This window comes from Staphylococcus sp. Y174-1, from assembly GCF_049897865.1.
GTDB classification, from domain to species: domain Bacteria; phylum Bacillota; class Bacilli; order Staphylococcales; family Staphylococcaceae; genus Staphylococcus; species Staphylococcus saprophyticus.
This window is the reverse complement of record NZ_JAFCXB010000001.1, coordinates 57,672-115,342: the sequence shown is the minus strand read 5'-3', so window position 1 is coordinate 115,342 and position 57,671 is coordinate 57,672. Positions and strand designations below refer to the sequence as shown.

48 protein-coding genes, 1 riboswitch and 1 other annotated feature are annotated in these 57,671 nt (G+C 33.1%); of the genes, 12 read left to right on the top strand and 36 right to left on the bottom strand.

Annotation, left to right across the window (positions count from 1 at the left end):
- Window positions 1-174: 174 nt before the first annotated feature.
- The gene (locus ACP7BT_RS00695; RefSeq protein WP_041080012.1) at window positions 175-921 is read right to left on the bottom strand and encodes a glycerophosphodiester phosphodiesterase; all 747 of its coding nucleotides are present in this window, start codon (window positions 919-921) and stop codon (window positions 175-177) included.
- A gap of 76 nt (window positions 922-997) precedes the next feature.
- Here ACP7BT_RS00695 and ACP7BT_RS00690 point away from each other — a divergent pair, with 76 nt between their 5' ends.
- The 3 genes from ACP7BT_RS00690 (at window position 998) to serA (ending at window position 4,373) form a co-directional block, all read left to right on the top strand.
- On the top strand, window positions 998-1,438 hold the full coding sequence (locus ACP7BT_RS00690) for an SACOL1771 family peroxiredoxin (protein ID WP_041080013.1): 441 nt from the start codon (window positions 998-1,000) through the stop codon (window positions 1,436-1,438).
- Between the two features lie 165 nt (window positions 1,439-1,603).
- On the top strand, window positions 1,604-2,764 hold the full coding sequence (locus tag ACP7BT_RS00685; protein ID WP_426303709.1) for a pyridoxal-phosphate-dependent aminotransferase family protein: 1,161 nt from the start codon (window positions 1,604-1,606) through the stop codon (window positions 2,762-2,764).
- On the top strand, window positions 2,757-4,373 hold the full coding sequence (gene serA, locus ACP7BT_RS00680) for a phosphoglycerate dehydrogenase (RefSeq protein WP_041080015.1): 1,617 nt from the start codon (window positions 2,757-2,759) through the stop codon (window positions 4,371-4,373). Before ACP7BT_RS00685 ends, serA begins: the two co-directional genes overlap by 8 nt.
- Before the next feature lie 84 nt (window positions 4,374-4,457).
- Here the strand turns inward: serA and ACP7BT_RS00675 are convergent, their stop codons facing one another.
- The 3 genes from ACP7BT_RS00675 to ACP7BT_RS00665 form a co-directional block, all read right to left on the bottom strand.
- Complete coding sequence (locus ACP7BT_RS00675; RefSeq protein ID WP_002483017.1) at window positions 4,458-5,579, bottom strand: HAD family hydrolase; 1,122 nt, start codon at window positions 5,577-5,579, stop codon at window positions 4,458-4,460.
- A gap of 214 nt (window positions 5,580-5,793) precedes the next feature.
- Window positions 5,794-7,278, bottom strand: a complete 1,485-nt coding sequence (gene nagE / locus ACP7BT_RS00670; protein ID WP_041080016.1) for an N-acetylglucosamine-specific PTS transporter subunit IIBC — start codon at window positions 7,276-7,278, stop codon at window positions 5,794-5,796.
- A 176-nt stretch (window positions 7,279-7,454) separates the two neighbouring features.
- Window positions 7,455-8,078 carry a lysophospholipid acyltransferase family protein gene (locus ACP7BT_RS00665; RefSeq protein WP_041080017.1) on the bottom strand — a complete coding sequence of 208 codons (624 nt, stop codon included), beginning with the start codon at window positions 8,076-8,078 and terminating at the stop codon, window positions 7,455-7,457.
- A gap of 166 nt (window positions 8,079-8,244) precedes the next feature.
- Between ACP7BT_RS00665 and ACP7BT_RS00660 the strand changes: the two genes are divergently transcribed.
- The gene (locus tag ACP7BT_RS00660) at window positions 8,245-9,519 is read left to right on the top strand and encodes a S1C family serine protease (RefSeq protein ID WP_002483014.1); all 1,275 of its coding nucleotides are present in this window, start codon (window positions 8,245-8,247) and stop codon (window positions 9,517-9,519) included.
- A gap of 289 nt (window positions 9,520-9,808) precedes the next feature.
- Here ACP7BT_RS00660 and tyrS read toward each other — a convergent pair whose 3' ends face one another.
- A complete protein-coding gene (gene tyrS, locus ACP7BT_RS00655; protein WP_041080019.1) occupies window positions 9,809-11,071 on the bottom strand; it encodes a tyrosine--tRNA ligase in 1,263 nt (420 codons plus the stop codon).
- Window positions 11,072-11,476: 405 nt separating this feature from the next.
- Here tyrS and ACP7BT_RS00650 point away from each other — a divergent pair, with 405 nt between their 5' ends.
- Entirely contained in the window at window positions 11,477-12,388 is a 912-nt protein-coding gene (locus ACP7BT_RS00650) for a biosynthetic peptidoglycan transglycosylase (protein WP_011302878.1), read from the top strand.
- Between the two features lie 237 nt (window positions 12,389-12,625).
- Here ACP7BT_RS00650 and ACP7BT_RS00645 read toward each other — a convergent pair whose 3' ends face one another.
- Window positions 12,626-14,293: a formate--tetrahydrofolate ligase gene (locus tag ACP7BT_RS00645; protein WP_069822064.1), complete on the bottom strand. Its 1,668-nt coding sequence runs from the start codon at window positions 14,291-14,293 to the stop codon at window positions 12,626-12,628.
- Between the two features lie 596 nt (window positions 14,294-14,889).
- Window positions 14,890-16,599: an acetate--CoA ligase gene (gene acsA / locus ACP7BT_RS00640; RefSeq protein WP_002483010.1), complete on the bottom strand. Its 1,710-nt coding sequence runs from the start codon at window positions 16,597-16,599 to the stop codon at window positions 14,890-14,892.
- Window positions 16,600-16,778: 179 nt separating this feature from the next.
- Here acsA and ACP7BT_RS00635 point away from each other — a divergent pair, with 179 nt between their 5' ends.
- Entirely contained in the window at window positions 16,779-17,411 is a 633-nt protein-coding gene (locus ACP7BT_RS00635; protein WP_426303708.1) for an N-acetyltransferase, read from the top strand.
- 13 nt (window positions 17,412-17,424) lie between these two features.
- Window positions 17,425-18,582: an acetoin utilization protein AcuC gene (locus ACP7BT_RS00630; protein WP_011302874.1), complete on the top strand. Its 1,158-nt coding sequence runs from the start codon at window positions 17,425-17,427 to the stop codon at window positions 18,580-18,582.
- 296 nt (window positions 18,583-18,878) lie between these two features.
- On the opposite strand, the gene ccpA is transcribed toward ACP7BT_RS00630, so the two are convergent.
- The 10 genes from ccpA to ACP7BT_RS00580 form a co-directional block, all read right to left on the bottom strand.
- Window positions 18,879-19,868, bottom strand: a complete 990-nt coding sequence (gene ccpA / locus ACP7BT_RS00625; RefSeq protein WP_041080020.1) for a catabolite control protein A — start codon at window positions 19,866-19,868, stop codon at window positions 18,879-18,881.
- Between the two features lie 311 nt (window positions 19,869-20,179).
- Window positions 20,180-21,271: a bifunctional 3-deoxy-7-phosphoheptulonate synthase/chorismate mutase gene (locus tag ACP7BT_RS00620; protein WP_002483006.1), complete on the bottom strand. Its 1,092-nt coding sequence runs from the start codon at window positions 21,269-21,271 to the stop codon at window positions 20,180-20,182.
- Window positions 21,272-21,659: 388 nt separating this feature from the next.
- Window positions 21,660-23,000, bottom strand: coding sequence for a YtxH domain-containing protein (locus tag ACP7BT_RS00615; RefSeq protein ID WP_041080021.1), 1,341 nt, complete (start codon window positions 22,998-23,000; stop codon window positions 21,660-21,662).
- A gap of 79 nt (window positions 23,001-23,079) precedes the next feature.
- Window positions 23,080-23,574 (bottom strand): DUF948 domain-containing protein, encoded by a 495-nt coding sequence (locus tag ACP7BT_RS00610; protein ID WP_002483004.1) that lies wholly within the window; start codon window positions 23,572-23,574, stop codon window positions 23,080-23,082.
- 70 nt (window positions 23,575-23,644) lie between these two features.
- Window positions 23,645-24,958: a UDP-N-acetylmuramate--L-alanine ligase gene (gene murC / locus ACP7BT_RS00605; protein WP_002483003.1), complete on the bottom strand. Its 1,314-nt coding sequence runs from the start codon at window positions 24,956-24,958 to the stop codon at window positions 23,645-23,647.
- Window positions 24,959-24,981: 23 nt separating this feature from the next.
- Complete coding sequence (locus tag ACP7BT_RS00600; protein ID WP_069822066.1) at window positions 24,982-28,734, bottom strand: DNA translocase FtsK; 3,753 nt, start codon at window positions 28,732-28,734, stop codon at window positions 24,982-24,984.
- A gap of 17 nt (window positions 28,735-28,751) precedes the next feature.
- Window positions 28,752-29,351 (bottom strand): YtpR family tRNA-binding protein, encoded by a 600-nt coding sequence (gene ytpR, locus ACP7BT_RS00595; RefSeq protein WP_002483001.1) that lies wholly within the window; start codon window positions 29,349-29,351, stop codon window positions 28,752-28,754.
- 14 nt (window positions 29,352-29,365) lie between these two features.
- Window positions 29,366-30,229 (bottom strand): DUF1444 domain-containing protein, encoded by an 864-nt coding sequence (locus ACP7BT_RS00590; RefSeq protein WP_041080024.1) that lies wholly within the window; start codon window positions 30,227-30,229, stop codon window positions 29,366-29,368.
- Window positions 30,230-30,359: 130 nt separating this feature from the next.
- Window positions 30,360-30,668, bottom strand: a complete 309-nt coding sequence (locus ACP7BT_RS00585) for a thioredoxin family protein (protein ID WP_041080025.1) — start codon at window positions 30,666-30,668, stop codon at window positions 30,360-30,362.
- A 17-nt stretch (window positions 30,669-30,685) separates the two neighbouring features.
- Window positions 30,686-31,762, bottom strand: coding sequence for a M42 family metallopeptidase (locus tag ACP7BT_RS00580; protein ID WP_037538255.1), 1,077 nt, complete (start codon window positions 31,760-31,762; stop codon window positions 30,686-30,688).
- Between the two features lie 82 nt (window positions 31,763-31,844).
- Between ACP7BT_RS00580 and ACP7BT_RS00575 the strand changes: the two genes are divergently transcribed.
- Window positions 31,845-32,162 carry a hypothetical protein gene (locus ACP7BT_RS00575; protein ID WP_011302866.1) on the top strand — a complete coding sequence of 106 codons (318 nt, stop codon included), beginning with the start codon at window positions 31,845-31,847 and terminating at the stop codon, window positions 32,160-32,162.
- Window positions 32,163-32,250: 88 nt separating this feature from the next.
- Here the strand turns inward: ACP7BT_RS00575 and ACP7BT_RS00570 are convergent, their stop codons facing one another.
- The 8 genes from ACP7BT_RS00570 to ACP7BT_RS00535 form a co-directional block, all read right to left on the bottom strand.
- On the bottom strand, window positions 32,251-33,078 hold the full coding sequence (locus tag ACP7BT_RS00570; RefSeq protein ID WP_002482996.1) for a YtnP family quorum-quenching lactonase: 828 nt from the start codon (window positions 33,076-33,078) through the stop codon (window positions 32,251-32,253).
- A 199-nt stretch (window positions 33,079-33,277) separates the two neighbouring features.
- Complete coding sequence (gene trmB / locus ACP7BT_RS00565; RefSeq protein ID WP_037538252.1) at window positions 33,278-33,913, bottom strand: tRNA (guanosine(46)-N7)-methyltransferase TrmB; 636 nt, start codon at window positions 33,911-33,913, stop codon at window positions 33,278-33,280.
- A 12-nt stretch (window positions 33,914-33,925) separates the two neighbouring features.
- Entirely contained in the window at window positions 33,926-34,717 is a 792-nt protein-coding gene (locus ACP7BT_RS00560; RefSeq protein ID WP_041080027.1) for a phosphotransferase family protein, read from the bottom strand.
- A 464-nt stretch (window positions 34,718-35,181) separates the two neighbouring features.
- Window positions 35,182-36,027: a D-amino-acid transaminase gene (gene dat / locus ACP7BT_RS00555; protein ID WP_002482993.1), complete on the bottom strand. Its 846-nt coding sequence runs from the start codon at window positions 36,025-36,027 to the stop codon at window positions 35,182-35,184.
- Between the two features lie 2 nt (window positions 36,028-36,029).
- Window positions 36,030-37,439 carry a dipeptidase PepV gene (pepV, locus tag ACP7BT_RS00550; RefSeq protein WP_002482992.1) on the bottom strand — a complete coding sequence of 470 codons (1,410 nt, stop codon included), beginning with the start codon at window positions 37,437-37,439 and terminating at the stop codon, window positions 36,030-36,032.
- A gap of 219 nt (window positions 37,440-37,658) precedes the next feature.
- Entirely contained in the window at window positions 37,659-38,072 is a 414-nt protein-coding gene (locus ACP7BT_RS00545) for a YtxH domain-containing protein (RefSeq protein WP_041080031.1), read from the bottom strand.
- An 18-nt stretch (window positions 38,073-38,090) separates the two neighbouring features.
- Entirely contained in the window at window positions 38,091-38,789 is a 699-nt protein-coding gene (locus ACP7BT_RS00540; RefSeq protein WP_037538246.1) for a pseudouridine synthase, read from the bottom strand.
- Window positions 38,786-40,423: a putative polysaccharide biosynthesis protein gene (locus ACP7BT_RS00535; RefSeq protein WP_002482989.1), complete on the bottom strand. Its 1,638-nt coding sequence runs from the start codon at window positions 40,421-40,423 to the stop codon at window positions 38,786-38,788. Before ACP7BT_RS00535 ends, ACP7BT_RS00540 begins: the two co-directional genes overlap by 4 nt.
- A 121-nt stretch (window positions 40,424-40,544) precedes the next feature.
- On the opposite strand from ACP7BT_RS00535, the gene ACP7BT_RS00530 reads away from it, so the two are divergent.
- Entirely contained in the window at window positions 40,545-41,798 is a 1,254-nt protein-coding gene (locus tag ACP7BT_RS00530; protein ID WP_041080032.1) for an NAD(P)/FAD-dependent oxidoreductase, read from the top strand.
- A 195-nt stretch (window positions 41,799-41,993) separates the two neighbouring features.
- Here ACP7BT_RS00530 and ACP7BT_RS00525 read toward each other — a convergent pair whose 3' ends face one another.
- The 3 genes from ACP7BT_RS00525 to ACP7BT_RS00515 form a co-directional block, all read right to left on the bottom strand.
- Window positions 41,994-42,305 (bottom strand): rhodanese-like domain-containing protein, encoded by a 312-nt coding sequence (locus tag ACP7BT_RS00525; protein WP_002482987.1) that lies wholly within the window; start codon window positions 42,303-42,305, stop codon window positions 41,994-41,996.
- 18 nt (window positions 42,306-42,323) lie between these two features.
- Window positions 42,324-44,738, bottom strand: a complete 2,415-nt coding sequence (gene leuS, locus ACP7BT_RS00520; protein WP_426303707.1) for a leucine--tRNA ligase — start codon at window positions 44,736-44,738, stop codon at window positions 42,324-42,326.
- 50 nt (window positions 44,739-44,788) lie between these two features.
- Window positions 44,789-44,979 (bottom strand) — a binding site (T-box leader).
- 288 nt (window positions 44,980-45,267) lie between these two features.
- Window positions 45,268-46,437 carry an MDR family MFS transporter gene (locus ACP7BT_RS00515; RefSeq protein ID WP_037538240.1) on the bottom strand — a complete coding sequence of 390 codons (1,170 nt, stop codon included), beginning with the start codon at window positions 46,435-46,437 and terminating at the stop codon, window positions 45,268-45,270.
- Window positions 46,438-46,546: 109 nt separating this feature from the next.
- Between ACP7BT_RS00515 and ACP7BT_RS00510 the strand changes: the two genes are divergently transcribed.
- Both ACP7BT_RS00510 and ACP7BT_RS00505 read left to right on the top strand, forming a co-directional pair.
- Window positions 46,547-47,500, top strand: coding sequence for a TIGR01212 family radical SAM protein (locus ACP7BT_RS00510; protein ID WP_002482984.1), 954 nt, complete (start codon window positions 46,547-46,549; stop codon window positions 47,498-47,500).
- Complete coding sequence (locus ACP7BT_RS00505) at window positions 47,497-48,057, top strand: tRNA (mnm(5)s(2)U34)-methyltransferase (protein WP_011302854.1); 561 nt, start codon at window positions 47,497-47,499, stop codon at window positions 48,055-48,057. Before ACP7BT_RS00510 ends, ACP7BT_RS00505 begins: the two co-directional genes overlap by 4 nt.
- A gap of 119 nt (window positions 48,058-48,176) precedes the next feature.
- Here the strand turns inward: ACP7BT_RS00505 and ACP7BT_RS00500 are convergent, their stop codons facing one another.
- From ACP7BT_RS00500 to ACP7BT_RS00490, 3 genes are all read right to left on the bottom strand, one after another.
- A complete protein-coding gene (locus tag ACP7BT_RS00500; RefSeq protein ID WP_002482982.1) occupies window positions 48,177-48,578 on the bottom strand; it encodes a transcriptional regulator, SarA/Rot family in 402 nt (133 codons plus the stop codon).
- A 150-nt stretch (window positions 48,579-48,728) separates the two neighbouring features.
- Window positions 48,729-49,685: an L-lactate dehydrogenase gene (locus ACP7BT_RS00495; protein WP_041080035.1), complete on the bottom strand. Its 957-nt coding sequence runs from the start codon at window positions 49,683-49,685 to the stop codon at window positions 48,729-48,731.
- Between the two features lie 235 nt (window positions 49,686-49,920).
- Window positions 49,921-50,745, bottom strand: coding sequence for an alpha/beta fold hydrolase (locus ACP7BT_RS00490; protein ID WP_037538238.1), 825 nt, complete (start codon window positions 50,743-50,745; stop codon window positions 49,921-49,923).
- Between the two features lie 266 nt (window positions 50,746-51,011).
- Between ACP7BT_RS00490 and ACP7BT_RS00485 the strand changes: the two genes are divergently transcribed.
- A complete protein-coding gene (locus ACP7BT_RS00485; protein WP_037538235.1) occupies window positions 51,012-52,013 on the top strand; it encodes a proline dehydrogenase family protein in 1,002 nt (333 codons plus the stop codon).
- Window positions 52,014-52,277: 264 nt separating this feature from the next.
- Here the strand turns inward: ACP7BT_RS00485 and ribH are convergent, their stop codons facing one another.
- The 5 genes from ribH to ACP7BT_RS00460 form a co-directional block, all read right to left on the bottom strand.
- Window positions 52,278-52,736, bottom strand: coding sequence for a 6,7-dimethyl-8-ribityllumazine synthase (ribH, locus tag ACP7BT_RS00480; protein WP_041080037.1), 459 nt, complete (start codon window positions 52,734-52,736; stop codon window positions 52,278-52,280).
- A gap of 13 nt (window positions 52,737-52,749) precedes the next feature.
- On the bottom strand, window positions 52,750-53,931 hold the full coding sequence (locus ACP7BT_RS00475; protein ID WP_041080038.1) for a bifunctional 3,4-dihydroxy-2-butanone-4-phosphate synthase/GTP cyclohydrolase II: 1,182 nt from the start codon (window positions 53,929-53,931) through the stop codon (window positions 52,750-52,752).
- Window positions 53,932-53,942: 11 nt separating this feature from the next.
- Entirely contained in the window at window positions 53,943-54,575 is a 633-nt protein-coding gene (ribE, locus tag ACP7BT_RS00470; RefSeq protein WP_002482976.1) for a riboflavin synthase, read from the bottom strand.
- Window positions 54,576-54,581: 6 nt separating this feature from the next.
- Entirely contained in the window at window positions 54,582-55,625 is a 1,044-nt protein-coding gene (ribD, locus tag ACP7BT_RS00465) for a bifunctional diaminohydroxyphosphoribosylaminopyrimidine deaminase/5-amino-6-(5-phosphoribosylamino)uracil reductase RibD (RefSeq protein WP_041080040.1), read from the bottom strand.
- A gap of 158 nt (window positions 55,626-55,783) precedes the next feature.
- Window positions 55,784-55,917, bottom strand: a riboswitch (FMN riboswitch).
- 247 nt (window positions 55,918-56,164) lie between these two features.
- A complete protein-coding gene (locus tag ACP7BT_RS00460) occupies window positions 56,165-57,631 on the bottom strand; it encodes an FAD/NAD(P)-binding protein (RefSeq protein ID WP_002482974.1) in 1,467 nt (488 codons plus the stop codon).
- Between the last annotated feature and the right edge of the window lie 40 nt (window positions 57,632-57,671).

Here is a 57,671-nt window from a genome sequence, read left to right as displayed (position 1 = left end):
GTATCCACAAAATTAAAAGAAGGTGAGCTTTTCTTTTGCTCATTCATATATCTTACTATTCCTTTTCAAAGGCATAAAAGCGCCGAGACATACATTGCTGTCTCGGCCACTTTTATGTCTAATTTAATACTAATATAAATAACTTTATACAAACTGTTTCATTTCAGTTTTAAATTAATTTATAAGTGTTTCTGGATTATCTGATATTAACCCATGAACTCCTAACGTTATGAGTCTGTTGGCCGTTTCAGAGTCATTTACTGTATATGGCATCACCATTAATCCGTTCTTATTTGCTCTTTTTAAAAATTTTTCATTCACTAATGAAAACTGTGGATTGATATACTGTGCGTATTTACTGATTTGTTTAAATTTAGGTAACCTGTACCAATATTTTTTCTTACTAATTAAAATACCTAACTTATACCCCTTCTTTAAGTTATGTATTTTTTGAATCATTTGTTGATCAAATGATTCAATAATCACCTTTTCTTTAGGCATTTCATATGCCTCCAATTTATTGAGAAGTTCTATTTCTATATTTGGATATAATTTAGGGTATTTGAGTTCTATCAATAATTTTTGAGGGGCTTCTTTAACCATTGCTAAGACATCATCTAACTTCATGATTATTTGCCCTTTAAATGCCTCGTCTTTATATATGCCAAAGTCAAATTGTCGCAAAGCTTCTAATGTATACGCCTTTACTTTTCCTTTGCCATTAGATGTACGGTCTATCGTCTTATCATGAATGACTACAAGATGATTATCTATTGTTCTATGTATATCTATTTCCAACATATCTATATTGCTAGTTAAGGCAGCTTCCAACGCGATGCGTGTATTTTCTGGATACTTAGTAGCCAATCCGCGATGTGCAACTAATACAAATTGTTGGCGATTAAATTTGTTATCTTGCAAACCTTCCTCCTACTTTCTTTATCTCTCAATTTCAACTAAACTTAAGTTATCACATTTAATCAGGAGGTCAATCGATATGGTCCAACATGAATTTAAAGTACAAACAAATTGGAATGGTGGTCGTGACACAGTCGGCAACTTACAAGGCGATATTTTAGAAGAGCAAATTTCTATACCATCGGGTTTAGGGGGTAATGGTACAGGAACTAATCCAGATGAATTGCTTGTTTCTGCTGCTTCTTCTTGCTATATCATTTCATTAGCAGCTGTTTTGGAACGTTCTGGTTTCACAGATATTAAAATCGCTCAATCATCGATTGGTACAGCTATTTTTGAAAATGCAAAGTTTCGCATGGATAATATCGTACACTATCCAGAAATTTATATATCTCAAGAACAAAAAGATAATTTAACTAAGAAACTCCCTAAATTGTTAAAGGTTGCAGACAACAATTGCATGATTTCTAATTCCTTGAGGGGAAACGTTGAAGTAAAAATAGTACCAAAAATAAAATAATTTCAAAAATTTTTTATATGTGGCGGAATATGATTAAATTAACAATGAATACCCTTACATTATTTTTAGATTGATTCTATTTCGCCCTTTTTTCTAACTAAAAGCTTTTTTATTTTCTGAAAATTTGCTAAACTTGTACAATCTTAAGCATTGGGGGAATTAGTCATGAAATATTATCATCCATTGTTACTTACACCAGGACCTACACCAGTACCAGAACAAATATTACACGCAACACAATTACCTATGGTTGGACACCGATCAAGTGATTTTGAATCAATAGCGGAGGAAGCATTTCGCGCACTAAAACCTATCTTTGGTGCTAAAAACGATGTTATCATCTTAACTTCAAGCGGTACAAGTTCTCTTGAAGCAAGTATGCTAAACCTAGCTAACCCAGAAGATGATATTGTGATTATTGTTTCCGGTGCATTCGGTAATCGCTTTAAACAAATTGCTGAATCCTATTATAAAAATGTACATATTTTTGAAGTCGAATGGGGTAAAGCTGTCAATGTACCCGATTTTATAGATTTCTTAAAATCTTTGAATAGACAAGTCACAGCTGTCTACAGTCAATATTGTGAAACATCAACCGCCGTCTTACATCCTGTAAATGAATTAGGTCATGCTTTAAAAAATTATGATCCATCCATTTTTTACGTTGTCGACGGTGTAAGCTGTATTGGTGCTGTTGATGTGGATTTAGAACGAGATCAAATTGATATACTTATTTCAGGAAGTCAAAAAGCAATTATGTTACCACCAGGATTGGCATTTGTCGCATATAATGATCGTGCGAAAGCTAGATTTGCCGAGGTCACTACACCACGTTTCTATTTAGATTTAAATAAATATCTAAAATCACAAGCTGAACATTCAACACCCTTTACGCCGAATGTTTCATTGTTTAGAGGGGTCAATGCTTATGCACAATTAGTAAATGAAGAAGGATTTGAACAAGTTATACGTCGTCATTACGCTATTCGCGATGCGTTAAGACAAGCGTTAACCGCTTTGGATTTAAATCTTCTTGTAGACGAAGCTTATGCTTCTCCTACCGTTACTGCCTTTATACCGAATTCAAAAGAAGAATTAGATTATATTAAAACAGAACTAAAAAAACGTTTCGCCATCACCATTGCAGGCGGTCAAGGCCATTTAAAAGGAGAAATTTTACGCATTGGTCATATGGGGCAAATCTCACCTTTCGATATATTACAAGTCGTATCAGCTTTAGAAATTCTCTTAACAGAATATAGAAATCAATCTTATATTGGCACAGCCATTACTCAGTATACGGAGGTTATCAAAGCATATGTATAAAATTTTAGTATCAGATCCAATCTCACCAGAAGGTTTAAAAAGCTTAATCGATCACAATGATTTTGAAGTTGTCATCGATACAGAGTTAGATGAAGCAGAACTTATTAATCAAATTGCAGATTATCAAGCACTTATCGTTCGTAGTCAAACGCAAGTAACTGAGGCAATCATTGAAGCTGCCCCAAATTTAAAAGTGATTGCGAGAGCCGGTGTTGGTGTAGATAACATCGATGTCGATGCAGCGACAAAACATGGTGTGATTGTTATTAACGCACCTGATGGTAATACAATTTCTGCAACAGAACATTCAATGGCAATGATTTTATCCATGGCTCGTAATATTCCTCAGGCACATCAATCGTTGAAAGATGGCAAGTGGGATCGTAAGACATATCGCGGAACTGAACTTTACAATAAAACGCTTGGCGTCATTGGTGCCGGTAGAATTGGTTTGGGTGTCGCTAAACGTGCACAAAGCTTTGGGATGCACATTTTAGCATTTGATCCTTATCTTTCTGAAGATAAAGCGAAAGAATTGAATGTCACTCGAGCTACTGTTGAAGAGATTGCAGAGCAATCAGATTTCGTTACAGTTCACACGCCACTTACACCAAAAACAAAAGGCATTGTAGGTAAAGCATTTTTCGAGAAAGCTAAACCAAATTTGCAAATTATAAATGTAGCACGTGGTGGTATTATTGATGAAGCCGCTTTGGTTGATGCGCTTAATCAAAATCAAATACAAAGTGCGGCAATAGACGTATTTGAAAGTGAGCCAGCAACGGAATCCCCTCTTGTAAATCATGAAAAAATTATTGTAACGCCACACCTTGGAGCTTCAACTGTGGAGGCACAAGAAAAAGTTGCAGTATCAGTAGCAAATGAAATTGTTGATATATTTGAAAATGGTAATGTATTCAATGCGATTAATGCACCGAAAATGACTTATAGTGAAATTAATGATGAATTAAAACCATATATTGAATTAAGTCAACTTACCGGTGAAGTTGGTATACAATTGCTTGAAAAAGCACCCCGTGAATTGCATATTAAATATGAAGGCGACATTGCTCTGGATGACACAAGTTTACTTACGCGTACGCTCGTATCAGGTGTATTAAAACAAGATCTAGCAGAACGTGTAAACTTAATTAATGCACTCGTACTTCTTAATGAACAAGGTGTGTCTTATAATATTGAAAAAAATGCAAAACATCGTGGGTTTAGTAACTATATTGAATTAACCCTTATTAACAAAGATACACAAATTAAAATAGGTGCTACAGTATTAAATGGATACGGTCCTAGAATAGTAAGAATCAATGACTATCCCGTTGACTTTAAACCAGAGCGCCATCAGCTTATCATCAATCATAATGATAGACCAGGTATTGTAGGCCGTACTGGTCAAATTCTAGGGGAATATGGCATTAATATTGCTTCTATGCACCTTGGTCGTATTAATCAAGGTGGTAACGCATTGATGATCTTATCCATTGATCATCCAGTTACTGATGATGTTATAGATGGCTTATATGAAATTGAAGGTTTCAATTTAATTAGAAGCGTTGAACTTGAAATAGAACCAGATGCAAATTATATTATTTAAATAAATAATAAAAGCAGCTTAATCCTTATAAAGCGAAGGGTTAAGCTGCTTTTTTGTCTAATATACGATTGTAACAGGTTATTTTTACAATAAAATATTTCTAATCTCACCTACATGATCGACAATATAATCAGCACCATAATCTACTAATTCATCACGTGCATGTATACCTTTCAAACCTGTTAACGGTCCGATAAATGTTGCTCCTATCTTTTTCGCACTCAATAAATCTGCTAAAGAATCGCCAACAACAAAGACTTCATCTTTGTCTACACGATTTTCTTGATTAGTAGCATAGTGTCTATATTTATCTTGATGGTTCCCTTCCAATGTCGCTAAATAGCTAAATGGATTAGGCTTACCTAGTGGCTTTAATTCTGGATATAAATCTTCTGCAATTAAAACTTCACTGGCAGTTACAATATGTACTTCATCAAAGTAAGACTTAATACCTATTGTTTCAAAAGGCACTATTGTTTCAGTTCTCGGTCTGCCAGTTGCTATGGCAATATGATAATTTGCCGACTTTAAATCTGCTAATAATTGCTTAATCTCTGATACAGGTCGTAACACGACTTCATTATATATATAGCCATGTTTAAAGTCAGACCGATTTTCTTTCTTTTCTACCTCGTTGAAAAGTTGATGTCCTAAATACCATTCTTGATAAACTTCTTGTGCAAGCATCCAGAACGGACTTTTCAGTTCAAATACGGCTGTTTTTGTCGTATTTAATTGTTCACTCGCATAATGTATTAAATCTTGATAAATATTTTCCTTACCTGCTGTTACACCATCTAGGAATGATAGTGGCAATGTAAAATCTAAAGAAACATTTTCAATTTTTTCACCTATCCACTGAAACGTCTCTTGTCCAAATTGATTAGAATCGAGCACGCGATTGACATCTTCAGAAGGCAATGTCTTACAAATTTCAATAAAATGGATTGCCAAAACGACAAACAACATATCCCAATTGGAATTTAAGCCTAACGATTTTAATTTAGTTAATATTTCATCATGATAAAAAACAATATCTCTTATTTCAGAGATTTTTGCATCACTTAAATTTTCAAACTGTACAGTTGTATCTAAACCTATGTATGACTCACTCATCAGGATTTCATAAACAGTTAGTGCAGATACATCAAAACACCTTTCTTCACTTAAAAAAACACCATCAACATCAAATAATACCGACTTCATTATACCAACTCTCCTTTAATCAGAAAATTCTGATACTAGTATATCGTACTATCTTACTATGAAAAGAGCAATGTATTTTCAAGATAAATCATGTGAAAATAAAAGCGGTCAAAGATAAAATTTTTAAATTATTTAATTTTTTCCTTTTCCAATAATGAAGCGTTTAAAAAGTCTGAGACAATGATGGATGTCTCAGACTTATCAAGCATTATATTTAATTTTCCATTTGTACTTCTATTTCATCAGCGATTTGCTGTACCTGCGTACCAATAATGACCTGTGTATTATGTTTACCACTTTGTGTAACACCTACAGCACCTGCGCCTTTAATTTTAGCTTCATCAATTGCGCTATTATCATGCAATTCCATTCGTAAACGTGTTGCACAGTTTGTTAATGACATAATATTTTCCTTGCCGCCAAGACCTTCTAAAATTTGTTTAGCTGGTTGCGAATATTTATTTGTCGATTTAGTTTGTGTTTCATTTTCATCAACATCAGCTGTTGTAGCTTCATCTGATGTTGGATCAGGAAGTAAATTATCGCCACGTCCTGGTGTGTTTAATTTCAGTACTTTTATAGCAAGTCTAAATACAACATAATAAATAACAAAGAATACTAAGCCTTGTACAAGTAGCATATAAGGTTGATTAGATACTGGATTGATTAATGACAAGACATAGTCAATTAATCCTGCACTAAATGAAAATCCAGCTGTCCAGTGAAATAGTGCTGCTATAAACATAGATAAACCCGTTAATAATGCATGGATAACAAAAAGTATTGGTGCAACAAACATAAATGAAAATTCAATAGGTTCGGTAACACCTACAAAAAATGCTGAAATTGCGCCACCAAACATTAAACCATATACACGTTTTTTCTGTTTTGATTCTGCAGTATGATACATAGCTAAAGCTGCTGCTGGAATACCAAACATCATAACTGGGAAAAACCCAGCCATGTATCGTCCTGTAACACCATGAACTGCACCATCGCCAGTTTGGAATTTTGCAATATCATTTATACCTGCTAAATCAAACCAAAATACTGAGTTTAAAGCGTGATGTAAACCTGTCGGAATTAACAAACGGTTGAAGAAACCATACAAGAATGCACCTACAGGGCCTAAGTCTAAAATCCATGTCCCAAATATAACGATTGCTGAAAAAATGAACGGCCAAACAAATAACATGATTACAGCCAAAATAATACTAAAAAAAGCTGTTAAAATCGGTACTAATCGCTTACCACTAAAGAAGGATAAAGCTGTTGGTAATTCTGTTTTACTGAATTTATTGTAGGTATATGCTGCAATTAAACCTATAATTAAGCCGATAAAAACATTTGAATTATTCATTTGTTCAAATGCTGCATCCACACCCGTCTCTTTAACCCCCAGTAACGGCGCCAATTTTTCTGGACTCAATACTACTGTCGTTAAAAAGAAACCTACAGCTGCCGCAAGTGCTACAGCCCCATCATTTTTCTTAGCCATACCTAATGCTACCCCAATAGCAAAGAGGATACCAAGTTGCTCAAGTATCGTAGAACCTGCAGAAGAAAAGAATGCAGCTACTGTCGGTAATATCCCCAATGCCAATAATGCGTTACCGATACCTATTATGATTGCAGCTGCTGGTAAAACTGCAACCGGTAGCATAAGAGATCTACCTAGTCTTTGAAAGAAACTAAACATAACAATTCCCCATTTCAAATAGTTAATTACATATAAAAAACACCACATGCACAATATAGTCCACGTGGTGTATGTAAACGATTTACTCGCTGTCATTGTACAATTACATAATAACACATAATTTAAAAATTACGTATAAAAATATAATAGTCTTACTATTTCAAAAACATTGAATATTAATTATTATTTTTTACATATTCATTTAATTCCGATTGTAATTGTATTGTTTTTCTTTCTAATTCTTTTGTTAAATATTCTAGTTTTTCATTACGTTTCATTGTTTTTGGTAAATTTTTAGTTTCAATCGGTTCACCAAATTTAATAATGGCTTTCCCAGTAACTAAACCTTTGATCTTTTTAGGACCCACATATGCTGCTGGTAATATTGGGGCTTGCGCCATTAAAGCAATCGTTACTGCACCCCTTTTCATTGGTGCACCTTCATCATATTTCATACGATGCCCTGTTGGAAAAATACCAACTGTTTTATTTTCTTTTAATAACTTAATGGGTTTTTTTAGTGTACTCGGTCCCGGATTTTCTCTATCGACTGGAAACGCATTAAGAGAAGATAAAAACTTGCCAAACCATTTGTTATTAAACAATTCTTTCTTCGCCATATAATGAATTTGATTTGGATAAATTGCAGTTCCTAACATAATCACTTCATTATAGCTTTCATGAGTACATGTCACAACATATCTATGAAGTTGCGGAATATTTTCTTTTCCTTGAACTTCTAATGATTTACTTATTTTCAGTATGATCAATTCCAATAGACCACTTATAAATTTATACATCTTCGCACCTACTTCGTTTTGCTAATATTTACTTATTGATTTTATCATTTAGTCTTATTATGAACAAGGAGATTTATATTTCAGTCTAAAGTCGTATAGTGATATACTAGAAAAAGTTGTATAAAACTTTCATAATAGGATATAGAGTAATTATCGGAGGTAGTATATGTCAGAATTTAACAATGAAAATAATACAAATCAGCAACCAACACAAACGACTCAGCCATCAAAAAAGAGATTCAAACCTAAATTCCCGTGGTTTAAAACCATAATTGTTGCCTTAGTTGCAGGCATTATCGGTGCCTTAATTGTTCTAGGAGTGGGAAGACTTATGGAAAGCACGGTACTTGATAATGGTGGTTCCGATGTGAACGAAGCTTCTAATCATAATAGCGGTGGAAATACCTTAGATGGTAAAAGCGATAAATATGATTCAGTTAATCAAATGATTAATGACGTCTCCCCTGCTATTGTTGGTGTAATCAATATGCAGAAAGCACAAAATTTAGATGACCTTTTAAAAGGTAAATCAAATAAATCACAAGAAGCTGGCGTTGGCTCAGGTGTCATTTATCAAAAAAATAATGGTTCTGCTTATATTGTAACCAATAACCATGTCATTGATGGTGCGAGTGAGATTAAAGTACAATTGCATAATTCTAAACAAGTCGATGCTAAATTAATCGGTAAAGATGCGTTAACAGATATGGCCGTACTCAAAATAAATGATAGCAAAGGTACCAAAGCCATTGACTTTGCTAATTCTTCAAAAGTAAAAACCGGAGATAGTGTTTTTGCGATGGGTAACCCTTTAGGCTTAGAGTTTGCTAATTCTGTAACATCAGGCATTATCTCTGCGAGTGAACGTACGATTGACACACAAACATCCGCTGGATCTAATAAAGTAAATGTACTTCAAACTGATGCGGCAATTAACCCTGGTAATTCAGGTGGTGCATTGGTAGATATCAACGGTAACCTTGTTGGTATTAATTCGATGAAGATTGCAAGTGAACAAGTTGAAGGTATCGGCTTTGCAATACCTAGTAACGAAGTAAAAGTAACCATTAAAGAACTTGTAGAAAATGGTAAAATAGAACGTCCTTCTATCGGCATTGGTTTACTCAACGTAAGTGAAATTCCAGAACAGTATAAAGACCAACTGAAAACGTCACGTAAAGATGGCGTATATATCGCTAAAGTTGAAGGAAACAATGGTCTTAAAGAAGGAGACATCATTACACAAATTGATGACAAAAAAGTGAAAGAAGATACAGATGTTCGCTCCTATCTTTATGCAAATAAAAAACCAGGTGATACAGTGAATTTAACTGTAGAACGTAATGGTAAAGAACAAAATATAAAAGTAACATTAAAAGAACAAAAATCATCGAATAACAATGATAGTTCTGAAAGTGAAAGTTCGTCACCTTTTAACTAAATATAAGGTAAGCTATTTAAGTTAATATTTCATATTGGTTTTAAGTCTGGGACATCCATGAATGTCTCAGACTCTTCTTTATATATTGGATACTAAATCTTAAAAATCTATCGTACTATCAAACTATTTTTAGCACTGCTTTTTAAAACTACTTTCACATTCATATGAATTAGTAGTTCTTTAAAACAGTGAAACTTTACTTTTTCCATTCATTCGTCTACTACTCAATAGAAAAGATCGCCATCCCTTGAAACATTCATTCAAAGGATGGCGATCATGTTTAAATATGTTATTTGTAATTAACCATAAAGTATTTTTTCTTACCACGGCGAATAATCGTGAATTCATTTTCGATTTTATCTTCATTTGTAAGTTCATAATTTACATCTTGCTGTCTGATACCATTAATATAGATAGCACCATTGTTTACATCTTCTCGTGCTTGGCGTTTAGAAGATGAAATACCAGTCTCAACAATGATTTCAACAATATTTCTAGTTTCACTACTTAATTCTACTTGAGGTACATCTTTAAAGCCTTCTTTTAATTCTGAGGCAGATAGTGATTGTAAATCACCAGCAAATAGCGCTTGTGAAATACGAATAGCGTCATCTAATGCATCTTGACCATGTATAAAACGCGTAACATTTTCTGCTAAAGCCTTTTGCGCTTCACGTAAATGTGGTGCTTCATTTAATGATTTTTCTAAAGCTTCAATTTCTTCTTGTTCTAAGAAAGTGAAGTATTTCAAGAATTTAATAACATCATCATCTGTCGTGTTAATCCAGAATTGGTAAAATTCATAAGGACTGGTTTTTGCTGCATCTAACCAAACAGCGCCCCCTTCAGTTTTACCAAACTTTTTGCCGTCTGATTTTACTACTAAAGGAATAGTAAGCCCATAAGCCTCTGTTTGACCGTACATGCGACGCATTAACTCTATACCACTTGTAATGTTACCCCATTGATCTGAGCCACCTACTTGTACCTTACAATTGTACGTTCTATTAAGATGACCAAAATCAATCGCTTGTAAAATTGTATATGTGAATTCAGTATAAGAAATACCGTGCTCTAATCGTGTTTGAATAGAATCTTTACCTAACATGTAATTCACACCTACATGTTTACCATAATCACGTAAAAAGTCGATTAAAGAAATTTGTCCTAACCAATCTTTATTATTAACAAGTTTTGCACCTTTTTCAGTATCAAATTCAAATATTTTATGCATTTGTTTATAGATACCTTGTACGTTTGTTTCGACCTGTGCTTCAGTTTGTAAAGTACGTTCTTCAGATTTACCAGAAGGATCGCCAATCATACCTGTCCCACCACCAATTAATACAAGTGGGCGATGTCCATGCTCTTGAAAGCGGCGTAGTGTTAAAAATGGTAATAAATGACCGATATGCAAACTATCTGCTGTTGGATCTGCACCACAATATAATGTCACTTGCTCTTTGTTCAAGATGTTTTCTATTCCAGACTCATCTGTTTGTTGATAGATTAAACCTCTCCATTTTAAATCTTCTAATAGTGCGTTTGTCATTGTATCAACCTCCTGTATTAATTAAGATATCGCTTTGAATAAAAGTTCGAGTTAAGTAGTATGTGTTAAATTGCAACATATATAGATTTCTAAAAAAATAGAAAAACGCCCTTACAAATTAATGTAAGGGCGCATGCGCACGGTACCACCATACTTTAAGTCAAATAACTTTATTAATGATACGTTCATTAACTAAAACGTTTGGATTCATTAAAAACTTAAGGTGTATTCACAAATTATGTAACATTAGTTCACAGCAACCACTAACTCTCTTTAGTTTACACAAAACGCTACTTCTCCTCTATCCAAAAACGATATCGAATTGATACTTATTATAATTAACTATAATTTAAAAGTCAATAACATAAATTGTGTTATAATGTTGCTTAAATAAGGAGGCAACATATGACGCACCAAAAAGTTGAAAATAATTTACAACATCAACCGCAAATATCAAAGTATGAAAAATTTGAAATCATTTACAAAAAACTCAAACATATTTTTATTGGTTTTTTTACGATTCTTACATGTACCTTAATCATACTATTAGCCATTACTGTATTTTATTTTCAAAGCATCACTAAAGAATCAGAACACATATCTGATAATACACTAAGATTGAAATTGCTTAATATTCCCGGTACTCAGGATATTAACTATAGTAATCAACATATCCTTTCCGAATATAACCAATCATTAAACCCATTAATAGTGGGTCCTAAAAATGTTAATAAAAATATAATTAAAGCATTAACAGCTTCCGAAGATAGCTTATTTTATAGACATAATGGTATTTTACCTAAAGCATTACTGCGAGCAGTTGGACAGGATTTATTTAATACCGATGCAGCAACGGGCGGCAGTACAATTACTCAACAATTAGTAAAGAATCAAGTCTTAACCAACGAAAAAACTTATGATCGAAAAGCAAATGAGCTTGTGTTGTCTATGCGCGCTGAAAACTTACTAACAAAAGATGAAATTATATATACATATTTAAACATTGTACCTTTTGGTCGTGATTATAATGGAGCTAATATATCTGGTATTTCATCAGCTTCCTATAGTTTGTTTGGAAAGCCACCTTCAGAAGTTAATATTGCTGAATCTGCATACCTCATTGGTTTATTACAAAGTCCTTATTATTACACACCTTATCAAGAAGATGGTGTCCTCAAACCAGATGATCAAATTCAAATAGGCATCAATAGACAACATTATGTATTAAAACGTATGTTAGTTGAAAAGAAAATAACACAGCATGAATTTAATCAATCAGAAAAATTTGATATCAAAAAGCATTTAATGACAAAATAAATACATAAAAATCGCTATAAAATAATCTGTGTCAGTTAATTATTTCATAGCGATTTTTTATAGTTTTAGATTAGAGTCATATCTATGCCTACGAAATTTTAAAGTAGTATGTGACTTTTAACATCGTAAGCGTATAGACAATAAATTAAGAAAGCAACCTAATGCGCGAGCACATTAGATTGCCATTATAGTTAATAAAAATGTCTGTTAACAACATTTCATTGTGCCGTTAAACTATTAGAATAAACCTACTGCATGTCCATCATCTGTAACATCCATATTTAATGCTGCTGGTTTTTTAGGTAAACCTGGCATTGTCATAATTGCACCTGTTAAAGCAACAATAAATCCTGCACCTGTTTTTGCTTCTAATTCACGAATAGTAATTTCAAAACCCTCTGGTGCACCTAACTCTGTAGCATCATCCGTAAATGAATATTGTGTCTTAGCCATACAAATAGGATAGTTATCCCAACCATTTTCTTTAAATTGTTTTAATTGTTTCTGAGCTTTACTACTAAATGCAACTTTGGCACCACCATAAATTTCTTTTACAATGGTTTCAATTTTATCTTCTAACGGTTGTTCTAATTCATATAAATGTTTGAAATCTTGTGGTTGATCGATGACTTCTAAGACTTTGTTAGCTAAATCGATACCACCTTTACAGCCTTTTTCCCAAACTTCTGTTAGAGCTAAACGCACGCCATTTTCTTTGGCCCACTGTTCAACAAATTCAGTTTCTGCTTCTGTATCATGTACAAACGCATTTAATGCAACTACCGGTTCTAAGCCATATTTTTTAACGTTTTTCACATGGCGTTCTAAGTTTACGATACCTTGTTTTAATGCGTCTACGTTCTCTTCTTTTAAGTTATCTTTAGCTACACCACCATGCATTTTAATAGCACGAATTGTTGCAACGACAACTACGGCAGATGGTTCAAAACCTGCTTCACGCGCTTTGATATCAATGAATTTTTCTGCACCTAAGTCAGATCCAAAGCCAGCCTCTGTAACTACAATATCTGCTAAATCTCTAGCTGTCTCTGTAGCTAAGATTGAATTACAACCATGTGCAATGTTGGCAAATGGGCCACCATGTACTAATGCAGGTGTTCCCTCAATTGTTTGTACCAAGTTCGGTTTAATCGCATCTTTTAAAATCATCGCTAACGCACCTTCAACTTTTAGGTCAGCAACGGTTACTGGCTTACGACTAGGTGTATAACCGATTGTAATATTACTTATTTTAGATTTTAAGTCGTTTATGTCGTTAGCTAGGCATAAAATGGCCATTATTTCTGAAGCGACCGTGATATTGAAACCATCTTCACGTGGTACACCTTGTGTAGGACCACCTAGTCCAACAATCACATTACGTAACGCACGGTCATTCATATCTAATACACGTTTCCACTCGATACGTCTTTGATCAATCTCCAATTCATTTCCCTGATGAATGTGATTATCGATAAATGCAGATAATGCGTTATTCGCTGTAGTAATCGCATGGAAGTCACCATTAAAGTGTAAATTAATGTCTTCCATAGGTAATACTTGTGCATAACCACCACCAGTGGCACCACCTTTGATACCAAATGTTGGCCCTAATGCTGGTTCACGAAGTGCGACCATTACTTTTTTCTTAAGTTGATTGAATGCATCTGCTAAACCAACCGTAACAGTTGATTTACCTTCACCAGCAGGCGTAGGACTCATAGCAGTAACTAACACTACTTTACCTTTGCCATTATTCTGTTGAACCTGATTAATATCAATCTTCGCTTTATAATGTCCATAAGGTTCTAGTGCATCTGAAGGAATTCCCGCCTTCTCAGCAATTTCTCCTATCGGTTTTAATGTTGATTGATTTGCAATATCTAAATCAGATAAATGTGCCAAATTCATTCGCCCCTTCTTAAAATAAATTTTTAAATCAATAATCTTTATATGTTAGTGATATATACTACTGATAAAAAATAATTCCTTACATAGTTAATTTTAACCAACTTAAATAGCATTGTCGACAAACAGAGATAGCGCTTTCAAATTTATATGTGTAAAATTGTAAATTTAAACTAAAAACATATACTTATATTGTACTATTACACCATATGTCGCTATGAGTTTTAATTCATTAATCATGGTAACTTACTTTACTTATATATCGTAGTTTATCATAATGCTTAATACATCTGCTTTCTATAAATTTTTTCAGTACTTCCATTTATGTAAATGAAGAAACTAAAAATTTTAAATTGCAGTGCTAATTACTTTAAATCACTATCTTGAATCAATTAACGATTTATTGTTAATAGGCTAAATATTGCTAAGTTGTTATTATTTTAAATTAATAAAAGCTATACCCTTTAAATGTTTAAGGATATAGCTTTTGTTTCATTTTAATCATTTATACAATTGTATTTGATAGCTACGATAATAAATTAAATATGATTTCACTTTAGCATGTAAATTCAACTCGTCTTTTATCGTTTATACTAGTCTTCCATAGTACTTAAATCGCCTTCTGGCAGATCTAATTCCCATGCTTTTAATACGCGACGCATGATTTTACCTGAACGTGTTTTTGGTAATTTTTCTTTAAATTCGATTTCTCTTGGTGCAGCATGTGCCGCTAAGCCTTCTTTTACAAACTTACGAATTTCTTTTTTAAGTTCATCTGATTCTTGATAATCAGGTCGTAACGCCACAAATGCTTTGATAATTTCACCACGAACTGGATCTGGCTTACCAATTACACCCGCTTCAGCTACTGCTTCATGTTCAACCAATTTAGACTCAACTTCAAATGGGCCAACACGTTCACCAGCTGTCATAATCACATCATCAACACGGCCTTGGAACCAATAATAGCCATCTTCATCTTTATATGCAGAGTCGCCTGATACATACCAATCTCCAATGAAATAAGAATCATATTTCTCTGGATTTTTCCAAATGGACACCATCATAGATGGCCAACCTTTTTTAATCGCTAGATTACCCATACGATTCGCTGGTAATTCATTACCTTGATCATCAATGATTGCTGCTTCTATCCCTGGTAAAGGTTTACCCATTGAGCCTAATTTTACATCCATAGAAGGATAATTGACGATCATATGACCACCAGTTTCTGTCATCCACCACGTATCGAGTACACGTTTGCCAAAGACATCTTTTGCCCATTTAATGACCTCTGGATTTAAAGGTTCGCCAACAGATAAAATACTCTTGATTGAAGAAAGATCATATTTTTCAACTACATCATCCCCTGCACTCATTAACATTCTAAGTGCTGTAGGTGCTGTATACCAAATGGTAACTTTAAATTCTTCAATCATACTGTACCAAGCCTCTGGTGAAAATCTTCCACCAGCAATACAGTTTGTTACACCACTTAACCAAGGACTAAAGATACCATATGATGTTCCTGTGACCCAACCAGGATCTGCAGTACACCAATAAACATCATCCTCTTTAAAATCTAATACATACTTACCTGATATATAATGTAAGAGCATTGCTCTTTGTGCATGTAAAACACCTTTAGGTTGTCCGGTAGAACCAGAAGTATAGTGAAGTATCAAACCGTCATCCATTGTTAACCATTCCGTATCAAATGACTCACTTGCTTGTTGGAATTCACTATTAAAATCGACATAGTTTTCATCAACGACTTCGTCTACGACAACAATTGTTTCTAAATGAGGTAGATTTTCTTTAGGAATTCTAGGAAGTAACGCATTCGTTGTAATAATTACTTTTGCTTCACTATTTTGTAAACGATCTCCAACCGCTTTTTCCATAAATGCTTCAAATAGAGGTCCAACAATTGCACCTATTTTCAAAGTTCCAAACAACGCAAAATAGAGTTCAGGTGTTCTCGGCATAAATACAAAAACACGATCTCCTTTTTCAACATTTGCTTTTTCTTTTAAAACATTCGCAGCTTTATTTGAATTGATTTTCATTTCTTCAAAAGTATAACTTTCTTTACGTTTATCATCTTTATAATGTAAGGCAATTTTATCCCCTTTGCCTTCGTCCACATGACGATCTATACATTCATGTGCCATATTAACATTGCCAGATTCGTACCATGAAAATGATTTTTCTACATCTTTCCAGTTAAAATGATTGTATTCTTTTTCATAGTCTTGAAGGTTAAAATCTCCACTTTCACCTTTATAAACTTCTACTTTCATTTTAAATCCCCCTCTGAATGAAATCGATTGCTTAAAAATTATTATAACGAATGTTATCGGAATTTTCAAAATAATAAGTGTAAGCGTATTTATTTATATGTTATTTTTCCTCTTTTTAACTTATAATGTAGATAACAAACTTGTTGACTATATTATATGCGGTAGTTTGGAGTGAAAAAATGAAACATATCAAAACATATCAATCTCAAACCTATCACTTAAATGAAGGTGATTTTATAATAGAAGGTCCTGTACCACTTTCTTCACTCGATACGATGACGTTTGATGATGGTTTATATGCATTTCGACCACCTAAAGATCAATTTGAGGCAATAAAAGAAATCAGTGAACTAGAAGAAGGTCGTATCTATGTCTTACATGAAGCACAACATATCATCGGTTATGTGACTTATCACTATCCAGATCCACTCGAACGTTGGTCTAGTGGCAATCTAGATTATTTAATCGAACTTGGTGCTATTGAAATCAGTTTGCCTTATCGACATTTACATTTAGGAAGTGAACTTATCAAATTAAGCTTAAAAGCAGATGAATATGAAGATTATATCGTATTAACTACAGAATATTACTGGCACTGGGATTTAAAAAATTCTGGTCTCGACGTATATGAATATAAAAAACTAATGCAAAAACTAATGGGTTATGGGGGCCTTGAAATTTTTGCTACTGATGACCCTGAAATTACAAGTCATCCTGCAAATTGTTTAATGGCAAGAATTGGTTTACGTATTTCAATCAATCAATTACAAGAATTTGATAATATCAGATTTATGAATCGCTTTTTCTTTTAAAGGGGAGAAATTTATGAGTAATATGCAACAAACTACGGGCTATGTATACGCAAATGAATTACTTCAATATCGTTTCAGCAATGATCATCCTTTTAATCAAATGAGATTAAAACTAACTACAGAATTATTGTTAGATCTAGGCAGTTTAAAGCCTGAACACATCATAACACCGAGAATCGCAACAGATGAGGAATTATCACTAATACATTCTTATGACTATATACAAGCCATTAGACGTGCGTCCCATGGTATTTTAAATTTACAAGAAGCTAAAAAATATGGCTTAGATGGTGATGATACATTGCAATTTAGACGGATGCACCAACATAGCGCTAGAATTGTTGGTGGTGCGTTAAATTTAGCTGATGCTATCATGGATAAAAGCGTTAAAAATGGTTGTCATCTCGGAGGTGGCTTACATCATAGTCTACCAGGTCGTGCAAATGGATTTTGTATATATAACGATGTGGCTATCACTATTGCTTACTTGATTAAACACTATAATCAACGTGTATTATGTATAGACACAGATGCACATCATGGTGATGGTACACAGTGGAGTTTTTACACTGAAGACCAAGCTTTAATTTATTCGATCCATGAAACAGGCAAATTTCTATTTCCTGGATCTGGACATTACACAGAACGTGGTAATGAGCAAGGTTTCGGCTATACAGTTAATATTCCTTTAGAACCATACACAGAAGATAGCTCTTATTTAGAGGTATTTAAGCAAACGATTGAACCTATTATTGCTTCTTTCAAACCAGATATCATTGTTAGTGTTCATGGTGTGGATGTGCATTATTTGGACCCACTAACACACATGAGTTGTACATTAAACACACTTTACCAAATTCCTTATATCATTAAATCTTTGGCTGATACATATACAAATGGCAAAGTCATGATGTTTGGCGGTGGCGGTTATAACATTTGGAAAGTAGTGCCAAGAGCTTGGTCACACGTATTCCTAGCGCTTATAGAAGCACCACCACCACAAGGTCAATTACCATCACAATGGCTTGAAAAATGGCAACCTTATGCTACCTGTACTTTACCAAAGCACTGGCAGGATGATAAAGAAAATTACATCGATATACCTAGAGAGGAAGAAATTACAGCTACCAATTTAAAACATGCACAACAGGTAATTAGTTGGTTTAAATAGTAAGATTTATAGTTAAAATAATAATTTGAACAACTTGGTCATTTTGAAGAAATCCGCCTAAAACATTGTATGTTAAAAATTTTAGAAGCATTTACTGTTAAGCTTAGATTCATCACCCTACTATGGGTGAAAAATACATGTTCACACCGTATCCCAGATATACATGACCTTTCAAAATATAATAAATACAAAAAAGCTCATCTTCAATATGTACTAGCTCAGAGTATAAATTAAAGCCTACACAATAATTTGTGTAGGCTTTAATTTATATATTTGCTTTAAAACGCATTGACGATTTATTTCGTCGTCCCTCTATATTCAATTCTATGTGGAAGAATAACATTCGGTTCATCAATTTCTTCTTCATTCATATATTTAGTTAATAATCTCATACCTACTGCACCAATGTCATATAAAGGTTGAATAACACTTGAAAGTTGTGGTCTTACCATCTCAACTAATCTTGTGTTGTTAAAACTAATGATTTGTACATCCTCTGGAACGTTCACACCTTCATCTTGTGCTGCATGTACAAGACCAATAGCTTGTTCATCACTGATTGACAAAATCGCTTCTGGTTTTCCAGATTTTAATGATTCAAATGCGCGTAGCCCATCTTTGTAAGTTTCATTGCCATTAAAAATAAGTTCATTTTTTAATTCAAGATGATTTGAATCTAAAACCTCTTTTAGCCCAGTCAATACATCTTCTTGTGCTTTTTTGGAATAATCGCCACCGACAAACGCAAATGTTTTAGCACCTTTTTCAATCAATTCAGTAGTAATTTCTTTTGCTGCTGTTTTGAAATCAATATTAACTGATGAAATACCTTCATCTTTACCATTTGTTCCTGAAACAACAACTGGAACAGATGATTTATTAATAAGTTCTTTAATTTCTTCTGAAATAGTACCACCTAAGAAGATAATACCATCTACTTGTTTACTAAGTAGATTATTGAAAATTTCTTTTTCTTTATTTGGATCGTTATCTGAATTAGAAATAATAGAATGATATTTATACATTGTTGCAATATCTTCTAATCCACGAGCCAATTGTGAATAATAAACATTTGAAATATCTGGTATGATTACGCCAACTGTTGTTGTACGTTTACTTGCTAATCCTCTTGCCACTGCATTCGGACGATAATTTAATTTTTTGATAACATCGTTAACCTTATCACGTGTTTCCGGCTTAACATTCTGATTTCCATTGACAACACGTGATACAGTTGCCATAGAAACGCGAGCTTCACGAGCTACATCATATATTGTTACAGTCATATTTTTCCTCCTTGAAAGCGATTTCTTTATCATTGTAACTTGTTTTCATAACATTTTCAAAGTTTACCATATTTTTGCTCATTGTAAAATCATTTTGTTTTTAAAATTCATAAATAATTCAATTCATATGATATGAACGTCTATTTATCTTTAATCGATTTTTATAACTTAATGAATGATACGTCATTTCATACGCTTTTTATTAAAAATAAACCAATTATTAATAAATGTTTTTAAAATAAAAAACCTTATAATCCATACTAACTAAATAGTTAGGATTATAAGGCATTCATTTTAATTAACGTAATACTTTATTTAAGTTGTTTATTATTATACATATCAGCTAATGGTTTAAGTTCTTTATAGAACGCATCAAATTCATTGAAATCCATTTGTTGTCCACTATCACTTAATGCTACAGATGGATCAGGGTGAACCTCAGCCATAATACCATCTGCACCAACAGCTAATCCTGCTTTTGCAGTAGGTAGCATGATATCTTTACGACCAGTGCTATGTGTAACATCTACCATAACTGGTAAGTGTGTGCCTTGTTTTAAAATTGGCACTGCAGAAATATCTAACGTGTTTCTAGTTGCTTTTTCATAAGTACGGATACCACGTTCACATAAAATGATATTTTCATTACCTTGTGATGCGATATATTCAGCTGCAAAAATAAATTCTTCAATCGTTGCTGATAAACCACGTTTTAATAATACAGGTTTATTTGAACGACCAGCTTCTTTTAATAATTCAAAGTTTTGCATATTACGTGCACCAATTTGGAATACATCTAAATATTGATCAGCAACTTCAAAGTCTGCTGGGTTTACAATTTCACTTACAACGTTTAAACCATATTTATCTTTCGTATTTTTAAGTATTTTAAGCCCTTCGACACCTAAGCCTTGGAAATCATACGGTGATGTACGAGGTTTAAATGCGCCACCTCTAATGAATTTCTCACCTCTCGCTTGTAAATTAGCTGCGACTGCATCGACTTGTTCCTGTGATTCAACTGAACATGGACCAAATACAAATGATTTGTTGCCGTCTCCAATGATGCCTCCGTTGTCAAATTGAACGATTGTATCTTCTGGTTTTAATTTTCTCGACACATATAAATGTTTTTCATTTTCAGATTTTTGTAAATCAGTAGAGGCTTTAAAAATTTCTTTGAATAGTTGTTTAATCACATTGTCATTAAATGGACCTTCATTTTGATCTAATAACTGATTAATCATTTCTTTTTCGCGTTGTGGGTCGTAAACAAGTGTACCTTGTTTGCGTTTTTCTTCACCAATCTTTTGTGCTATCTTACCTCTTTTAGATAAAAGACCTAAGATTTTTTCATTAATTTCAACTATCTCATCTCTGTATTCTTGTAATTTGTCTGCCATTTTATTCACCTCTATGAAAAATTTTAAAACCAATATTTTATTCTGCTTTAAAGCGATAAAATATATGTTAAAGGTTATTCTAACAATAACTCCTTATAAGTTCAAGTAAGGATTATTAAAAATTCACTTAAAAAGTGAATAACATTAATGATAACTAAATTTTCAGTCATTTGCTAGTTATATTTTACACTATTACTTCTTTTTTATAAATTTTATAGATAAATTTACAAATTCCTTGTTCATGATATGCTTCAAATTCATAAGACATGTCATATTTAATCAACGATACGCTTTACATGATGTTCTATTAAGCAAATAGATATGTATCAAATAATACTACATAAAAAAAGAATCGAACAAAGCGTCCGATTCTTTTTATTAAATATTTTTAATCATTAAATGTTCTTTTATCAATCTTACTTTTTGCTTTTTCTGTTTTCTTCGTTTGTGGTCTGTTTTTTGAATATGTTGCTTCAGATTCAGTAGTACTTTCATTTGTCAAAGTACTTGCGTCTTTTGTAGATGATAGGTTATCTGCAGATTCTGAATCATCATGATTAATGATACCATCATTTTTTGAATCTAAATTTGTAGGAGTTGTTGCTGATTGCGTTTGACCAGAAGCATTTTCATGAACGATGATACCATCTTTAAATGCAACTTGATCGTGTGTTTGTTTTACTCTCTGGTCTGCAGCTTCTGGTTTAACTTTTGTATCATTTTTTTTATCGCCTTGTTCTACTTTATCTGTTGTAGATTCAACAGCACTTTCAACCTTTGGCGTAACCAAATTAGGTACAACTTTATGTTTTGTCTGTGCTGGAGCTTCTGGCTTAAGTAAATTAGCTGTGTTTTCTGCAACAGAAGGATTGTCATCTAATGCTTTATTTTTATTTTTAGCCGCTAATGCTAAACCTGACGCAGTTACCACACCTGCAATTGCCCCTTGCTTACTATCATCTGTTTCATCGCTTTGAGTAACCAAATTCGGCGTTTTATTATTTGTGTTAGTGTTAGCAGGCGCTTCTTCTTCTTTTAAAAGATTAGATGTGTTTTCTGCAACTTGATTATCTTCATTTAACGCTTCATTTTTATCATGTGCTGCTTTAGCTAATCCACTCGCTGCAACTGCACCACCAGCTGCTGTACCTGCAGTAACTGCATTGCTATTTGAGTTTTCACCATCTATATTCGCATCACTTGTTTCTGTTTCTTCTTTAATTGCATTTTGTTGTGCATTAATTTCACTTTCACTTGGTTCTGCATTTGGATCTATATGTGCTAAACTGTCATCTGATTGATTTGCATCTTCACTAGTTGTCACTTCCTGTTGTTCTTGGGCATCCGGTGACATATTAGCTAAATTATTATCAGAAGTTTCTTGTTGAATCGCTACACGTTGCGCAGATAATTCTGCATCGGTTACTTCTGTATTTTTATTTTGCGCGTCGTCAATAGTTGATTTAATTTCATTTACTTTATCGTCAGCTTCTTGACGTTCTAATTCGGACTGCTCAATAATGCTAGATTTAAATTGATTGTCTTGTTCTGGAATAGATTTATTCGTTGCTCTCGACTTACTAATGGATACTAAACCAACAGCGGAACCTATAACAGCACCTACAATAAATCCATATACAAATTCATTTCTGGCACCTTTTGTAAAATATTCTGGCACTTCGTAACTTTCTAAATTTCTTTCATAATTATCACGGTTATAATACTTCATTGTCCAATGCCCCCTATAACAAATGCACTTAAATAAGTTTCAAACCTCATTTAAGTGCATTTGTTTTTTAATATATGAATTATTTGTTATCTACACGTGTAGTATAGCTATGATTCGTGTCATTTGCTACACTGCTCGTTTTGTAATTTGCACTATCTCTACGATTTCTTCTATTTTGCCATTTATCAGCAACTTCCATTGCTACATTTGACCATTGTACTACTTGAGAAATTTTATCTTCATTTTGAGAAATATTGTGCGTAATTGAGTTTGTCACTCTATCAACAGAACCATTTAAAGTTTGTACAGAATCACCGATACCTTTAACAGCATCAACTACTGAATTTAAACGATCTGATTTGTCTTGAATATCTTCAGTTAAGCGGTTCGCTTTATGAAGTAAATCTGTAGATTCACGCGTAATACCTTGAACCTGTCCTTCGACACCATCAAGTGTTTTTGCTACGTGATCTAAATTTTTCTTAACTGAAAGTAATACCACAACGATACCAATTACTAATATTAGAAATGCAACCGCTGCAATAATTCCAGCTATAGGTAAAATCCATTCCATTTAAAACGCCTCCTATTAATCATATGTTGTTATTTAATATAAATACCCCCATCATTTTAACATAAACATATTAAAATGGAGAAGTAACACCTATTTTTTCCATGTATGCACGTTGAATTTTTTGAATATCTCCTGCACCCATAAATAAAATAACAGCATCACTATATTGTTCAAGCGCATTTACACTTTCCTCATCAATCAATGTTGCACCATCAATTCTTTGAACTAAATCTTGAATCGTTAAGTTACCGCTATTTTCTCTTATCGAACCAAAAATTTCACATAAAAATGTTTTATCGGCTAAACTTAAACATTCTGCAAATTCACCCAAGAATGCTTGTGTTCTACTAAATGTATGAGGTTGAAACACTGCGATAACATCTTTGTTAGGATATTTTTTTCTCGCTGTCTCAATTGTAGCACTAATTTCTCTAGGATGGTGTGCATAATCATCTACTAATACTTGATTTCCTACTTTTGTTTCATTGAATCTACGTTTCACGCCACCAAAAGTCTCTAATGCTTCTTTAATATTATCGATATTTAAACTTTCTAAGTAACTAATCGTAATAACCGATAAGGCATTTAATATATTATGATCGCCAAATTGTGGTGAAAGGAAAGTATCAAAATATTCACCTTTAATATATACATCAAATTTTGTACCTTTTTCACTTATCTCTAAATTATCTGCATAAACGTCATCTTTATTTGAGAATCCATAATAATAAACAGGTACGTCTGCTTCAATTTTACGCAAGTGTGTATCATCACCCCAAGCAATAATCGCTTTTTTAACGTTATGCGCCATTTCTTGGAAAGCATTAAATACATCATCAACGTCTTTGAAATAATCTGGATGATCAAAATCTATATTGGTCATAATGGCATAGTCTGGATGATAGCTTAAAAAGTGTCTACGATATTCACATGCTTCAAACGCAAAGTAATCACTTGCTGGTATGCCAAGTCCAGTTCCATCGCCAATTAAGAAAGATGTTTTCTTATCACCATTCATTACGTGTGATAATAAACCAGTTGTCGAAGTTTTACCATGTGCACCAGTTACGGCGACTGACGTATATTGGTTAATAATATGACCTAAGAAGTCATGGTAGCGAATAACTTCAAGTTTTAATTCATGTGCTTTCACAACTTCTTCATGCGTATCCGGGAATGCGTTTCCTTGTACGACTACCATATCTGATTGAATACTATTCGCATCAAATGGCAGTATTTTAATACCATTGTTTTTTAATGCCACTTCTGTAAAAACATAATTTTTAATATCTGAACCTTGTACTTCGTTTCCAAGATCATGCATTATTTGTGCTAATGAACTCATACCGGCACCTTTTATACCGACAAAATGATAATGTGTCATTGTAACACTCCTTTATCTCTATATTAATTCTCATTCAAATCTGATTCTGTAATGTATACATCTCTTGGTTTAGATCCATTTGCGCCCGACACATAGCCAAGTTGTTCTAGTTGATCAATAATTCTTGCAGCACGATTATATCCGATTTGGAAATGACGCTGTACTAATGAAGTTGAAATATGTCCTTCATTTAGCATAAATCGACACACATCATCGAATAAATCATCTTGTGGTTGACTTTCTGTTTTTTTCAATAATTCTTTTTCTTCAAATAAGTATTCCGGATCTCGTTGTTGTTTTATGAAATCTACAACATCATCAATTTCTTCATCAGAGACAAATGTACCTTGAACACGGATAGGTTTATTCATACCGCTTCCTAGGTAAAGCATGTCACCATAACCTAATAAACGTTCTGCACCACCACTATCTAAGATAGTGCGAGAGTCTACGCTAGATGATACCATAAATGCAATTCTAGTAGGTATATTTGCTTTGATTAATCCAGTGATGACATTAACAGAAGGTCTTTGCGTTGCAACTAGCATATGAATACCACATGCACGTGCTTTTTGTGCAATGCGCGCAATAGATTGTTCCACTTCTTGTGGTGCCATCATCATTAAATCTGCTAATTCATCTATTACTATAACAATTTTTGGCATTCTATCCTCATAAGTTGCTTTCTTATTAAACGCCGTAATATTTCTAACATGATATTTAGCAAAAACTTTATAACGTCTTTCCATTTCTTCAACAGCCCATTTTAAACTTTGCGTTGCTGCTTTTACATCTGTTATCACAGGTGCAACTAAATGTGGTAAGTCATTATAAGGTGCTAATTCAACCATTTTCGGATCAATAAGTAACAATCTTAATTCCTCAGGATGATTTTTATATAATAACGACATTAATATACTATTAATACATACGGATTTACCTGAGCCTGTTGCACCAGCTATTAAAGCATGCGGTGTTTTAGAAATATCCATTAATAAAGGTTCATTATTAATTCTAAGTCCCATAGCTACAGTTAATTTGGATTCTGCATTTTTAAACGCTGGTTCTTCTAAAATTGAACGTAAATTTACAGTTGTTGCATTTTGATTTGGTACCTCTATACCAACTAGACTCGTACCTGGAATGGGTGCTTCAATACGAATATCCTTAGCTGCAAGCGCCATTTTTATATCGTCTTGTAAAGCTGTTATTCTAGATACTTTCACACCTTTTTCGACTGATAATTCAAATCGTGTCACACTAGGGCCTTCAGTAACATTTTGAACTTCTGCAGGCACATTGAAATAATAAAAAGCTTCATTCAATTCCTGTTTTTTATCTTCAATCCAAGCATTGTCAATTTCATGTTGTTTTGGCGCTTCTAATAACTCAATACTTGGAAGTTTAATATTGGGTCCTCTTCTAATAGTAGCCTTATTATCATCCTCAGTTGGTGTTTTTAATCCACCTAATTGGTTACCAGAAGTTTCAGGTTTGAGAACTGGTTCTTGTACATTTTGCTTATGATTTTCATTTTGTTCAGAAGGCACATTTGTCATATCTGACTCAGCACTTTCAACTGACTCTTGTTGTACATTAGACTGAGTTGAGTCATTTCGATTATAATCATCACTATAAGAAGAAGCATCCGTTTCCGGTTTAAAGTCACTCTGTTCATCAATCAAGTCATGTGATAAATTCGTTTCGTTTTGGTTGTCATCAGTTACAGTCAATGACTCTGAAGCAGGTTCATTTGCTAATTGATCATTATTCGACTGTGATTGTTTGTCGCTAATATCGGATGACGTATTATGTTTAAAATTATCTACATTATTTAATTGTATGTTTGACTTATTTTTTTCTTTTTGTGCATCTAACATACGCTTTTTATCTGATGGTGTCATCACGACATTGAAAGGTTTACTACCTTTCTTGATAGATGTAGCCTTTTTATACGTTTTAGTTTCGTCGGGTTGCTTAATATGATTTCCATTATTATTATCAGTACTATCAGATTGCTCCAATTCAGACCTTTCATCTAATATTTCATTTTGGACGTTAAGCGATTCATTTTCATTCATACTTTCATCAGATTCTAGCTGTGATGCCTCTGATGGTGCTGCATCATTTGAAGTTACATGATTATCGATAATATCGGACTCTGAATTTTCAAAACCATGGTCTGGTTGTGATAATGACTCTGACAATTGCTCATTTTCACTTTGTGAATCTAATGAATCAAAAGCTAATGATTCTTTGGATTTAGGGTCTGTTTCAGATAATTCTCTATACTGCGCATCATCCACGTCATTCTCATCTAAATAACGCTCAAATGATTTCTCTAAGATGTATGTGCGCTCATTTTCTGACATATCACTTTGACTAGACTCTATTGCAGTGTTGTTCTCATCGTTTTGATTTTCGAAATCACTGTTAGGTGTGACCTGTTCAACTTGATTTTGATTTGCTTCAATTGCGGAACTGTCATTTTTAGTATTTACATTAACCTGTTCATTATTAATCGTATGAACATCGCGTACATGATCTAAATCAACTTCTTCATAATTAAATGGTGTATTTGAATCTTCTTCAATATCTTCACTATTCGTCGATTCTGTTTGTTGCTGATTTTCTGCACTTTGACGTGATGTTGACGTTTTCGATTTGGACATATTCATTGCGTTACCATCTTCATCTAACGAGCTTTCACCTATGTAATTCCGCGCTTGTTTTGCATACATTTCGTCAATTGCTTTTTGTATACTATCTTCTTGTTTGTCTTGATTATCATGACGTTTTTGTTGAAGTGCCTTTTTAAATTGACGCTTCTGTAATACTTTACGTTCTCTCTCTCGTCTAATTTCTTCAACAATCTGAGAAGCATAGATGTTTTCTATTTTAATCGTATTATCTTTTTTATTTTGACTTGTTACTGGTTGATTCAGCTCAACTTCTTCACCATTTTCCTCAACATGTTGTGCGTCACGGCGCTCTTTGTTATCAGATAGATCATATGCAGTATCATTTGAATTTTCATGATACATATGTGCTTCATTTTGAATATCTGTTGAATTACTATCTGAATCTTTTACTGTTTGGTGTTTCTGTTGAGATGATTCATCATTATAATTACGATGATTCGTCTCATTTTCCGCTTGCGTACCTTCTTCTGAATCATCTTGACGTTTAATGACACCATTTTCTAAAGGACGGGGTTTTTTAGTACCAAAAATCGCTGAAGGCACTTCACTCGCTTTAAAATCGCTATGATGAAAATTTGACGTCGTTGGTTTGTGTTTTGACGAAGCATTTGCTCGTAAAACATCCGTTTGAATCCTCATTCTTTTGCCTTTATGTGTTCTAGTCTCATTTTCAGTTTGGTAATGATCTTGTTGTTGCGATTGTTGCCCAACTGAATCACTCGAGTTTATATTTTGAGTTGGTGTTTTATCATACATATGTCTACGTCTTCTTTGTTGATGATGTGCATTCCCATGACTCACATCATTATGTACATCATGGGAAGTTTTATGAGATGTAGACGCAATATCAGAATTCAACTCATCATCTGTCTTCAAACTGTCATTTGCCTCTTCTAAAACACGCATAGGAAACCTGAATTTCCCTTTGGGTCTTTCATAAACATCATTATTTTGAGGAAGTAATGAATCATGTTCTTCTTGTTGTGTAGCTTTTTGACGTCGTTGGCTTCTTTTATTAAGATAATTATCTGTTGATTCATTATCTTCTCCAAATAACTTGTCGAACCAGCTCATACTACATTACCTCCTTTTTATACTTCAAAAAATGATTGCCCTACAGTGTAATCATCACTTAGAACCATAATACCTTTTTCTTGTGGTGCATTTGGTAATCCTAACTCTTTCATCGAACAAATCATACCACTTGATGCAACGCCTCTAAGTTCTGCATCTTTAATAACCATACCACTTGGCATAACTGCACCAACTTTTGCTACCACCACTTTTTGTCCAGCTTCAACATTCGGTGCCCCGCAAACAATTTGTAGTTTTTCAGTTGCAACATCAACACTTAGAACACTTAATTTATCTGCATCTGGATGCTTGTCTTTTGTTTCAACATAGCCCACTACAAATTTAGGAGTAAAGTCTGCGTCTAATTTATAAGTAAATCCAGCAGCTTCAATTGCTTTTTGAAACGCTTGAACTAATGTTTCAGTCAACTTAATATGTCCATTACCTGTTAGTGTTGCTTTGTTTGATGCATTAAAGATATTGTAACCAACGACTTCTCCGTCATTCTGTATTTCAACTACATCCCCTTGAGTGACGTAGTTATATTCACCTTCTGTAGGATTAATTTGTAAAAATGCAACATCGCCAACAGCTTCTTTATTATAAAATAAATTCATAACTTCATTACTCCTTATTTCTTATCTTTATTTTCATATTGTTTTCGTGTAGCTTCCAATCTTTGAATCACATTAGGATCTCTTTTTTGTTTATTATTTTTACCTAAAATAAAGATTGGTTCAAAATGCCCTTTATCATAACCTAAAGATAATGATGTTATTGGCACTAATCCTTTAGTGAAAAACTCCATAGTTAAATGCGCCATCACATCGTAACCCGTCTTATTGCGGATATCTGCAATGATAAGCACATCTTGATGAGGTACCGCTACTAACATTTCACCTTCACATTGTGCTTGTATTTCATTTAAAAATGACGTATTTAAAATTCTACTTGCATCATAACCATCATTTGAATTCACAAAGTAAAAAATATTACCTTTAACTTCGTCAGTTGTATACTTATTTTCTAATTTGCGCACATTAAATAGCGCCATTTCTTTTAATTGTTGCTTTGTTAGCTTTAATTCTTCTAACATCGCTTCATCAATTAGACGATATGACTTACCTAAATCAACTGCATAATAAATGTTTGTTTCTGCTGTATGTGCATCGATTACAAATGAATTACCATTTTTGTCTTTTTTATCAAAGCTAGGAGATCTTAAAACCGGCATAATTTGGATATAATCCGTATTTTCCAATGCCTCCCCTTTCATTTGCTCGACTGCTTCTTCAACATAATACACAATTTCATCGACTATTTTTTCTTTTTGAGATTTATATTTAGCTACTATTGGATTAATTTTAACGGTAACGCCTTTACCATTATCTATTCTTGAGATACGTAGTGTTTCATCTTCTCGATTAAAACTAAATTTCACATCAAGATGATTCAATCTATCTTTTAATTTATCTCTCATTTGAAAGACATTCATTATTAACACTCCTATTTACGTGCCTTACTATAGTTTACAATAAATATACCCTTAGGAACAGAAAAAATGTGCGCTCTAAGGGTATATATTTTTATAATTTAACTTTAATTTAATCCTAAATTAATGCCACCTACAAAGACGCTAAAAATTGGTCTATTTGTTCTTTGGATTTTCGTTCTTTTCCAATATAACTGCCAATTTGATTCCCGTCACGGAATACTAGAAAACTAGGTATACCCATAATGTCATAATTAATGCATATATCAATAAATTTGTCTCTATCAACTGAAATAAATTTATAATTAGTATATTTTGCTTCTAATTGAGGTAAATCTGGTTCTATAACTTTACAATCTGGGCACCAATCTGCTGTAAATAAAAACACTGTTTGTTCATTTTTCAGATTTTCAAATTGCTGCTCACTTTCTAATTGTTGCATAATACCACTCCTAATTATTATTTATATTGTAATATTTTTATTTGGTCTTCATTTAAATGTCTAACTGATTGTTCTAACAGGCTTCTGGCAGCTTCATAATCTCTAATATCAAACACTGCGTTTGTACTATGAATATATCGTGCGCACACACCTATCACAGCGGTTGGGATACCTAATTTTGCCTTGTGTATTTCTCCACCATCCGTACCACCTGGAGAAATATAGTATTGATGTTTAATATCATACTGCTTCGCTAAATCAAGCAAATAATCTCTAAAGGTTGGTCGAAGTAACATTGTACCATCTTTAATTCTGATTAATGTACCTCCAGCTAATTCCCCTGATAAATTTTGCTTACCTTTCATATCATTCGCAGGCGAACAATCTACAACAAATGCTACATCAGGATCGATTAACTCTGCCGCTGCACTTGCTCCTCTTAATCCTACTTCTTCTTGCACATTTGCACCGACATATAAATCAAAGTCCAATTCAGTATTTTTTAATAATTCCAGTAGCTCAATACCAATTAAACAACCATAACGGTTATCCCAGGCTTTACTGGCAAATCGATGCTCTGATAACTGTGTAAAAGGCGTATCAGGTGCAATCGTATCACCAATAGCAATACCACGTGCCGATACATCTTCAGCATTTTCTGCACCAATATCCAATAATAAATCTTCTATTTTAGGTGCTCCTTCATTTCCAGTTCTAAAATGTTTCGGAATATTAGCTACAATACCTGTAATCTCATCATTATTTCGCGTTCTAACTTTTAGCCTTTGGCCTTGCCATATATCGTTTGCAACGCCACCTAAATTAGTAAATTGTAGCATACCATTTGACGTGATATTTGTGACCATGAAACCAATTTCATCCATATGTGCAGCAACCATGATTCGTTTTGGATTACTTGATTTCGAACGTTTAACACCGTAAAATCCGCCCATACGATTATAAACAAATTCATCCACAAATGGTTCCATTTCTGCTTTCAAATATGATTTTACATTTTCTTCAAAACCTGCTACACCATGTAATTCTGTTAATGTTTTCATTCTATTCAATGTTTTACTTTTATCTATGTTCAACGTCTCTCACTCCTTAATATTTATTATATCATCTTCATTATGGTAAACTATAAATATGACTTTATTGGGGGTAGATTATGTTATGTTAAATAAAAAAAATTGGTTCATCCTCTTATTATTTTTCCTAACTACAATTGCAGGATCAATTTATTTTTATAAACGTCGAAAACATATCCAATATCGAGATCCTGAAAAAATCACTAAAGAAGTAAAAACTTATTTTATGAATGTTATAGGATCATATATATTAAAAGTGCCGATGACGTATACAAAATCCGATTCAAAAATCATTGCTTTTCAAGGTGGCATTACGACACGAAACCATAACACACTTACATATTATGACTTTTATGCTGATGCCAAAACAGGTGAAATATTAGATATCATTGAATGCAAATGATAGAAGGTTAAAGCCATAGCGACACGATGACAAACATATTCTAACTCAGAATATCTTCTTATTCATGTGCCGCTTAGCTTTAACCTTTTTAATTCCTAGAAATAAATGTATCAAATTCAGTTATATTTTGCTTATCAAATTTCACCGCAAAATAATTTACATCATGATAATATAAAAACCAATAATTTTGATGAATATAATACGGTACTAAACGTTCTTTTTCTCTAATTGATTGCATAGGGTAATCATCATAAGCTGTGACCCATAATGGATTTCTATGTGCAGTTGTTGGAAAAATATCACCCATATGCACCGCTTTTTCATTCTGACTTTCAATTGTAATGATTGCATGACCAAAACTATGACCGCCCGTATGAATCATTTTAATACCTGGCACTATTTCGATTTCATTTTCAAACAATAGTAATCGTTTTTTAAAATCTCCATTATTCTTTGGCCAATATGTTGATTTACTGCGTATATTAGGGCTTTGAAATTCATGCCATTCATCTTGTTGAATCACATGGATTGCTTTATTAAAAATTGAATTACCCTCATTATCTGTTAATCCAGCAGCATGATCGAAATGTAAATGTGTCATTAATACATAATCAATATCTGCAGTCGTTAAATCTAAAGCCTTTAAGTCTTCACTAATTTGGCTTTCATAATGAGCTCCAAAATTTCTACGTTCTTTATCTGTTAATTTTCCTGAACCTATACCTGTATCAATGATAATATTATAATCGTTCGATTGTATTAATATTGGATGCGTTGGTAATGGAATTTGATTCTTATCATTCACTTCATATTTTTTAGTCCATAACGCCTTAGGCACCACGCCAAACATTGCGCCACCATCAATGTGAGTGATACCACCATTTAAATAATGTATACGAAAATCCCCTAATTTCATCTACTTATCCTCCTCGTAAAATATAAACACAATAACTACTGAACATTAATAGTAATACAAACAATGTTCTAGGTAAAATAATGGACATAAATACATTTAAATTAGCACAACTCTATTTACATTAAATTATAAAAATCTTAATTTGGACATAAAAAAATTGATAGAACCTATGTCCTATCAATTGAGTGCGTAATTATATTTAATGAAACTTAGCTTCCATACGATAAATTCTTGAACCTTTATCAGAAAATTTTCTTTCGTATTCAGTCTCAATATTCTCTTCATCATCTTCTTCATGCAAATTCAGGTTGATTTTTGTAAAATACATACCAAATTGAGACATACTTTCTAAACTATATGCAAACAGACCACGATTGTCTGTTTTAAAATGGATTTCACCATCATCTTTTAAAACTTGTTTATACAATGCTAGGTATGTTTGATATGTCAAACGACGTTTAGTATGTCTTTTTTTAGGCCATGGATCTGAGAAATTAAGGTATAATCTTGATACTTCTCCATCTTTGAAATAATCATTAAGTTCAATTGCATCATTACAAATTAACTTGATATTTGTTAAGCCTTGTTCAATAACTTTATCTAAGACTTTTATCATAACACTTTTCTCTCTTTCCATAGAGATAAAGTTTATTTCGGGATGTTTTGCTGCAAGCGTAGTTATGAATTGACCCATACCTGATCCTACTTCAATATAAATCGGTTGATCATTATCAAACCATTCACTGATTCGCCCTGCATGACTACCATCGATATCAACTATATTCGGTTCTTTTTTTAAGTAGTCCTCTGCCCAAGGCTTATAGCGCATTCTCATTTTGATAACTCCTTATATAAAAGCATTATTATTCATCACTTGATTTAAAAAAGTTAGCCACATATTCATATCTTTGTAACGTTTTTGTTCTTCATACCATTGAACCATACCGATAGATTGTACAACGGTATACCACTTCATACGTTTTTGTAAATCCATTGAATCTTTTGTACCATACAAGTTTAACCACTCTGGCCATTTATTTTCTGGAACGTAATTGTACAGCAGCATACCTAAATCAATTGCGGGATCAGCAATCATTGCACCTTCCCAATCAACGAGATATAGCTCATCATGATCTGATAACAACCAATTATTATGGTTAACATCACCATGAACAACTGTAAAGAAACGAGGATCTAAGTTAGGCATGTGATCTTCCAAATACGTTAAAGCTTTTCTAACCACGTGATGTGTCAGTACATCTCTTGATAACGAAGCATTTATTTTATTTAATAAAATATCTGGCGTGATAGGTTCCATTTCCATACGTTTTAGCATGTTTAATAATGTCTTCGAACTATGAATTTTTTTCAATAAATTCGCTACACGTTGTTCATGCATTTCATTGAAAGTAAGTTCTCTACCATTTTTCCAATGTTGTGCTGTTACAACTTCGCCAGTTTCAATGCGTTTCGTCCATACAAGTTTAGGCACAATACCTTCAGCTGATAATGCAGCTATAAATGGATTTGAATTTCTTTTTAAGAATAATTTTTGTCCATCCTGTTCGGCCATGTACGCCTCACCCGATGCACCGCCTGCTGAGTCAAGCGTCCATCCCAATTGATAAAACTGCTCCAACACGTTCACCTCACTTTCAATTAGAAAATGGCTCCTGAAAAACATTTTTCGAGAGCCATATATAATCATTTTCTATAGCAAATTTTTTTAAACTTCAACCATAATTTATGCTGTCTCAAGTGTTATGACTAGCATAATGTCCCATGTGGCTCAAGTTAATTTTTAAAATTATAAATAACTGATTTTCAAATTATAGTAACTTTTATAGCATACCATAAAAGAAACCCAAACAAAGCATATTTTTTAATATTTCTCTATCTTTTTTCAAGAAATTTTTCTCGTTCAATTTCAAGACTCATAAAAGATTTTATAATGTTTGGGTATGAATTTCAACCAATAATGAGAAACAAAAAGTCACTTTTTACTTTCTTATTTCTATTAGTTTCTTTCAAACGGCTCAGTTAGCATTATAACATAATTTAATATGAATTTTTGTTATATTTTCTATCTATTTATTGAAAATATTAACTATGTGTATCAATGTATCTGTTAAATCCTTCTTGCAATGATTTTGTTATCGAGCCAACTTGACCATCACCGACATTTTCACCGTTTAATTTAACAACTGGCATAACCTCAATTGAAGTACTTGATACAATGATTTCATCCGCACTTTTCAAAAAGTCTAATGTAAACGTTTCTTCATTAAAAGGTATCCCTTTATCTTCAGCAACAGATTTAATTACCATACGCGTAATACCATTTAAAATATAATTATTTACAGGATGTGTATAGATTTCACCATCTTTGATTGCATACACATTACTAGAAGAACCTTCTGTGACAATATCACCACGATGTTGTATTGCTTCTTGAGCATTATATTTAACTGCATATTCTTTAGCTAATACATTACCCAACAAGTTTAAACTCTTAATATCGCATCTTAACCAACGAATATCTTCAGTAGTGATCGCATTAATACCTTCTTCTAATGATTTGTAAGGACGATCATATGATTTAGTGAAAGCCATAATATTGGTTTCAACAGAAGGTGTTGGAAAGGCATGATCACGCGGTGCGGCACCACGTGTAACTTGAATGTAGACACCACCATTAATCACACCATTTGTTGATAATAACTCCTGTATTAATTCCGTAAGTTCCTCAACGCTATATTTTAATTCAAGACCAATTTCTTTTGCACTACGTAAAAGTCTTTCAAAATGTTCCTTAGCAGTAAATACACTATTATCATATACTCTAATATATTCATAAATACCGTCGCCAAATACATAACCTCTATCATTATAAGGCACATTTGCATCTTGTTCATCAACGAGTTTTTCATTTATTAATACTTTTGTCATATTTATTCCTCCACACACAATTTATATAATGATTCTAAATAGATACTTGTCGCATTGAATAATTGTTTTTTAGTTATATATTCATTTTTTTGATGCATTAAATCTTCAGAATCACTAAACATCGCACCAAATGCAACACCTTTATCTAAATTTCGTGCATAAGTACCGCCACCAATCGTATACGGTTCTGTATCATCACCAGTTTGGTTACGGTAGGCTTGTACTAAGCTTTGTACGAATGGGTCGTCTTTTTCTACATAATGTGGCGTTTGATTTTTACCTAACTCAATTGAAAATCCTAGTGATTGAATTTCTCCCTTGAATCTTGTTAACGATTCTTCAAATTCAAAACCTTCTGGATATCTTAAATTAATGCCGAATTTGCCACCATCTTGATTATCATAAGTGATAATTCCAACATTAGTAGTCACGTCGCCCATAACATCTGTGTGGAATTTCATTCCCATTTTTTCTCCAAAATGTGACTCAAACAAGTATCGTTCGCTAAACGCTACGAAATTTGCAGCAGTTTTATCTAAATTTAATGTTGCAAGGAAATTAAGTAAATATAATCCTGCATTGACGCCTATAGATGGATCCATCCCATGAACCGCTTTACCTTGTACTTTAAGCACCAAGACACCGCTATCTACAACACTTTCACCTTCAACGTCATGCTCGTTTAAGTATTGTTCAAAATTTTGGATAACATCTGTCATATTTTCTTTAACAACTACATTGGCAATCGCTTCATCAGGCACCATGTTATATCTTTGTCCTGATACAAATGAACGCAATTCATATTCAGGCTCATCTTGATCATCTGCTTTTTCATTTTGAATTACATCAAACGTGCTTATTCCTTTTTCACCATGAATAGCAGGAAATTCAGCATCTGGAGCGAACCCTAATTCAGGCATTTCTTCTGATTGGAAATAACGCTCAGTACATTTCCAATCAGACTCTTCATCTGTACCAATAATAATATGTATACGTTTCTTCCAGTTTACATTCATTTCATTTAAAATTTTAACTGCATAATAAGCAGCAATGGTCGGCCCTTTATCATCTAACGTACCACGAGCAATAATTTTATCATCAGTTACTACTGGATTAAACGGATCTGAATCCCATCCATCGCCTGCAGGTACAACATCCACATGGCATAAAATACCAAATACATCATCGCCTTTACCCGCTTCAATACGTCCCGCGATATGATCAACATCATGTGTGCCAAAGCCGTCACGTTCTGCGATTTTATACATGTAATCTAAAGCTTGTCTAGGTCCAGGTCCTACTGGATTTTCAGCAGAAGCTTTATCGTCTTCTCTTACACTTTCAATTGAAAGTAAACCTTTCAAATCTTCTAGTATGAAATCCTCATATTCTTTTACTTTGTCTCTCCACATATACAATCAACTTCCTTCTTATAACTTATATATTTAATATTTTACATGAAGTCGTAGAGAAACTACAGTGAGATGTAATCATAAAACAAAAAAATCAACTGTTATGCTTTATAATAAAACAGTTAAACCGCTTACTTTTACTATATATATAAACTGTATTAATATAAAAAACCTAGTTCCAATTGCGAACTAGGTTTGATATAAAATCATGACAACGTATTACTTACCGTCATGTTTATTGCTATTATTTTTTAACTCTTCTTCAGTTACAACTCGTAAATTGTTTGAAGGATTGGCTGCACCTTCATCTGTAAATCTTGCTTCTTCAACGTGCTCTTCTTCTTGTTCAGACACATTAGAGAAACGATCTTTTTGTTCATTAATGAAACCTTTAGGATCTTGTTTTACTTTTGAAGCATAACCTTTAGGATCCTGTTTTACTTCATTATATGTTTCGCCAGCTTTTGAACTGATTTGACTAGCGATATCTTTTGCATTTTGTTTGTATGATTCTGGATTAGATTTGTATTTACTGTACTCATCTTTTAATTTATCTCTATTTTCTTTTTTGGAAAGCACTACTGCTACAGCTGCTCCCCCTATGCCTACGATTGCTTTAAATAATTTTGACATAATATTTACACCTCTTCTTTATTTTAATCCTAATAGTTTAAAATCTTGCTGAGTTAAATGACGATATTCTCCTGATGCTAATGTTGAATCAAGTTGTAAGTCGCCAATACGAATACGTTTCAAAGCTAAGACTTCATTATCTATAGCATGAAACATTCGCTTCACTTGATGGTAACGTCCTTCATATATTGTGACAAACGATTTGTTTAATTCATCACCTTGGACTAATTTTGCAGGTTTCGCCAATCCCTCATTTAATTCAATACCCACTTTAAATGCATTTATATCATTTTTTGTAATGTTTTTTTGAGAAATCACTTCATAAGTTTTAGCGACATGTTTACCTGGACTCATTAATTCGTGATTAAATTGTCCATCATTGGTAATCAATAAAAGTCCTTCTGTATCTTTATCTAATCGGCCGACTGGAAACAAATCTAAGTATCTATAGCCCTCTATTAAATCGAGCACTGTCTTGTGCTGTTCATCTGTTGTAGCTGATATATAGTCCTTAGGTTTATTAAGCATGAGATAGACTTTGTTAACAAAGTCTATCTTTTGGTCATTGACTTTCACTATTTCTAGTTCTGGATTGATTTGCTTCTTAGGTGACGTTTCTACCTTATCATCAATTGTGACTTGCTTCTTTTTTAAGCGTTGTTTTACTTCTGTTCGAGTGCCAACACCCATATTTGATAAAAATTTATCTAATCTCATTTAATAATACCTAATTTGCGTCTGATTTTATTTGGAATTTCACCTAAGAATTGATCAGCAAGTCTTGTTTTCATTGTCATGCTACCATAAATCAGCATACCTACCACAACACTTATAACAAGAATAATTAGAGAACCTATTTTATGTTCTGGAGAAATAAACATTTGTAATATGAAGAATGTCAATTCAACCCCAATCATCATAATAAATCCATACATAAATATTTTTCCAAAGTGTAACCAAGTCTCAGAAAAGTTAAATTTCGCATACTTTTTAAGAATATAAAAATTACATAAAACTGCAAATAATAACGCGATTGCCGTACTTAAAATTGCGCCTGCCGTATGGAAAGTAACTATAAGCGGCGTGTTTAAAATAATTTTTATTACTACTGCTGCTAAAATGACAAATACTGTTAATTTTTGTTTATCTATACCTTGTAACATTGACGCTGTCACACTTAATAACGCGATTAATATTGCAACGGGTGCATAATAAAATAATAAATGGCTACCGTCAATATTATAACTATAGAAAACTGTATACAGAGGTAAGGCCAATGCCATAATACCTAAACTGGCTGGCACTGTTATGTACATTAATACACCTAAAGATGTGCGTATTTGTCTGTGCATTTCATGTAACTGGCCTGATGCATAAGTCTTTGTAATGAATGGAATCAAACTCACAGCAAAACCCGCTGATAAAGATGTCGGAATCATCACAATTTTGTTAGTTGTCATATTCAGAATTGAGAAAAAGTAATCATGCAAATTGCTTGGTACACCTGCTAAATTCAACGCAGTGTTATGTGTAAACTGATCGACTAAATTAAACAGCGGGAAGTTCAAACTTACAATAACGAAAGGAATACTATATGAAATAATCTCTTTATACATCTTGCCATATGAGACATCCATACCTGTATGATCCGTTGCAACCATGCGTTCTATGTTGCTCTTTCTTTTTCTCCAGTAATACCATAAGACGATGATTGCTGCGATTGCACCGATTGCCGCTGCAAACGTCGCAACACCATTCGCTACAAGTACACTACCATTAAACACATTAAGCACTAAATAGCTTCCTATTAAAATGAATAAAATACGTGCAATTTGTTCTATGACTTCTGATACCGCAGTTGGCCCCATAGATTTATAACCTTGGAATACACCACGCCACGTCGCTAATAATGGAATAAAAATGACCACGATACTAATAATTCTTATAATCCAAGTAATATCATCAACAGTCCAGCCACCATCTACATGACCTTTATTGGCTAATGTAATACCAGCTATGCTTGGAGCTAATAAATATAATACTAAAAATCCAATAAATCCTGTTATGGTCATAACAATAAAACTAGATTTATATAGTTTTTCACTAATTTTATATGCGCCTAACGCATTGTATTTCGAAACATATTTTGATGCTGCCAATGGCACACCTGCTGTTGCGATGGCAATGGCAATATTATATGGGGTATACGCGTAGTTGAAAGGCGCCAGATTTTCTTCTCCACCAATTATGGCGTAGAATGGAATAATGTAAATTACACCTAATACTTTAGTAATTAAAATACTTAGCGTAATTAAAAAGGTCCCTCTCACTAACTCTTTACTTTCACTCATTCTGATCTTCCTATCTCAAATTAAATTTTACACTCGTAATCTTAATAATAACGTGATAGCTACTTTTTTTCAAAACTATATTACTATAAAATAACACTATACGCTTATGGGAGGCAATAAAATGTATCAAACAATTATAATCGGTGGCGGTCCTAGCGGGCTAATGGCAGCTGCTGCGGCAAGTCTCAATAATCATAATATTTTATTAATTGAAAAGAAAAAAGGACTCGGTCGTAAATTGAAAATTTCTGGAGGCGGACGTTGCAACGTAACAAATCGCTTACCTTATGATGAAATCATCAAAAATATACCTGGTAATGGGAAATTTTTATATAGCCCTTTTTCTGTTTTTGATAATGAATCTATCATCCATTTTTTCGAATCTAGAGGCGTTCTTTTAAAGGAAGAAGACCACGGTCGTATGTTCCCCGTCTCTAATAAAGCACAAGATGTTGTTGACGCACTCATCAATACTTTGCAACAGAATAACGTAGAAATAAAAGAAGAATCCACTGTATCATCAATTGAATACACGGACCAACATACTTTCACCGTAACATTAAATGATCAGCAACAATTTTCAAGCAATAGTTTAATTATTGCCACCGGTGGCACAAGCGTCCCTCAAACTGGTTCAACAGGTGATGGTTATAAATTTGCCGAACACTTGGGACATTCCATTACTGAATTATTTCCAACTGAAGTACCCATCACTTCTTCTGAAACATTTATCAAAAACAAACGTCTCAAAGGTTTGAGTTTAAAAAATGTTGCGCTATCCGTTTTAAAAAAGAATGGTAAAACACGAATCACACATCAAATGGATATGTTATTCACTCACTTTGGAATTAGTGGACCCGCTGCACTAAGGTGTAGTCAATTTGTATATAAAGAACAAAAGAATCAAAAAAAACAAGATATTCAAATGCAACTGGATGCCTTTCCTGAACTTACCAAAAATGAACTCGAACAAAAGATTAGACGTTTGTTAGAAGAAACACCTGATAAATTTGTTAAAAATAGTTTGCATGGCTTAATTGAAGAGCGCTATTTGTTATTTTTAATTGAGCAAGCCCATATCTCAGATGATTTAACAGCGCACCATATTGCCAACGCACAAATTAATCAACTTGTAGAATTATTAAAAGGATTTACCTTTACGGTTAACGGCACACTTTCTATTGAAAAAGCCTTCGTTACAGGAGGTGGTGTTTCATTAAAAGAAATACAACCCAAAACAATGATGTCTAAGTTTGTACCTGGTTTGTTTTTATGTGGTGAAGTACTGGATATCCACGGTTATACAGGTGGATATAATATCACAAGCGCCCTTGTCACAGGTCATGTAGCTGGCACTAATGCAAGCCTTTTCTAAATTGATTATATATAGTAAAAGATAACATTGAAATCCAATAGTTTCATTAATATTTGATAAAGTAGCAGTGCATCATTCACTGTAAAGCCATTACTATATGGACAAATAAAGCATTATAAATAAACTGTTGATTACCTTAAGAAAGCCGAGACATATGCTTATGTCTCGGCTTTTAATTAACTACTTATTTTATAATTAAATACTTTTAATATCTAAACCTTCATCACCAAATTCATCCATACCACCTTCAACATTCACTGCATTCACGCCATTTTGTTCAAGGTATTGAACGACTTGCGCACTTCTGCCACCGGCTTTACAGATAATATAATACGTTTCATTATCATTAAAATAGTTTAGATTATCTGGAATACTATTCATTGGAATGGTTTCAGCACCTGGAATGATACCCATCGCTGTTTCTTGATCAGTTCTAACGTCCACAATGTTAACTGGGTTTGCATCCAAAATTTTCTCTTTTAGTTCAGTTACTGTGATAGATTCCATAATTAATTCCTCCTGTGTTTATTTAGCAACGATATTAACAAGTTTTTTAGGAACTGCAATAACTTTTTTAATATCTTTACCTTCTATTTCAGATTTAACATGTTCATTATCTAGTGCGATTTGCTCCATTTCTTCTTTCGCAATATCTTTAGATACATTAATTTTAGCACGCACTTTACCATTTACTTGTACGACAATCTCAATTTCGTCATCAACAAGTAACGCGTCATCGTAGGATGGCCATGGTTGATAAGTGATTGTTTCATCATGGCCTAAACGTGACCACAATTCTTCAGATATATGAGGTGCAATCGGCGCTAGCATTTTAATAAAGCCTTCGATATATGGTTTATAAATTTCTTCCGCTTTATAACAATCATTAATAAATACCATAAGTTGACTAATCGCTGTGTTAAAGTTAAGCGAATTGTAATCTTCTGTAACTTTTTTCACTGTTTGGTGATAACTCTTATCTAAAGCCTTACTATGATTGTTTACCACTTTATTAGAAATTGAACCATCTTCTGTAATTAATAAACGCCAAATCCTATCTAAGAAACGTCTCGAACCATCTAAACCATTTTCGCTCCAAGCGATAGCGGCATCAAGCGGTCCCATAAACATCTCATATAAACGTAACGTATCCGCACCATGAGATTTTACAATATCATCTGGATTAATTACATTACCTTTAGATTTACTCATTTTTTCGTTACCTTCACCCAAAATCATACCTTGGTTGAATAACCTTTGGAATGGTTCTTTTGTTGGTACCACACCTAAATCAAATAATACTTTGTGCCAAAATCGTGCATACAATAAATGTAATACAGCATGTTCTACGCCACCAATATACAAATCTACAGGCAACCAATGTTTTAATTTTTCAGGATCTGCTAACATTTGCTCATTGTCTGGATCAATATATCTTAGATAATACCAACAGCTACCTGCCCATTGTGGCATCGTATTTGTTTCACGACGGCCTTTCATACCTGTGGCTTCATCGACAACGTTTACAAATTCATCAATATTCGCTAACGGTGATTCACCTGTCCCTGACGGTTTTATTTCATCAGTTTCTGGTAAAAGTAATGGTAGTTTATCTTCAGGTACTGTCGTCATTGAGCCATCTTCCCAGTGAATAACTGGAATAGGTTCGCCCCAATATCTTTGTCTACTGAACAACCAATCTCTAAGTTTGTAGTTTACTTTACGCATACCGGCATTTTTATTTTCTAACAATTCAATCGCTTTTTCTATAGCTGCTTCATTGTATAATCCGTTTAGTTCACCAGAATTAATATGCGGTCCGTCGCCAGTGTAGGCTTCCTTGCTCATATCTCCGCCTTCGATGACTTCTATAATTGGTAAGTCAAATCTTTTAGCGAATTCATAATCACGCTGATCACCACTAGGTACAGCCATGACCGCACCAGTACCGTAAGTGGATAGTACGTAATCTGCAATCCATATTGGTACTTGTTGCCCTGATAATGGATTAACAGCATATGCACCAGTGAATACACCAGACTTTTCTTTTGATAAGCCAGTACGTTCTAAATCAGATTTCTTAGCCGCTTCTTTTTGATAAGCTTCTACATCATCTTTATTATCTTCCGTAGTAATCAAATCTACAAGCTCGTGTTCTGGGCTAAGCACTAAAAATGACGCACCGTATATTGTATCAGGTCTAGTAGTAAATACTTCAATTTGCTCATTATAATCTTTCACATCAAATGCCACTGATGCACCTTCAGAACGGCCAATCCAGTTACGTTGCATATCTTTCAATGACTCTGGCCAGTCTAATTCATCTAAATCTTCTAACAATCTGTCTGCATATTCGGTAATTTTAAGAACCCATTGCTTCATTGGACGTCTATATACAGGATGGCCGCCACGTTCTGATACGCCATCAATAACTTCTTCATTCGATAATACCGTACCTAATGCTGGACACCAATTCACAGCCACTTCATCTACATAAGCTAAACCTTTATTATATAATTGTATGAAAATCCATTGTGTCCATTTGTAGTATTCAGGATCTGTCGTATTCACTTCTCTATCCCAGTCATAACTGAAACCAAGTTCTTTTATCTGACGCTTAAAGGTCTGAATATTTTCTTTAGTGAACTCTCGTGGATCATTACCTGTATCTAATGCATATTGTTCAGCTGGTAAGCCAAATGCATCCCAACCCATTGGGTGTAATACGTTATAACCTAACATACGTTTATAACGAGAGATGATATCTGTAGCAGTATACCCTTCTGGGTGACCAACATGCAGGCCTGCTCCTGATGGATAAGGGAACATATCTAAAGCATAAAATTTCTTTTGCCCTAAATTGTCGCTCGTTTTAAAAGTTTTATTTGCTTCCCAATAGTCCTGCCATTTCTTTTCAATTTCATTATGACTGTAATTCACTACTTTTCCTCCTATTCAATAAAAAAACACCCCAAACTATTATTTAATTACAAAGGGACGACTTTCGCCGCGGTACCACCCAAATTCACATTAAATGTGCACTCATTTTAACTAATAGTAAGAGATGTCATAAATTATCTTTAAGTCCTGGTAAGTTCACTTTAACTTAACACTAGGTTCCACCAACCCTAGTTCTCTGTAGATAAGTTTTAAAGTTACTACTCCTATACATTACTAATAATATTTGAAATAACTATTTATTTCAAGAGTAAAACCTGATTTAACAGGAAACATACTTATTTACTACATATTGATAAGCATGTATAACTAAAAAATAAATTATTATATAAATTAGTGAGACAGAGACCAACGTTTTTCACAGTGATTTCATAGACCCACGCCCGCAAGGATAATTAAGGTTCATGCTTATACAAAAGGCACACTTCTGTACAAAGCGCTGACGATACATTGACTGCCAATTGAAAACGAGCCTAAGATATTTATTTATATCCCAGACTCATCATATATCTTACGTATCTTTTGGTAATTTTTTATCGTATATTAACAGGAATACCAGTGCAATAAGTAATAATACAATCATACTTAAAAACATAGCTTGCATATTAAACGAATCTACAACAACACCGCCAATTAATGGTCCAAAAGCTTTTCCCACAGTTGCAGCAGAATTAACATAACCTTGGAATGAACCTTCTTTCCCTTTAGGCGCTAATTGATTCGCTATTGTTGGTACGGCTGGCCAAACAAACATTTCTCCTAAAGTAAGTATAATCATAGCTACCATGAAAATTGAAAATTGTTCAGCAAAACTTGTCACAAAGAAAGAGAGAATAAAGATGACAATCCCAACAAGCATTTGATATTTTAGGTTTCCTTTTAACAATCTAATGACAGGTAAGATTAAAGGTTGCGCAACTAAAATCATAATGCCGTTAACTGTCCATAACAGACTGTACTGACTCATTGAAATATTGATTTCTTGAGTAAACGAAGCTATCGTACTTTCCCATTGAATATAAGCAATCCAACAAATACTGAACATAACGCATAATAGCGTTAGCGCTATAAACTGTGGTCTATATGCTTTAGATAAAAGACTCATTGCATCCGTTGATTTCACTTTAACATCTAAATTAATTTTGAATTGTGTCATGGCTACAATTGCAAATGCGACATACATTAATAAGTTCGCTATAAAAATATAATTAAAACTTAATTCTGCTACAAATCCACCTGATGCAGCACCAATGGCTACACCTAAATTTTGAGCCAAATAAATTGCATTAAAAGTTTGACGACCACCTTGTGGCCACACGGCGCCAGCCAATGCATAAATTGCTGGAACAATCATACCGCCACCAAATCCTAGTGCTACTAGCCATACAGCATACCATGGCCAACCATGGAAAAAATTAAGCAGTGTTGTACTCATTAAACAAATTACTGTTCCTATAATAATAGTACGATAACCACCTAATTTATCAAAAAGCATGCCCCCTAATAAGTTACCTATGACCATGCCAAATGAATTGATCATTAGTACTAATCCGGCGATAGTTAGACTTTTATCTAATTCTTCATTCATATAAATTGTATTTAATGGCCATAAGAAACTTGAGCCTGTGATATTTAATGCCATACCAATTACTAGCCACCACACTGATTTAGGCATATTCATAACATTAAGCTCCTTTCTACATCAAAATTTCTTATTTTACTTTAAACACTATATCATTAAAATATGTTAAAATCTTTAACTAGAATGAATTTAGAAAGGAAAATGTTATATGGGACAATTCTTCCCTTACGCATTCGAGAATAAAAGATATCATACATGGAATTATCATTTAAAAAATAAATTTGGACAAAAAATATTTAAAGTTGCAATTGATGGAGGATTTGATTGTCCAAATAGAGATGGTACCGTTGCACATGGTGGCTGTACATTTTGTTCAGCAGCTGGTAGCGGTGACTTTGCAGGTAATCGTGTAGATCCAATCGATGTACAATTTAAAGAAATAAAAGATAGAATGCATGAAAAATGGCACGATGGCCAATACATCGCCTACTTCCAAGCTTTTACAAATACACATGCACCCGTAGAGGTATTGCGTGAAAAATATGAAACTGCATTGAAAGAGCCTGGTGTAGTTGGTTTATCCATAGGTACACGTCCAGACTGTTTACCTGATGATGTAGTCGAGTATTTAGCAGAATTGAATGAACGTACTTACTTATGGGTTGAACTAGGTCTTCAAACAATACACCAAGAAACATCTGATTTAATCAATCGCGCACATGATATGAAAACTTATTATGAAGGTATTGCCAAACTACGCAAACATAATATAAACATTTGTACGCATATTATAAATGGTTTACCTGGTGAAGATTATAATATGATGATGGAAACTGCACGAGAAGTCGCTCAAATGGACGTACAAGGTATAAAAATACATTTACTTCACCTATTAAAAGGAACGCCAATGGTTAAGCAATATGATAAAGGCATGCTAGAATTTATGTCACAAGATGAATACACTAAATTAGTGTGTGATCAGTTAGAAATCATACCAAAAGAAATGATCGTTCATAGAATTACCGGTGATGGTCCAATCGATTTAATGGTAGGTCCTATGTGGAGTGTTAACAAATGGGAAGTTCTCAATGAAATTGATAATGAACTTGCTCGCCGAGATTCATACCAAGGAAAATATTTTGAAAGCACAGTTAAGTCATGAAACTTGAACGCATTCTCCCTTTTGCTAGAACATTAATTCAACAACACGTATCAGATGACAGTATCGTGATCGATGCTACATGCGGTAACGGTAATGATACACATTTTCTTGCCCAACAAGTTCCAAACGGTAATGTCTATGCTTTTGATATACAAGATGAAGCTATTAAGCAGACACAACTTAAGATTCATGATTTTAACAATGTCACTATCGTTCAAGATAGCCATGCAAATATCCAATCATATATTCCAAATTATCAACAAGGTAAAATTGACGCAGCGATTTTTAACTTAGGTTATTTACCAAAAGGAGATAAATCCATTGTTACACAAGCCGAAAGTACAATTGCTGCCATAAATGCAATATTTAATATTTTATCCATAGAAGGCATCATTATTCTTGTTATTTATCATGGCCATGATGAAGGCAAATTGGAGCGAGATGCTATTCTAGATTATTTGGAACAATTCGATCAAAATAAAGCACATATTCTAAAATATCAATTTATCAATCAACAAAATAATCCACCATTTATTTGTGCGATAGAAAAAAGATAAATTCTATCATTTAGTTTTCCTAAAGCACACGCTTTAAAAATAAAAAAAGCTGCCAATAAAAGTATTTAAACTTTGTTGGCAGCTTTTTTGTGTAAATTACACTGTAAAATTCATAATTCCTATAGATTTAAGATAGATTTAAGACTGTTTTGAATAGTAGATGAGTTAGAATCAATTTCTTCTTTAAAAAAGTTTAAAAGACTTTCCCTTTGATCTTTTAAATCTTCATTAAAATGGATAATAACTGTACGTTCGTCGTTTTGTGGTCTTTCTTTAATAATCCACGCTTTTTCAACTAAATCATTGTACGTACGTGTACGTTTGTATGATTTAATATGAACAAAGTCATCCATTTCTTTTAAAGTCATTGACCCTTCTTTCCAAAGTGTCAAAAGGATTAAAATTTCTTCTTTTGACATTTTATATTGCTTTTGAACTTTGTCAAAAATATCCTCGATATCTTTCAACACAGATTCTAATTGCAAAACGCCATCCACTTTTTCAGTAAATGTCTTCCCCATAGTGTAATCCCCCAATCATAGTATAAAGTTTAAACATGTAAAATTAATTTCAAAAAATCATCAATCACTGTAAAATAAATTCTACACTGAATAAATATTAGAATTTTTAATAAAATTAATCTTATATACAGTTTAAATTTAAACTATGAATTATGCAATTAAATGAGATATTTTATTTTGCATTTCTTTCAAAATACCAACAGAACGGGTAAATAAAGTTTTTTCTTCATCGTTTAACGGTATTTCAAAAACTTCTACCGCACCTTGTCTGTTAATTTTTGTAGGGACACCTATATAGACATCTTCTTGACCATATTCACCTTCTAAACGACTGGATACGGTAAGCACTAAATTTTGATTATTTAAAATCGCTTTAGTTATATGCACTAATCCCATAGCAATGCCATAATATGTTGCACCTTTAGCTTGAATAATGTCATAGGCTGCATCTCGTGTATTAACAAATATTTCTTCTATTCTATGTTGTTTTTCAGGATCATCTTTTAACAATTGGTATAATGGCTGTCCTGCAATATTTGCTTGTGACCAAACAGCTAGTTCAGAGTCTCCATGTTCCCCAATGATTTGTCCATGAACACTTCTATCAGAAACGCCAAATTCTTCAGCTAATTCATATTTGAATCGTGCCGTATCTAAAATCGTACCTGATCCAATTACTTTTTCTTTAGGTAATCCAGAAACTTGTTGTGTTACATAGGTAAGTACATCAACAGGGTTAGTGGCTACTAAGAAAATCCCATTAAATCCAGATGCCATAACTTCAGAAACAATCGATTTAAATATTTTTGTATTCTTTTCAATTAAATCTAATCTCGTTTCTCCTGGTTTTTGAGCTGCTCCAGCAGTAATCACCACTAAATCAGCATTGTGACATGCTTTATATGAACCAGCTTTAATTTTAACAGGTGAACCTCCATACGGTGCCGCATGGTTTAAGTCCATTACATCACCTTTCACTTTGTCTTCATCTAAATCTATAATAACGAGTTCATCTGCCACACCTTGAGCTACTAATGCAAATGCATAACTTGATCCAACTGCACCATCACCAATTAAAACAACTTTATTACTTTTTATATATTCCATCACAGAACGCTCCTCACATGAAAATTAATAATTTATATTGTGATTTATTTCACAATATAAATATATCAGTTCCTCCGAGCATTTGCAATAGTTATTTGTAATTTATTTCACAAAAATATTAATTATAAGTTACAATAAAAATCAAATATAAAAAACGGTGAAATCATATCCTTTTAAAATTAGGATACAAATCCACCGCTTTTGCCACTTACTGTATTATCATTGTATTCAGGTACTATGAAACTTCATTTTCATCATGTACTATAAATCCATTGTTACTTGCACTATTATTTAAAAACGCTAAAATATATCGCATGACTTCATCACGTTCAGGCTCGTTATGAATTTCATGATATAATCCTTCCCACGCTTTAAAATAAAGTTCTTCTGTCATTATTTTATCTTTTATTAAATCCATTGCGCTTATATCTGCAACTCTATCTTCTGTACCGTACATTAATAATAACGGCAATGATTTTACATCTTTTAAATGGTTGACTGTCTCTTTCATAATTTCAATAATCTGTTTATACCAGTAGTAAGTTACTTTATTTAACATCAATTGATCTTTATTCGTCTCTTCTATAACTTCTTCGTTTCTTGTTAAATCTTCAACTGTGATACCAACTTTAAATCGAGTATCTTTCGCAATTTTACCTATATTAGAAATAATTTTATCTTTTCTAGATTTATTACTTTTCTTAAATTCTAAAAGTGGTGAAAGCAACATCAGGCCTTCAATCGGCACTTCTGTTTTTTCTAATAAATTTAAGACAATCAAACCACCAAGACCTATACCTAGGACATAAGTTGGAATTTTATATTCATTTGCGATTCTAATCCATTCAAGTATATGCTCATGATATACATCAAAATTATCAATTTGACCTTTATTTGAACGTGATGTTTGCCCTTGTCCTGGCAAATCGCCCATAATAACATGATATCCATTTCGGCGAAGCATCGTAATCACATATGCATATCTTCCAGTATGTTCAAGCATGTTATGTGCAATTACTACGACACCTTTTGCTTCATTTTCGGTTTCCCATTTCCACATAATCCATACTTCCCCTTCTACATTTAAATTCATTACGCTTATTGTATCAAAATACGCTATGCTTTTTCCATTTTAAACATATTAAATAAACATAAAACTAAATTTATTTCCCACAATAAATTTCTTATTTCTGTTCAATACATATCTCATGAGTGTATATTGAAATTTAAAGTGTAATATATTTTATTGCAAACGATTTCATTACTATTAGATTCATGCTACACTATTATTGAAACATAGCTATAAGCGGAATGGGAGGAATTAATATGCCAATTGTGAAAGATTTCTTTATCGGATTATCAAATAATTCGTTTTTAAATAAGACTGCCAAGGAAGTAGGACCCATGTTTGGGGCGAATAAAGTCGTTGCGGGTAATACGATTAAATCCTTGATAGACACAATTGAACGTTTAAACAACAAGGGAATTACAGTGACTGTTGATTGTCTTGGAGAGTTTGTCGTAACTGAAGGTGAAGCTATCCAAGCTAAAGATCAAATTTTGGAAGTCATGTATGCCATTTATAATCATAGTTTAAATGGACATATGTCTGTGAAATTAAGCCAACTAGGTTCAGAGTTTGATATAGATCTTGCTTACCGTAATTTACGAGAAATATTATTGAAAGCAAATGAATTTGATAATATGCATATTAATATCGATACTGAAAAGTATGATAGCTTGTTTGATATCACTCAAGTATTAGATCGATTAAAAGGTGAATTTAAAAATGTTGGTACAGTCATTCAAGCATATTTATATAAAGCTGATGCGCTCATAGATAAATATCCTGAACTAAGATTACGCATGGTTAAAGGTGCATATAAAGAAAATGAAGTTATTGCTTTTCAAACAAAAGAAGAAATCGACGAAAACTACATACGTTTAATAAAAAAAAGATTGTTAAGTGCTAAAAACGTTACTTCTATCGCTACACACGATGATAAAATCATTACACAAATCAAACAATTTATTAAAGATAATAAAATTGATAAAGATCGTTATGAATTTCAAATGTTATACGGCTTTCGCTCCGATTTAGCAGAACAAATTGCCGGCGAAGGCAACAATTTCTGCATTTATGTGCCATATGGAGATGATTGGTTCAGTTACTTTATGAGAAGATTAGCTGAAAGACCACAAAATTTGAATTTAATGTTTAAAGAATTGTTAAAACCAGATATATTGAAAAAAGTAGGCACTATTGCTGGCATATTTGCTGGCGTTGTAGCTACAGGTTCAATACTATATAGAGTACTTAAAAAATAATCAATTCAATGTTCAATATATAAATAATTATTTTAAAACAATTCACTTTTTAAACACTACATCTAAGTAATCATACGAGCACAAATTTTAAGTTCAATGATGTTTAAAAAGATTTACATATCCGAATTCTAATTTAGATAGTCATTGAATTTATTATAAAAACAAAGAACGCCAAAGCTGTCATGTCTTTGGCGTTCTACTAATTTAATATAATTGAAAAACGATACGATATTAAAAATTGATAAGCATTAGACAAGTTTAACTTTATATTTCTCTTAATAAATTAGCCATTTCTATCGCACCTACTGCTGCTTCTGCACCTTTATTACCTGCTTTCGTACCTGCACGTTCTACTGCTTGTTCAATATTTTCTGTAGTTAAAATACCGAATATGACTGGCGTATCAGTAACATCATTCGCTTTTGAAACACCCTTGGCTACTTCGTTACAAACGTAATCGTAATGAGACGTTGATCCTCTAATAACACAACCTAGAGTGATAACTGCATCATAATCATTTTTCTTAGCTAATTTTTTAGCTACTAAAGGAATTTCAAATGCTCCTGGTACGTATGCTACATCGATATTAGCTTCCGGTACTTCATGTCTAATTAATGTATCTTTTGCACCATCTAATAATCGATTAGTAATAAAATCATTAAATCTACTTACAACAATCGCTACTTTTAAATCTGAACCTACTAATTTACCTTCAAAATTCATTGTTCATTACCTCCTATATTAAGTGACCCATTTTTTCTTTTTTTGTATTCATATAATCCTGATTGTATGCATTGGCTGGTACGATGAGTTCAATTCTCTTCGCAATATGAATACCATATGATTCTAAACTTTCAAATTTTTTCGGATTATTACTTAATAAATTTACACTGTCCACACCAAAATATTTTAATATTTGGGCAGCATTTTGATAATCTCTTAAATCTTCTTCAAATCCTAATGCAATATTTGCAGAAACTGTATCATAACCCTGTTCGATTAATTCGTAAGCTTTCAACTTATTAATTAAGCCTATGCCTCTACCCTCTTGAGGAAGATACAGTATCATGCCACCATGCTCTGCTATATATTTCATCGATGCTGCTAATTGTTCACCACAATCACATCGTTGACTATGAAAAATGTCGCCAGTTAAACATGCTGAATGGATTCGAACATTTTCAGTTTTATTAATGTCGCCATTAGCGATAACAACAATATCTTCTTCGCTATTATCTGTAGTAAAGCCATACATATCAAAGTTACCGTATTCTGTTGGCATCTTAACTTTTGCTTTTGCATCTAGTTTAGAAATTGAAGATTTTCGATACTTTTCTAAGTCTTCAATAGAAATCATAACTAAACCATGCGTTTCTTTAAATGCTTCTAATGACGCTCCTTTTGCCATTGTCCCATCTTCATCCATAATTTCACAAATTAATGCTGCTGGTTTAGCGCCAGTTAATTTAGCTAAATCCACAGACGCTTCAGTATGACCACGTCTTGATAGCACACCATTATCTTGTGCAATTAAAGGGAATAAATGACCCGGTTTATTAAAATCAGATCCAGTAGCTTGCTCATCGATCAATGCTCTCGCTGTCATTGTTCTTTCGTCTGCACTAATGCCAGTTGTTGTTTGTATGTGATCAACACTTACCGTAAACTGTGTGCCATAAACATCAGAATTATGCGTGACCATAGGATTTAGATCCAACTTTTCAGCAATTGCATTACTGATTGGTGCACAAATTAATCCTTTACCATAGGTCGCCATAAAATTAACAGTGTTGTCATTCATCCATTCCGTAACAGCTACTAAGTCACCTTCATTTTCTCTATTTTCATCATCTACGACTATGATACTTTCACCTTTTTTTAGTGCTTCCAGCGCTGTATCGATACTATCTAATTGCATATGAGCCCTCCTTAAAATCCAAATGCTTTAAGTTTATCTGAAGTTAATTTAGCATTATCATTTTCAATAATTTTTTCAACGTATTTAAATAACATATCCGTTTCTAAATGAACTGGATCACCAACACGCTTTTGATTTAATATCGTTGATTTTCTTGTCTCAGGAATGAGATGTATATCGAATTCTGATTGCTTTAATTGAAATATCGTTAAACTCACACCATCAACTGTAATTGAACCTTGACTAACCATTTGTTTTATCAATGACGTTGACGGTTGTATTGTTACAATTTTAGAATTATCCGATGACTGAATGCGTTTAATTTTCGCTACTTCATCTACATGACCAAGTACAAAATGTCCACCAAATCGACCTTGACCACTCATCGCTCTTTCTAAATTCACTTCAGAAGATTGACTTAATTGATTTAAATACGTTTTATTTTCTGTACCTTTTATAACTTGTACTGAAAAAGTGTGATTATCAAATTCTATTACTGTTAAACATGCTCCGTTAACACTGATTGAATCACCAATATGCATGTCAGTTAAAATCGTTTGACATTCAATTTTCAAGTTAACTACAGACTGTTGTGTTGATATTTTTTTAATTGTACCTATTTCTTCAACAATTCCAGTAAACATGTTTAATCACTTCTTTCGTAATTCTAATTTAAGATTTTGCTCAAGCATTTGTGAATCAACAATTTCAAACTGTGGGACTTCTGACAAATCGATGATTTTATCCGTATGGAAAAATTGATATTTGCCTGAACCACCAATTATTTTCGGGGCATAATATATAATTAGTTTATTTGTATAATTGGATTGAAGAAATTCAGAAGTAACTGTGGGACCTGCTTCTACTAACAATCTGCCTATACCTTTTTCATATAAATTTTTCATAATATTTTCTACTGAACAATTTGTAAGTTGAATAATTTCAACATGTTCAATGTCCGTTACTAAAGCTTCATTTTGTGTATAAATCCAAATCGGCGTATTCGTATTTTTAAAAATGTCTAAATTAAAATCTATGTTACCGTTTTGGGCTAGTATCACTTTAATTGGGTTTTTACCCTCTTCAATTCGAGTCGTATATTGTGGATTATCTGCATTTAACGTGCCACTACCAGTTAGTACCGCATCGTGATGATGTCTTAATTTAAAAACATCTTTTTTCACGAGTTTATTGGTAATCCATTTACTTTCACCAGTATCTGTCGCTTGTTTGCCATCTAAACTACAAGAAACCTTTACTGTTACCATTGGTACAGATTGTCGTTTTGTAATAAAGAAATCTTTATATAAGTTTTCAGCATCAGGTTGATGTCGAAATTCAACATCTATCCCTGCTTCTTGTAAAATACTGTCACCATTGGAAGGTAATGTAGTATCTTTAACTGCATAAACAACACTATTAATGCCTGCCTCAATAATTTTATTGACGCAAGGTGGTGTAGAACCAAAGTGTGTACAGGGTTCTAATGAAATATAAATGGTTCCACCTTTCGCATTGTCTTTTGCCATATCTAGCGCCTGCACTTCTGCATGTTTGTCACCTTTTTTTAAGTGTGCACCTATACCTACGATACGTCCTCGATTCACTACTACTGCACCAACTGGAGGGTTTAAACCTGTTTGTCCCTCAACCATTTGTGCAAGTTGTATAGCATAGTTTAAATATTGACTCATCTCATCACCTCTAAATAATAAAAAACACCTGAAATGAACATTTCAGGTGTGGGATCTATTGATATAACATTATTAGCAAAAATTAGACACACTTATACATAAATTTTAAATTTATGGTATGCCAAATAGACACTTAAAAAGTGTTGTTTTGTTATACTTCATTCTTTCTCCCATCCAGACTTTACTGTCGGCTCTAGAATCTCACTAGATCAGCCACATTTATACACATAAATGCAGGTCGCAGGCTTAATTTACTGCCGGTTGGGAATTTCACCCTGCCCCGAAAGAATATCTATGAAATTGTTAATTGATGATTGAGTCATGTAACTGAAACTTAGTTACAAAATCATCGTACTACATTTTTTGAGAAATGACAATTCTTATTGCCTAAGTCGGCTTTATTTTTCTGATAATTAATACAATTACATGGAGAAATGAGTCAAAAAACGAACTATTTAAAGCGTCTAATCCCATTTATTAAATAATACGTTAAACGCTCACAGATGTTTAAAGCAACAAACCATTAGTGATACTTTAAATCATTTATTTGATTCAAATAAATGATTTATTACACTTACCGCTTGCCTTACAATCATCATGACGCCATTTCTCGATTGATTAATACCATTTGTTAACTGACCTAATGCATACATATTTTTAAGCGTGCCATACCTTGGACTTATAATTTGATTTGTTTCAGCTACAATTTGTATACCACCAAGTGGATGCGCTTGTACTACTTGTCTATTTTCTAAATTCAACACAAGTTGATCATCACTATCAAGATCTGAAAGTTGTGTTTTCGAACCTGTCGCATTAATGACTACATCACTATTTTCTACCGAACCGTCTTGAAATTCTAATTGAAATCTATGTTGACTATGTTTAACAGATTCTAAGCCCTTCTCAATTTTAATTAAGCCATTATTAATGTGTTCAATGAGTAATTGTGCAGTCTGTGGAGGCATTGGATTAGAATTTTCTTTTAAAATACCATGATAATTTGATAAAAAATGTTTTTGGTCAGTACGACTCAAACTATTCCATATCCAATTTAAATTTTCTTTGGCAAGCTCAAGTATACTTTGGAATTTACCTAACTCCTCTGCATGTTCTAAATCGTAAGTTAAATCTATAATCGGATCATTTGTTCTTCGATGCACAAGTGTTTCTACCGGAATTTCATAATGTGCACAGTCTTTCATAAATAACCGCATTGCCTCATCTAATGGCACATTTCCAAAATGTTTCTCTTTAATTTCATTAAAATTTTCAGGAGTTAAATATTTAAATTCAATATCAGGCATCTCACCTCTAACACTCGGTAAGTGACCCTTACGACTTGTAACCGTAATTGGTAAATTAGGATGATGCGCTGTTACATAGCGAATCACATCAAGACTTGCTAGTCCAGTACCAATAATAGAAATTCTATCTGTATCTTTAACATTATCTAACGTATTATATGTAGGATACGGTGTTTGTATATATCCTTTCGTGCCTTTCAATTTGTATGGATCATGATAAGACAACGTGCCTATAGCTAAAAATACTACATCATACTGCTTTCGATTTTCTATGTTATTTGCAGTACAAACATTATATTGTATATCTGTTTGACCTATATCTGAGTCAATAAAGACTTCAGAAACTTCTTCACAAATTTGGTGAATATTATCATACTGATTGATAAATTGTTGCAAATAATCTTTCATATAATGTCCAAAAATAAACCTCGGCAAATACTTCGGATTTGAAAACTTAAATGTTGATTGATTTTCATACCATTCATAAAATTCCCGTTCATTTTCTAAATTCAATGACATCTCTTCTGCAGGTAAATTAATTAATAATTGGTCACTATCGTTTTGAAACGGCACACCTTGCCCCATGTTTTTAGGGTTATCATATACATCGATAGCTAATTCAGAAAAACGTTCCTGTTTGACTAATTCCTTTAGCAAACTCACACCTGCCGTACCCATACCTATGATTGCAATCCTCATAGTTCACATCCTAACTAAACTTATTTAAGCTTTATTATAC

Excerpts from the sequence above, each read along its gene's own strand:
- ACP7BT_RS00635 (WP_426303708.1), top strand. The coding sequence starts at position 16,779 with ATGAAACATATCAAAACATATCAATCTCAAACCTATCACTTAAATGAA.
- ribE (WP_002482976.1), bottom strand. The coding sequence starts at position 54,575 with ATGTTTACTGGAATTGTTGAAGAAATAGGTACAATTAAAAAAATATCA.
- ACP7BT_RS00540 (WP_037538246.1), bottom strand. The coding sequence starts at position 38,789 with ATGAGATTAGATAAATTTTTATCAAATATGGGTGTTGGCACTCGAACA.
- ACP7BT_RS00525 (WP_002482987.1), bottom strand. The coding sequence starts at position 42,305 with ATGGAATCTATCACAGTAACTGAACTAAAAGAGAAAATTTTGGATGCA.
- ACP7BT_RS00530 (WP_041080032.1), top strand. The coding sequence starts at position 40,545 with ATGTATCAAACAATTATAATCGGTGGCGGTCCTAGCGGGCTAATGGCA.
- pepV (WP_002482992.1), bottom strand. The coding sequence starts at position 37,439 with ATGTGGAGAGACAAAGTAAAAGAATATGAGGATTTCATACTAGAAGAT.
- ytpR (WP_002483001.1), bottom strand. The coding sequence starts at position 29,351 with ATGAATTTATTTTATAATAAAGAAGCTGTTGGCGATGTTGCATTTTTA.
- ACP7BT_RS00495 (WP_041080035.1), bottom strand. The coding sequence starts at position 49,685 with ATGGAATATATAAAAAGTAATAAAGTTGTTTTAATTGGTGATGGTGCA.
- ACP7BT_RS00660 (WP_002483014.1), top strand. The coding sequence starts at position 8,245 with ATGTCAGAATTTAACAATGAAAATAATACAAATCAGCAACCAACACAA.
- ACP7BT_RS00615 (WP_041080021.1), bottom strand. The coding sequence starts at position 23,000 with ATGAAGTATTATAACCGTGATAATTATGAAAGAAATTTAGAAAGTTAC.
- ACP7BT_RS00500 (WP_002482982.1), bottom strand. The coding sequence starts at position 48,578 with ATGGGGAAGACATTTACTGAAAAAGTGGATGGCGTTTTGCAATTAGAA.
- ACP7BT_RS00590 (WP_041080024.1), bottom strand. The coding sequence starts at position 30,229 with ATGAATGTCTTTCAAATGAGAGATAAATTAAAAGATAGATTGAATCAT.
- ACP7BT_RS00505 (WP_011302854.1), top strand. The coding sequence starts at position 47,497 with ATGAAACTTGAACGCATTCTCCCTTTTGCTAGAACATTAATTCAACAA.
- ACP7BT_RS00690 (WP_041080013.1), top strand. The coding sequence starts at position 998 with ATGGTCCAACATGAATTTAAAGTACAAACAAATTGGAATGGTGGTCGT.
- serA (WP_041080015.1), top strand. The coding sequence starts at position 2,757 with ATGTATAAAATTTTAGTATCAGATCCAATCTCACCAGAAGGTTTAAAA.
- ACP7BT_RS00570 (WP_002482996.1), bottom strand. The coding sequence starts at position 33,078 with ATGAAATTAGGGGATTTTCGTATACATTATTTAAATGGTGGTATCACT.
- ACP7BT_RS00510 (WP_002482984.1), top strand. The coding sequence starts at position 46,547 with ATGGGACAATTCTTCCCTTACGCATTCGAGAATAAAAGATATCATACA.
- nagE (WP_041080016.1), bottom strand. The coding sequence starts at position 7,278 with ATGTTTAGTTTCTTTCAAAGACTAGGTAGATCTCTTATGCTACCGGTT.
- ACP7BT_RS00515 (WP_037538240.1), bottom strand. The coding sequence starts at position 46,437 with ATGAATATGCCTAAATCAGTGTGGTGGCTAGTAATTGGTATGGCATTA.
- ACP7BT_RS00490 (WP_037538238.1), bottom strand. The coding sequence starts at position 50,745 with ATGTGGAAATGGGAAACCGAAAATGAAGCAAAAGGTGTCGTAGTAATT.
- murC (WP_002483003.1), bottom strand. The coding sequence starts at position 24,958 with ATGACACATTATCATTTTGTCGGTATAAAAGGTGCCGGTATGAGTTCA.
- dat (WP_002482993.1), bottom strand. The coding sequence starts at position 36,027 with ATGACAAAAGTATTAATAAATGAAAAACTCGTTGATGAACAAGATGCA.
- ACP7BT_RS00675 (WP_002483017.1), bottom strand. The coding sequence starts at position 5,579 with ATGAAGTCGGTATTATTTGATGTTGATGGTGTTTTTTTAAGTGAAGAA.
- ACP7BT_RS00600 (WP_069822066.1), bottom strand. The coding sequence starts at position 28,734 with ATGAGCTGGTTCGACAAGTTATTTGGAGAAGATAATGAATCAACAGAT.
- ACP7BT_RS00460 (WP_002482974.1), bottom strand. The coding sequence starts at position 57,631 with ATGAGGATTGCAATCATAGGTATGGGTACGGCAGGTGTGAGTTTGCTA.
- trmB (WP_037538252.1), bottom strand. The coding sequence starts at position 33,913 with ATGAGAATGCGCTATAAGCCTTGGGCAGAGGACTACTTAAAAAAAGAA.
- ACP7BT_RS00650 (WP_011302878.1), top strand. The coding sequence starts at position 11,477 with ATGACGCACCAAAAAGTTGAAAATAATTTACAACATCAACCGCAAATA.
- ccpA (WP_041080020.1), bottom strand. The coding sequence starts at position 19,868 with ATGACTGTAACAATATATGATGTAGCTCGTGAAGCTCGCGTTTCTATG.
- ribH (WP_041080037.1), bottom strand. The coding sequence starts at position 52,736 with ATGAATTTTGAAGGTAAATTAGTAGGTTCAGATTTAAAAGTAGCGATT.
- ACP7BT_RS00535 (WP_002482989.1), bottom strand. The coding sequence starts at position 40,423 with ATGAGTGAAAGTAAAGAGTTAGTGAGAGGGACCTTTTTAATTACGCTA.
- tyrS (WP_041080019.1), bottom strand. The coding sequence starts at position 11,071 with ATGACAAACGCACTATTAGAAGATTTAAAATGGAGAGGTTTAATCTAT.
- ACP7BT_RS00575 (WP_011302866.1), top strand. The coding sequence starts at position 31,845 with ATGTTAAATAAAAAAAATTGGTTCATCCTCTTATTATTTTTCCTAACT.
- ACP7BT_RS00685 (WP_426303709.1), top strand. The coding sequence starts at position 1,604 with ATGAAATATTATCATCCATTGTTACTTACACCAGGACCTACACCAGTA.
- ACP7BT_RS00475 (WP_041080038.1), bottom strand. The coding sequence starts at position 53,931 with ATGCAATTAGATAGTATCGATACAGCGCTGGAAGCACTAAAAAAAGGT.
- acsA (WP_002483010.1), bottom strand. The coding sequence starts at position 16,599 with ATGAAAGTAGAAGTTTATAAAGGTGAAAGTGGAGATTTTAACCTTCAA.
- ribD (WP_041080040.1), bottom strand. The coding sequence starts at position 55,625 with ATGAGTCAATATTTAAACTATGCTATACAACTTGCACAAATGGTTGAG.
- ACP7BT_RS00610 (WP_002483004.1), bottom strand. The coding sequence starts at position 23,574 with ATGGAATGGATTTTACCTATAGCTGGAATTATTGCAGCGGTTGCATTT.
- ACP7BT_RS00620 (WP_002483006.1), bottom strand. The coding sequence starts at position 21,271 with ATGGCAGACAAATTACAAGAATACAGAGATGAGATAGTTGAAATTAAT.
- ACP7BT_RS00585 (WP_041080025.1), bottom strand. The coding sequence starts at position 30,668 with ATGCAACAATTAGAAAGTGAGCAGCAATTTGAAAATCTGAAAAATGAA.
- ACP7BT_RS00630 (WP_011302874.1), top strand. The coding sequence starts at position 17,425 with ATGAGTAATATGCAACAAACTACGGGCTATGTATACGCAAATGAATTA.
- ACP7BT_RS00545 (WP_041080031.1), bottom strand. The coding sequence starts at position 38,072 with ATGTCAAAATTATTTAAAGCAATCGTAGGCATAGGGGGAGCAGCTGTA.
- ACP7BT_RS00665 (WP_041080017.1), bottom strand. The coding sequence starts at position 8,078 with ATGTATAAATTTATAAGTGGTCTATTGGAATTGATCATACTGAAAATA.
- ACP7BT_RS00485 (WP_037538235.1), top strand. The coding sequence starts at position 51,012 with ATGCCAATTGTGAAAGATTTCTTTATCGGATTATCAAATAATTCGTTT.